The organism is Tamlana sp. 2_MG-2023 (genome assembly GCF_030548465.1).
Taxonomy (GTDB): Bacteria; Bacteroidota; Bacteroidia; order Flavobacteriales; family Flavobacteriaceae; genus Pseudotamlana.
Genome location: NZ_JAUOSF010000005.1, coordinates 57672 through 115342, shown reverse-complemented (window position 1 = coordinate 115342; position 57671 = coordinate 57672). Strand labels below are relative to the sequence as shown.

The 57671-nt window shown below is 34.9% G+C and carries 42 protein-coding genes (2 of these 42 cut by a window edge); 12 read left to right on the top strand and 30 right to left on the bottom strand.

Going from position 1 to position 57671, the window contains the following annotated elements; translation table 11 throughout:
* The 6 genes from pgi to uvrC form a co-directional block, all read right to left on the bottom strand.
* On the bottom strand, positions 1 to 947 hold the 5' portion of the coding sequence (pgi, locus tag Q4566_RS09955) for a glucose-6-phosphate isomerase (protein WP_303420693.1). The gene continues 670 nt to the left of window position 1, outside the view; the window shows 947 of its 1617 coding nt (coding positions 1–947); it begins with the start codon at positions 945 to 947; its stop codon lies beyond the left edge, outside the window.
* A 13-nt stretch (positions 948 to 960) separates the two neighbouring features.
* A complete protein-coding gene (locus Q4566_RS09950; RefSeq protein WP_303420692.1) occupies positions 961 to 2301 on the bottom strand; it encodes a peptidoglycan DD-metalloendopeptidase family protein in 1341 nt (446 codons plus the stop codon).
* Entirely contained in the window at positions 2256 to 3179 is a 924-nt protein-coding gene (locus Q4566_RS09945) for a tryptophan 2,3-dioxygenase family protein (RefSeq protein ID WP_303420690.1), read from the bottom strand. The genes Q4566_RS09950 and Q4566_RS09945 overlap by 46 nt, the downstream gene beginning before the upstream one ends.
* Positions 3180 to 3181: 2 nt before the next feature.
* Positions 3182 to 3961 (bottom strand): DUF3108 domain-containing protein, encoded by a 780-nt coding sequence (locus Q4566_RS09940; RefSeq protein ID WP_303420688.1) that lies wholly within the window; start codon positions 3959 to 3961, stop codon positions 3182 to 3184.
* A 286-nt stretch (positions 3962 to 4247) separates the two neighbouring features.
* On the bottom strand, positions 4248 to 6458 hold the full coding sequence (locus Q4566_RS09935; protein WP_303420686.1) for a patatin-like phospholipase family protein: 2211 nt from the start codon (positions 6456 to 6458) through the stop codon (positions 4248 to 4250).
* 58 nt (positions 6459 to 6516) lie between these two features.
* Entirely contained in the window at positions 6517 to 8310 is a 1794-nt protein-coding gene (gene uvrC / locus Q4566_RS09930; protein WP_303420684.1) for an excinuclease ABC subunit UvrC, read from the bottom strand.
* Positions 8311 to 8453: 143 nt separating this feature from the next.
* Between uvrC and Q4566_RS09925 the strand changes: the two genes are divergently transcribed.
* Genes Q4566_RS09925 through Q4566_RS09910 form a run of 4 tightly spaced genes read left to right on the top strand, consistent with a single transcriptional unit; the run spans position 8454 to position 11298 of the window.
* Complete coding sequence (locus Q4566_RS09925; RefSeq protein WP_303420682.1) at positions 8454 to 8873, top strand: RimK/LysX family protein; 420 nt, start codon at positions 8454 to 8456, stop codon at positions 8871 to 8873.
* A gap of 1 nt (position 8874) precedes the next feature.
* Entirely contained in the window at positions 8875 to 9750 is an 876-nt protein-coding gene (rimK, locus tag Q4566_RS09920; RefSeq protein ID WP_303420680.1) for a 30S ribosomal protein S6--L-glutamate ligase, read from the top strand.
* Entirely contained in the window at positions 9750 to 10733 is a 984-nt protein-coding gene (locus Q4566_RS09915; protein ID WP_303420678.1) for a succinylglutamate desuccinylase/aspartoacylase family protein, read from the top strand. The genes rimK and Q4566_RS09915 overlap by 1 nt, the downstream gene beginning before the upstream one ends.
* Position 10734: 1 nt before the next feature.
* Positions 10735 to 11298 (top strand): 5-formyltetrahydrofolate cyclo-ligase, encoded by a 564-nt coding sequence (locus Q4566_RS09910; RefSeq protein ID WP_303420676.1) that lies wholly within the window; start codon positions 10735 to 10737, stop codon positions 11296 to 11298.
* Here the strand turns inward: Q4566_RS09910 and Q4566_RS09905 are convergent.
* The 4 genes from Q4566_RS09905 to ileS form a co-directional block, all read right to left on the bottom strand.
* Positions 11295 to 13187, bottom strand: a complete 1893-nt coding sequence (locus Q4566_RS09905) for a hypothetical protein (RefSeq protein ID WP_303420674.1) — start codon at positions 13185 to 13187, stop codon at positions 11295 to 11297. The two genes, Q4566_RS09910 and Q4566_RS09905, sit on opposite strands and share 4 nt — an antisense overlap.
* Before the next feature lie 67 nt (positions 13188 to 13254).
* A complete protein-coding gene (locus Q4566_RS09900) occupies positions 13255 to 13881 on the bottom strand; it encodes a lipoprotein signal peptidase (protein ID WP_303420673.1) in 627 nt (208 codons plus the stop codon).
* A 195-nt stretch (positions 13882 to 14076) separates the two neighbouring features.
* Entirely contained in the window at positions 14077 to 14454 is a 378-nt protein-coding gene (locus Q4566_RS09895; RefSeq protein WP_216067405.1) for a TraR/DksA C4-type zinc finger protein, read from the bottom strand.
* Between the two features lie 4 nt (positions 14455 to 14458).
* On the bottom strand, positions 14459 to 17866 hold the full coding sequence (gene ileS, locus Q4566_RS09890; protein WP_303420672.1) for an isoleucine--tRNA ligase: 3408 nt from the start codon (positions 17864 to 17866) through the stop codon (positions 14459 to 14461).
* 380 nt (positions 17867 to 18246) lie between these two features.
* Here ileS and Q4566_RS09885 point away from each other — a divergent pair, with 380 nt between their 5' ends.
* A complete protein-coding gene (locus Q4566_RS09885; protein WP_303420671.1) occupies positions 18247 to 19323 on the top strand; it encodes a hypothetical protein in 1077 nt (358 codons plus the stop codon).
* Positions 19324 to 19348: 25 nt separating this feature from the next.
* Positions 19349 to 20506 (top strand): BamA/TamA family outer membrane protein, encoded by a 1158-nt coding sequence (locus Q4566_RS09880; protein ID WP_303420670.1) that lies wholly within the window; start codon positions 19349 to 19351, stop codon positions 20504 to 20506.
* Positions 20507 to 20521: 15 nt separating this feature from the next.
* Here the strand turns inward: Q4566_RS09880 and radA are convergent, their stop codons facing one another.
* From radA to panC, 5 genes are all read right to left on the bottom strand, one after another.
* A complete protein-coding gene (gene radA / locus Q4566_RS09875; RefSeq protein WP_303420669.1) occupies positions 20522 to 21880 on the bottom strand; it encodes a DNA repair protein RadA in 1359 nt (452 codons plus the stop codon).
* A gap of 38 nt (positions 21881 to 21918) precedes the next feature.
* On the bottom strand, positions 21919 to 23064 hold the full coding sequence (locus tag Q4566_RS09870; RefSeq protein ID WP_303420668.1) for an alpha/beta hydrolase: 1146 nt from the start codon (positions 23062 to 23064) through the stop codon (positions 21919 to 21921).
* 109 nt (positions 23065 to 23173) lie between these two features.
* Positions 23174 to 24133 carry a lysylphosphatidylglycerol synthase transmembrane domain-containing protein gene (locus tag Q4566_RS09865; RefSeq protein ID WP_303420667.1) on the bottom strand — a complete coding sequence of 320 codons (960 nt, stop codon included), beginning with the start codon at positions 24131 to 24133 and terminating at the stop codon, positions 23174 to 23176.
* Positions 24134 to 24137: 4 nt separating this feature from the next.
* Positions 24138 to 24488 (bottom strand): aspartate 1-decarboxylase, encoded by a 351-nt coding sequence (gene panD, locus Q4566_RS09860; RefSeq protein ID WP_150936696.1) that lies wholly within the window; start codon positions 24486 to 24488, stop codon positions 24138 to 24140.
* 13 nt (positions 24489 to 24501) lie between these two features.
* On the bottom strand, positions 24502 to 25353 hold the full coding sequence (gene panC, locus Q4566_RS09855) for a pantoate--beta-alanine ligase (protein ID WP_303420663.1): 852 nt from the start codon (positions 25351 to 25353) through the stop codon (positions 24502 to 24504).
* A gap of 188 nt (positions 25354 to 25541) precedes the next feature.
* Between panC and Q4566_RS09850 the strand changes: the two genes are divergently transcribed.
* From Q4566_RS09850 to Q4566_RS09830, 5 genes are all read left to right on the top strand, one after another.
* A complete protein-coding gene (locus Q4566_RS09850; protein ID WP_303420661.1) occupies positions 25542 to 26351 on the top strand; it encodes a glycogen/starch synthase in 810 nt (269 codons plus the stop codon).
* Positions 26352 to 26373: 22 nt separating this feature from the next.
* Positions 26374 to 28086 carry a DUF4270 domain-containing protein gene (locus Q4566_RS09845; protein WP_303420659.1) on the top strand — a complete coding sequence of 571 codons (1713 nt, stop codon included), beginning with the start codon at positions 26374 to 26376 and terminating at the stop codon, positions 28084 to 28086.
* A 129-nt stretch (positions 28087 to 28215) separates the two neighbouring features.
* Positions 28216 to 30069 carry a glutamine--fructose-6-phosphate transaminase (isomerizing) gene (gene glmS, locus Q4566_RS09840; RefSeq protein WP_303420657.1) on the top strand — a complete coding sequence of 618 codons (1854 nt, stop codon included), beginning with the start codon at positions 28216 to 28218 and terminating at the stop codon, positions 30067 to 30069.
* Positions 30070 to 30275: 206 nt separating this feature from the next.
* The gene (locus Q4566_RS09835) at positions 30276 to 33080 is read left to right on the top strand and encodes a TonB-dependent receptor domain-containing protein (protein WP_303420655.1); all 2805 of its coding nucleotides are present in this window, start codon (positions 30276 to 30278) and stop codon (positions 33078 to 33080) included.
* Positions 33081 to 33090: 10 nt separating this feature from the next.
* On the top strand, positions 33091 to 34578 hold the full coding sequence (locus tag Q4566_RS09830; RefSeq protein WP_303420653.1) for a G-D-S-L family lipolytic protein: 1488 nt from the start codon (positions 33091 to 33093) through the stop codon (positions 34576 to 34578).
* A gap of 92 nt (positions 34579 to 34670) precedes the next feature.
* Here Q4566_RS09830 and Q4566_RS09825 read toward each other — a convergent pair whose 3' ends face one another.
* From Q4566_RS09825 to Q4566_RS09800, 6 genes are all read right to left on the bottom strand, one after another.
* The gene (locus tag Q4566_RS09825) at positions 34671 to 35585 is read right to left on the bottom strand and encodes a leucine-rich repeat domain-containing protein (RefSeq protein ID WP_303420651.1); all 915 of its coding nucleotides are present in this window, start codon (positions 35583 to 35585) and stop codon (positions 34671 to 34673) included.
* Positions 35586 to 35654: 69 nt separating this feature from the next.
* A complete protein-coding gene (locus Q4566_RS09820; RefSeq protein WP_303420649.1) occupies positions 35655 to 38618 on the bottom strand; it encodes an alkaline phosphatase PhoX in 2964 nt (987 codons plus the stop codon).
* A 197-nt stretch (positions 38619 to 38815) separates the two neighbouring features.
* Entirely contained in the window at positions 38816 to 40675 is a 1860-nt protein-coding gene (locus tag Q4566_RS09815; protein ID WP_303420647.1) for a cytochrome-c peroxidase, read from the bottom strand.
* A 215-nt stretch (positions 40676 to 40890) separates the two neighbouring features.
* Positions 40891 to 41559, bottom strand: coding sequence for a bifunctional 4-hydroxy-2-oxoglutarate aldolase/2-dehydro-3-deoxy-phosphogluconate aldolase (locus tag Q4566_RS09810; RefSeq protein ID WP_303420645.1), 669 nt, complete (start codon positions 41557 to 41559; stop codon positions 40891 to 40893).
* A 19-nt stretch (positions 41560 to 41578) separates the two neighbouring features.
* Positions 41579 to 42796, bottom strand: coding sequence for a 6-phosphofructokinase (locus Q4566_RS09805; protein ID WP_303420643.1), 1218 nt, complete (start codon positions 42794 to 42796; stop codon positions 41579 to 41581).
* 44 nt (positions 42797 to 42840) lie between these two features.
* Positions 42841 to 43887, bottom strand: coding sequence for a sugar kinase (locus Q4566_RS09800; RefSeq protein ID WP_303420641.1), 1047 nt, complete (start codon positions 43885 to 43887; stop codon positions 42841 to 42843).
* Positions 43888 to 43997: 110 nt separating this feature from the next.
* Here Q4566_RS09800 and Q4566_RS09795 point away from each other — a divergent pair, with 110 nt between their 5' ends.
* Complete coding sequence (locus Q4566_RS09795; protein ID WP_408056947.1) at positions 43998 to 45062, top strand: LacI family DNA-binding transcriptional regulator; 1065 nt, start codon at positions 43998 to 44000, stop codon at positions 45060 to 45062.
* Positions 45063 to 45146: 84 nt separating this feature from the next.
* On the opposite strand, the gene Q4566_RS09790 is transcribed toward Q4566_RS09795, so the two are convergent.
* The 9 genes from Q4566_RS09790 to Q4566_RS09750 form a co-directional block, all read right to left on the bottom strand.
* A complete protein-coding gene (locus tag Q4566_RS09790) occupies positions 45147 to 45911 on the bottom strand; it encodes an SDR family NAD(P)-dependent oxidoreductase (RefSeq protein WP_303420639.1) in 765 nt (254 codons plus the stop codon).
* A 33-nt stretch (positions 45912 to 45944) separates the two neighbouring features.
* The gene (locus Q4566_RS09785; protein ID WP_303420637.1) at positions 45945 to 47234 is read right to left on the bottom strand and encodes an MFS transporter; all 1290 of its coding nucleotides are present in this window, start codon (positions 47232 to 47234) and stop codon (positions 45945 to 45947) included.
* A 171-nt stretch (positions 47235 to 47405) separates the two neighbouring features.
* Positions 47406 to 48122 (bottom strand): FadR/GntR family transcriptional regulator, encoded by a 717-nt coding sequence (locus Q4566_RS09780; protein WP_303420635.1) that lies wholly within the window; start codon positions 48120 to 48122, stop codon positions 47406 to 47408.
* 170 nt (positions 48123 to 48292) lie between these two features.
* Positions 48293 to 49216, bottom strand: coding sequence for a polysaccharide lyase family 7 protein (locus Q4566_RS09775; RefSeq protein WP_303420633.1), 924 nt, complete (start codon positions 49214 to 49216; stop codon positions 48293 to 48295).
* A 36-nt stretch (positions 49217 to 49252) separates the two neighbouring features.
* Positions 49253 to 50653: a PKD domain-containing protein gene (locus tag Q4566_RS09770; RefSeq protein WP_303420631.1), complete on the bottom strand. Its 1401-nt coding sequence runs from the start codon at positions 50651 to 50653 to the stop codon at positions 49253 to 49255.
* 12 nt (positions 50654 to 50665) lie between these two features.
* Positions 50666 to 51871, bottom strand: coding sequence for a hypothetical protein (locus Q4566_RS09765; RefSeq protein WP_303420629.1), 1206 nt, complete (start codon positions 51869 to 51871; stop codon positions 50666 to 50668).
* A gap of 13 nt (positions 51872 to 51884) precedes the next feature.
* The gene (locus Q4566_RS09760; protein WP_303420627.1) at positions 51885 to 53429 is read right to left on the bottom strand and encodes a RagB/SusD family nutrient uptake outer membrane protein; all 1545 of its coding nucleotides are present in this window, start codon (positions 53427 to 53429) and stop codon (positions 51885 to 51887) included.
* Positions 53430 to 53435: 6 nt separating this feature from the next.
* On the bottom strand, positions 53436 to 56666 hold the full coding sequence (locus tag Q4566_RS09755; RefSeq protein WP_303420625.1) for a SusC/RagA family TonB-linked outer membrane protein: 3231 nt from the start codon (positions 56664 to 56666) through the stop codon (positions 53436 to 53438).
* 708 nt (positions 56667 to 57374) lie between these two features.
* A protein-coding gene (locus Q4566_RS09750; protein ID WP_303420622.1) for an alginate lyase family protein crosses the window boundary here: on the bottom strand, positions 57375 to 57671 show its final stretch. Its footprint extends 1986 nt past the window's final position; 297 of the gene's 2283 nt are visible here — the last part of the coding sequence; its start codon lies beyond the right edge, outside the window; it ends in the stop codon at positions 57375 to 57377.

Genomic DNA, 57671 nt, shown 5'->3' with positions numbered 1-57671 from the left:
AAAACCACTGGAATATTAGAATCAAAATCTTCATTTTTGAAGTGATCATCCATTTTGTTAGCTCCTTTAAGTAAGCTATCAAAATTCTCATAACCTACAGCTAAACTAATCGTTAAGCCAACGGCACTCCAAAGAGAAAAACGACCACCAACCCAGTCCCACATCGGGAAAATATTATTAGCATCAATACCAAAACCTTGAACCTTTTCAATATTTGTAGAAACCGCTACAAAATGTTTTGCGATAGCGTCTTCACTAGCCGATTTTAAAAACCACTCTTTTATGGTATTGGCGTTTGAAAGCGTTTCTTGCGTCGTAAATGTTTTAGAAACAATAACAAACAAGGTTGTTTCTGGATCTAATTTTTTAATCACTTCATTGACATGATCGCCATCTATATTGCTTACAAAGTGTGTTGTTAAATGATTTTTATAATACTGTAAAGCGTCTACAACCATAGCAGGTCCTAAATCCGAACCACCAATACCAATATTTACAACATCGGTAAATGCTTTTCCTGTGTAACCTTTAAGTGAACCGCTTACTACTTCATTAGTAAAGCCTTCTATTTTTTCTTTAACCGCATAAATTTCGTTCATGACATCTTCGCCATCAACTTTAAAGTCTGCATTTTTCGGGGCTCTAAGTGCCGTGTGTAAAACTGCTCGTCCTTCAGTTTGATTTATAATATCTCCTGAAAACTGACTTTTAATCGCGTCCTTTAATTTAACATCTTCCGCTAATTCTAGTAAGTATTTTAAAGTATCTTCTGTAATTCTATTTTTAGAAAAATCCACATAAAAATCTTCCCATTTTATGGTAAATTTATTTGCTCGCTCTGCATCGGCTGCAAATAAATCTTTCATATGAACATCTTTTACGGCTTCAAAATGTTCTTCAAGTTTCTTCCAAGATTTTGTAGTAGTTGGATTTGTAATTGGTAGCATATTTATAAGTTAGTTATGAAATTAAATTTTGATTACTTTGTCTTACCGTCTCCCCTTTAGGTTCTTCGATAAGTTCCGGTTTTACCTCAAAAGGAATATTATCCAATTGTTCTTTTATTGGTTTGATAAAATTTAAGTATTCAATCTTAAGTGAATCTGAAATAGATTTCGCTTGTGGTAGTTTTTGCTTAAATGGATCTACTTGTTTTCCATTAACCCAAAAACGATAACACACATGTGGCCCCCCTGTGTTTCCAGTCATTCCAACCCAACCAATTACATCGCCTTGCTTCACATATTGTCCCACCTTTACTTTGCGTTTGCTCATATGAAGGTACTGTGTTTCGTAAGTTGCATTATGTCTAATTTTTACATAATTACCATTTCCGCCACGACGTTCAGATTTAGTAACCGTTCCGTTTGAAGTAGCCATAATAGGCGTGCCAATGGGAGCAGCAAAATCGGTTCCCTTGTGTGGTCTTACCTTGAATCCGTATACTGCAATACGACGTTTTAAGTTATATCTTGAAGAAATTCTACTAAATTGCACAGGTGCTTTTAAAAAGGCACGACGCAAGTTTTTGGCCTCTTCATTAAAATAATCTACAATACCTTTTTCTTCATCAGTTTCAAAGGCGAATGCATAAAATGGCTCACTATTATGTTCAAAGTAAGCCGCTTTTATATTATGAACACCGGTGTAAATGGTGTCGTCAATATATTTATCGGTATAAATAACTTTAAAGCGATCGCCTTTTTGAAGCCTCCTAAAATCAATGGTCCAAGCGTAAATTTCATCAGCTAATTTAAATGCCAATCGCGGACTTAAACCTTGCTCTTCTAAAGTTTCAGAAATACTACTATTGATAACGCCTGTAGCAGATTTTTCAATATAGTTGATAGGCTTTTTATCGGTATAGGCTTGAATAGAATCTTTAAAATCGATCACCACATATTCTTCTGCGTTTGGTTGATAAATAAAACATTCTGGTGTTTCTAAAGAATCTTTAGCACACAAAAGCGTATAAGGCTTTCCTAATTGTAGGCTTCTAATATCAAAGGTGCTTTTTGCAGTTTCTACAATATTATGAATGGTAGAATAGCCTACATTATTACGCCCCAAAATATGCCCAAAACTATCACCACTTTTAATGGTGTCGCGCTTTACAACAAAATCGTTAAGATTAAAACCGAATTCTACAATCTCTTTGATTTCAGGCACTTTAGGAATCTCTACTTTGACTACGGGCGCCGTTTCGTTTGAAGATTCTTTACAAGCTGAAAATAATACAACTATTAATAATGCTGCTATTCTATATTTGTTCCCCATGCTTCTTTTTCTGTCTCTGTCCATAATTCTGGAAAAAATATTCTTTTTTGGTATTTTGGGTGCATATACTTTACCCATTCACTGCCTCCGGTTGCTTCGGCAGTTTCTCCCCCTATATTTAAATAATGATTTGCGGTTCTGTAATGCGCCATAACCCATTTAATATTCACGGTATAATCATAGTGACGCATTGCTTTTACCAAAGCTTTGTTCTCTTGAGCAGATTTGGGTAATAGTTTAAATTTGCTCCACAAATTATTGCTTTTATAAAACCGCGTAAAATTAATAAATTCTGATTTATACTTCTGTTCAAAAACTGTTAAAGTATAGCTCTTTTTTCCCGTAACAAAATCTTTTCCAGCCGCTTGCCAATACAAATGTTCAAAAGCGTGTTCATAAGAGGTATTTCTATCTATGGTATCTCGGAAACGCCTATCTATCAAATTTATAAGTTCTGTAGAAGCAAACTCTATTTTTCGATATTGTGCACTTTGAAAACCACTTGCAGGCGTTAAAGTCGTTCTAAATTTATTGTATTGTTCAATATCCATGCCATCCTTCATGATACTGAATGACGACGTAAGCACATCGAAATAACGACTCACTCGCATAATTTTATCGGTAAATAGCTCAGGCGTTAAATCTTTGGCTTCAGCGACCTGTGTAATTTCACTAAGCACCATTTTAAATAAAAGTTCTGATATTTGATGGTACATGATAAAAACCATCTCGTCTGGAAAATCGGTACGGGGTATTTGAAGGTTCAATAACGTATCCGTATGAATGTAATCCCAATAATTAATTGGCTTACTATGCAATAAACCTTCGAGATGCGTTTCTAGGTCTTGATCTATCGCTTCGTATTTTTCTTTGAGTTTATTCGTTAAATTGGAATCCGACATATCTAGTTCTTTGTTGTTTTAAACGGATGGCTTAAACCACTAAAATCTTCTAAATCAGCACGCAAAGACCCCACTGCTAAATCAGCCTGTATACGTAATGGAATTTTGTTCTTGTCTTTAGACACCCAAAGGGTTAAACTTTCTTCTTCCTTAAATACACGACCCGCCATAACGTGGGGCCTAAACTTTAAGGCACGTACCGGCCCAAAATCGGTAGTAATGGTTTCTTCCCCTAGATACTTTAATTTAAACCCATAGTTTTCATCATCAAAAAACATATCAACATGTACTTCATGACCAACCTTAAGTGATTTCGTTTCTAAATTATTTCGAAGGTAATAAAATGTAGAAACCATATCTTGAACATTTGGTTTCGTACGTACTACTTTTTTTGTTTCTCTCTTTCTATCATGAATATAAGCTTTGTTTTTCTTTTGATCGAAATTAACAACAAGATCCTTAGTGTGACCACCTTCATCAATATCTCGTACAAACTTATATGGTATCATGCTTTGCTTATCAAAATAGCTTTCATAGCGATCTTCAACAGCAAAAAACCATTTAATCATACCTGTAGTCCAACCTTTTCCAACCACATGATAAACATCCTTACCTTTTATTTGACTTTCCTTTACAGTTAAAGTAGCATTTCCAGCTTTTAGCCAGTTACTGTAGCTCATTTTAAACTTAAACCACTCACCTACCCCAAAAGCAGATTCCTGCTGTGCAAAAACGGAGGTTATATTTACTAAAACGAATATAATAAGTAATGTTTTTTTCATAATCCAAAGGGTAGTTTACTATACAACTTGCCGGTTGTATTTTTATTGTTTTTCTAGAATATAACAATGACTATTCCAAAAATAAAACTTTAATATCAAGTACAGTATTAGAACACTTATTCTTATTACTAAATTCCCAAACAGATATTAAGAGTTCGAACCTATAGAAAATTAAATGTATTCAATTTCTCTTCATAAAAAAAGACCTATTGCATATAATTACAATAGATCTGTCAACAAAATTCCAAATACCCAAACCTTATATAGCAAGCTATAATACGGTTATTTAGAACCAGAAACCTACATTAAAAAACCATATGCTTTCACCTAACTCTGGTGAATAGGTGTACTTAAGCTGAATGGGGCCTATAAATGTTTCAACACCATAGCCCAAACTATATCCCGTATAATCTGGAAGGGTAAACCATTCACCCGAGTCAAAAATATCATCATCTATATTTGCCCAATTTCCTTCCAATAAAATATGTTGTTTTTTAAAAATTTCATAATCGAAAGTAAGTGACGACTTCACGTAGCTATTCCCTGTTAAGGAGACAAAATCATAACCTAAAAACGGCACAAAATTATTAATTAAGTGACTCCCAAAACCGCCTAGCGCAAAATCTAGAGCGGGATCAGATTTATCTCCAAATTTAAACCCGCCACTAGCCTGGTAATTAAAAGCTAATTTATTTGAAATTCTGGTGGCGTAACCCATATTTGCTTTAGCTATAGAATAATTTTCAAAATCACTTCCCTCACTTGACGAATACAAGTAAATATTTAATTGCCCATCAAAATACACGCCTTTTGAAGGAAAATAAAAATCATCATATTGATCCATTTTCAAGGCGCCCACAAGGCCAAGATAGTTGGTGCTTCGAAATGAATAGTCGTTATTATCTAACCCTGTTAGATTTTCGGTTTCTAGTTCTAAAAATTTATGTTCGGCTCCAATACTAAAAGCAAAATCTCTTCTAAATAAGGTTTGCACATAAAATTGATTGGTGAAGTCTCGTAATTTTACGTCAATTTTATTTAAACCACTATTTTTATAACTTTCTTCTTCCAGAACAAGACCAGCGCTCACTTTTTTATCAAACTGATTGTACCTTGATTTCACCCCTATACTCCAGTAGAAACCTTTATCAATTAAATACTCAAAATCATAACGCACATTATCGCCTAAAATAACATCTAGAGACATCTCATCATTTTTAAAAAGCATGCGCTTCTTAGTTAGGTTGAGTAATATCCCGGTTTTATACAAATCGTCGTAATGCGCACCAAATTTTAAATAAGTATCAATAGATGATTCCTCTACACGCGCTAATAAATCGAACCCTACAGTATCCTTAGAATGTTTTAATTGATACTCAAAGGCATCAAAGTTATTAGTAGCCACTAAATTATTCACCCCATCATTAAAATCTTGATAACTAATTTTTTCATGTGATTTTAACTTCAGCTTTCCTAAAACATAGGCTCTCGTATAATCCTTATTTCCTTTTATTTGAATCTCATTAATAGCAATACTATCACTATACTTATATTTTAACGGCAGTTTTACACCGTTTGGTTTATGTTTTGGTAATTTTTTAAGCACTTTCACCTTGGTCAAAGCCGCTTCAGTTCCTGCATCAATGATTTGCTGACCTTCATCAAAGGAGATCACACTAAAATCCATAATATTAGGCTTGATATAAATATCTGTTCTTCTAACCTTTTGCCTCATATCGCTAATGGTACGAAAGTTATTTATTTGAAATAAAACATCGGGAGCAGAAGTTAAGCGCTCTCGATCGGCTAACCCATCTTGTACATCCACACCAATTACGACATCCATTCCTAAATCACGAAGTTCATCTACTGGATAATTATTTACTACACCACCATCAACAAGAACGGCATCATTAATTATGACTGGTTGATATAAAGATGGTAATGCCCCACTAGCCATTATGGATTGGACTAAATTCCCTTTATTTAGAATGACTTGCATACCATTTTCAACATTAGTAGCCACGCAAAAAAACGGTATAGGCAGTTTACTAAAATCATCAACGTCGCCTACCGGCATTAGCAAATCTGAAAACAAATTATAGGTATTATGTCCTTTAGAAATGGCCGATGGTAGTTTAACCGAGAAATTATTAAACGGTAATTTTACAGCATATTTTTCCGCGTTATCTCGCTCGGAAAATGTTTTAGAAGCTCTTGGCAACTCATCACTTAAAAGGTCATCAAAATTAATTACTTGAAATAAAGAATCCAGTTGTTTTCCAGAGTATCCTGCGGCATATAATCCGCCGATAATCGCGCCCATACTTGTGCCTGCGACATAGTCTACCTTAACACCCAAACTATCAATAACCTTTAAAGCGCCTATATGCGCAAGACCTTTTGCCCCACCACCACTTAGCACCAAGCCTACTTTAGGCTTATAATCTTGAGTACGCTTTTGCGCTTCCGCGGAAATGGTAGCGAAAACAAGCATAAGGCATATAAATAGTTTCTGAGTCAATGTATATTTGAAATTGTTCCTTTATATATTTTTACTTATCGTGATAATGATTATAAATTTTTGCGGCCCTTGAAACCCCTATGACAGCCTCCAACTCTTTGCGGCTGGCATTTGATATGCGTTTAACCGACTTAAAATGTTTTAAAAGCTCTACAATTGTTTTTTCTCCCACACCTTGAATGGTTTCTAGTTCTGTATTCAACGCACCTTTACTTCTTCTATTTCTATGATGCTCGATACCAAAACGATGCGCTTCATTTCGTAAAAACTGAATCACTTTTAAAGTTTCACTCTTTTTATCTAAATACAACGGAATCGGGTCATCCGGATAAAACAATTCTTCTAAACGCTTTGCGATACCTATTATTGCAATTTCATTACGCAATCCTAAATCATCTAAACTTTTTAAAGCTGAAGACAATTGACCTTTTCCTCCATCAATAATAATTAATTGAGGCAACGGTTGTTCCTCTTCAACTAAACGTTTATAACGTCTGTAAACCACTTCTTCCATCGATGCAAAATCGTCCGGCCCAACTACTGTTTTTATATTAAAATGACGGTAATCCTTCTTACTAGGCTTTCCATCTTTAAAAACTACACAGGCCGCAACAGGATTTGTTCCTTGAATATTAGAGTTATCAAAACACTCTATATGTCGTGGTTCTTCAGATAACCTTAAATCTATTTTCATTTGCGCCATAATACGGTTGGCGTGACGATCTGGATCTACAATTTTTATCTGCTTAAAACGCTCCATACGGTAATATTTCGCATTTCTTAATGACAAATCTAGAATGTGTTTTTTATCACCTAATTTAGGCACGGTGACCTTTATATCGTTTCCCAAATCTACATTAAAAGGTACGTAAATTTCTTTAGAATTAGAATTGAAACGTTGTCTAATTTCGGTAATAGCAAGCTCTAAAAGTTCTTTATCGGTTTCTTCTAATTTCTTCTTAATCTCTAGAGTATGCGAACGAATAATAGACCCATAGGATATTTGTAAAAAATTAATGTACCCATAACTTTCATCACTCATAATGGAAAACACATCTACATTACTAATTTTCGGATTTATAATAGTAGATTTTGATTGATAGTTCTGTAAAACCTCAACTTTTTCTTTAATTTTCTGAGCTTCCTCAAATTGCATATTTTCTGCAAATTCTTTCATTTGAAGCTTAAATTGCTGAAGCGAATCTTTAAAATTTCCTTTTAAAATTTCACGAATCGCCTTAATGTTTTCGTTATATTCGACTTCCGTTTCTAAACCTTCACAAGCCCCTTTACAATTACCTAAATGGTATTCTAAACATACTTTATATTTCCCGGCATCAACTTTATCTTCAGATAAATGATAATTACAAGTTCTAAGGCTGTACAAGCCTTTTATTAAATCCAACAGTGTGTAAACCGTTTTTAAACTCGTGTACGGTCCAAAATATTCACTACCATCTTTAAAAACACGACGGGTGGAAAATACCCTTGGAAAACGTTCATTTTTTATACAAATCCACGGGTACGATTTGTCGTCTTTCAGCAGTACATTATATCGTGGCTGATACTTTTTTATTAAATTGTTTTCTAATAAAAGAGCATCGGTCTCCGTATCTACCACAATATGCTTGATATCTGCTATTTTTCTAACCAAAACACGCGTTTTACCGCTGTCATGTGTTTTATTAAAATAAGAACTGACTCTTTTCTTTAGATTTTTTGCTTTCCCAACGTAGATAATGGTGCCGTCTTTATCGTAATATTGATAAACCCCAGGCTCATTTGGAAGGGTTTTTAGTAGTATTTCTATATTAGGGGTATCCATTAATGTAAAGGTAATTCTTTTTAAATTTTTAAAGAAAACAGGCGCCGATATAAATCTCTTAAATATTTTTAAGTTATTTATCTTTGAGTAAACTAATCAATACCAATTATAACTACATTGCGCCACTTTTCAAAAAAAATAAAATGAGCAAAAAAACCATTGGACGTACTGATATTGTTGACTTCCCCAACTTAGAACTCTTTAATATTGATGTAAAAATGGACACGGGAGCCTACACGTCTACCATCCATTGTTCTAAGATTATTGAAGAAGGCAGTACCTTAAGGTGTATTTTTAATAGTAATACACACAAAAACTTTGGTAAAACCGAGATTGTATTCGATACCTTTATGAGAACCGACGTAAAAAGCAGCAACGGATTTAAAGAAAATCGATATAAAATAAAATCTGATGTCATATTTTTTGGCAAAACGTATAAGATTAACTTAACTTTAAGCACAAGAGACGATATGAAGTTCCCTGTACTTATTGGCAGACAATTCCTAAAACAAAAATTTATAGTAGACGTAGATTTACTAAACGTTTCTTTCTTAAAAAAATAAAATGAATATAGTCGTTCTATCAAGAAATTCACAGTTATACTCCACTGATCGCCTAATTGAGGAAGGTGTAAAAAGAGGCCACAAAATGGAAATTATTGATCCTCTTAAATGTGATATTATCATTGAAAAGGAAAAACCTACCATCTACTACAAAGATCGTTACCTCGATTATGTGGATGCCATTATTCCTAGAATTGGTTCCTCGGTAACTTTTTATGGTTGTGCCGTGGTAAGACAATTTGAAATGATGGGTGTTTTTACCATTGTTACTTCCGATGCGATACAACGCTCAAGAGATAAACTACGTAGCTTACAACGCTTAAGTAAAGCAGGTATTGGTATGCCAAAAACCGTTTTTACAAACTATTCTAGAGATGTTGAAGAGGTTATTGAACATGTAGGCGGAACACCTGTAATCATAAAATTATTAGAAGGCACACAAGGTTTAGGCGTTGTTTTGGCTGAAACCAAAAGCGCGGCCGAATCTGTTCTTGAAGCTTTTAATGGGTTACAAGCTCGTGTTATTGTTCAAGAGTTTATAAAAGAAGCTGGTGGTGCCGATTTACGTGCATTAGTGGTAGATGGCCAAGTAGTTGGTGCTATGAAGCGCCAAGGAAAAGAAGGCGAATTCCGTTCTAACTTGCACCGTGGTGGATCTGCAAATATCATAAAACTGAGTCACGACGAATTAAAATTAGCCATGAGTGCTGCGGCAGCATTAAAGCTTCCTGTTTGCGGTGTAGATATGCTACAATCGTCACGAGGCCCTTTATTATTAGAAGTGAACTCAACACCAGGTTTAGAAGGCATTGAAAAAGCTACTGGACGAAATATAGCTAAATCTATTATCTCCTTTATTGAAAAAAATAAACGATAATGACAGCCATAAATAACGGTGACCTCCATATTCTTGGAGCTACAATAAAACTAGGGGAACGTAAAGAAGTTAATTTTAATGTCGCTAATTTACATTCATCAACGCCGGTTAACGTTCCTATAATTATCGAACGTGCTAAAAAACCTGGACCTACTGTTTTATTTACAGCAGGTATTCATGGCGATGAAGTTAACGGTGTTGAAATTGTTAGACAACTTATTGCCAAAGGCATAAACAAACCCAAAGCAGGCACGGTAATTTGTATGCCGGTTATTAATATTTTCGGATTTATAAACTTAAAGCGTGAATTCCCCGACGGAAGGGATTTAAACCGCGTATTTCCTGGTAGCCCCACAGGGTCGCTTGCCGGAAGGGTAGCTTATAAACTGATAAACGATGTGATTCCGAATGTTGATTTTGTTATCGATTTTCATACCGGCGGCTCAGGGCGTTTTAATGCGCCACAACTGCGTTTTGAGAAATCTAATGAAGAGCTCGTTGCTCTAGCTAAAGTGTTCGGAGCTCCCTTTGTGCTATATTCCAAGAACTTACCAAAATCTTTTAGATCAACGTGTTCTAAATTAGGGAAACCTATTTTACTTTTTGAAGGTGGAAAATCGTTTCATATTGATGATGCCGTTACAAATTCTGGAGTAAATGGTTCCAAACGTATTTTGAAACATTTAGGTATGTTGAGCACCACCATTAAATCTGCCAAACCTAGACATGACTGCGTATTTATAGATGACAGTAAATGGTTGCGCGCCAAATATTCTGGCATGTTTAAAGAAACCATCCACATTGGGGGCTACGTTCTTAAAGGCGATGTTCTCGGACATATTACAGACCCTTACGGAAAATTTGATTATGCCGTAAAAGCGCCAAATTCAGGATATATCATTAATGTTAATGAAGCACCAATTGTGTATCAAGGGGATGCCTTATTTCATATTTCAAAAAAACTAAAACGCGTATTAACTTAATATGAGTAAAACGGCTTTACGGAAAAAATACAAAACGCTTCGTAATGATTTATCAGACGATCAAATTGAAGATTTAAGTTTAGATATTTCAAATCAGCTTTTAAAGCTTCCTATTTGGGAACATTCCTTCTACCATATATTTTTAACTATTGCGGAGCTCAAGGAAATAAACACCGATTATATTCTGAATATTTTATCGGGTAAAGACAAAAACATCCTCATTTCAAAAAGTGATTTTAAAACTGGAGAAATGCTTAGCTTCTTACTTACAGATAATACCGTTATTAAAAAAAATAGCTATAACATTCCTGAACCTGTTGATGGCATTTCAATTGAAAACAGTAAAACTGATGTTGTTTTTATTCCGCTTTTAGCTTTCGATAAACTCGGAAATCGCGTAGGCTACGGCAAAGGTTTTTATGATCGTTTCTTAGCACAATGCAAACCAGAAACGATAAAAATAGGCTTATCCCTTTTTGAAGCCGACACAGAAACCATCGAAACTTTTGAAACCGACGTTAAACTCAACTATTGCGTAACGCCTAAAACCATTTACAACTTTTAATCGTTACAATTCTCGCAGTAGGTTGCTCTTAGGTATTCATCGGCTAACAACTGAAAAGTAACACCGCCATCTGCAACAGAATTAAAAAGCTTACAAAAACGCTCATTATTCATATTGTAAGCGTTCAACAAAATCGTTCTATAATCCGAATCTTGCGTAAACTCTTTATTTACAATAGTTAAGTTCAGGTAATAGTATAATAAATCTTCATCCACGTCTATACTTTTAGCTTTATCTTTTAATAGTTCTTCAGACAAATCGATATTCGCATAATAACTATAAAACTGCGCCAAGCTTAAATAATCGTAATCGGATAAAGTGAATGTCTTATAATGATCATTTATATAAGCAATTGATTTATCTTTTTTATCATACGCCCTTTTTCGCATATAACGTTCTGCTTGTGTAATGTGGTAATTTACTAGCATTCGAGAAATAAGCGCATCATCAATACCATAATTTTTTAAAGCATTAATTTGATTTTTCAGCGCATCATCATCAATATCTTGCCATTTAAAACGCCATATTTTAATTTTTATCGCTACAATATTATACTTCACCTCAGCATTATCTGGCACCAATTTCTCAAGCTCTAATAATTCATCATATACATTTAAAGCTTGCCTAGTATCTAAATTGTATAAAAAAGAGAGGTTTTTATTCAAAAGTTTAGCAAATTCAGCTTGTTTCGGGATTTCCATTTTTTTTAAAAATAAGGCAGAAATGGCGTTAGAGTTAATTTTTGAAAATATTGAGTTCTGTATGACAATGGCCTCCTCTAAATCCTTAGCACTTAAAGCGGCATGAAATTTTTCCAAAAGCACGTCTTCAGACATTAGCTTATATTTATCCTTTCGCTCCAATTCCAGTTCTAAAACAGCTTTTCTATGACGTTCTAAAACAGGCTCTAATTGAGCACTGAGGCCACCTGCTAATTTACCCTTAACCTGCTCCTTAGTTAATTGGTTTAAACCTTCATACGGTGTCCCTTTAATATCATTTAAAAACTCAACCCAATTTTCAGAAGTACTCACCGTAGTTTCTATTGTAGGTTGCTGAAAGGTTTGTAAGGCTGCAACAATACTATTTGCACGTTGTTCTTGAAGTTCCATGTTACGCTCTAAACTGCCTTCAACAGAAGCATAAGCATTAATATTTATAGACTTAATATAATAATCTGTTAAACGTAAGGAATCGTAAATAGGCTTAACGTCTTCCTGAGAATATTCAGATTTATCTTTTTCAAAAGGAATTTTAAATTTTAGGGTTTTGTTTTTCAGAATAAACCCTTCTTTGGATTTAGCCTGAATGCGTCTCGTACTATAAGTTAGAGTATCCAAATACATGCCCATATCTAGCAAATCCCAAGGGTAAGCCTCTAATTCATAAATAAGATTATAGCGACATAAATTCTTATTACCCAAAAACATGATATTAAACTCGATTGGCTTTTTTATTTCGGTATCTGAAATGCGCCCAACATGTACTCGAAAACTATTTTCACCATGTGGTCTGAGTCCTTTTCTTAGCCTTGAACCATATAAGGGTTTTGTAAGCCTTCCTCTTATTTGCTTATTTAAAACCGAATCTATGCTACAAGCGTAGTGATCCTTCGTAACAATATCAATCGCAATACCAGCACCTTCATCATGGAATAACTTATTAAACCATTCTTTATCATTGACTTCAAAATAGAGGTTATTCCCATCCTTCTTAACGGCGAATTGCACTTCTTTAGGCTTTGCTTGAAATGCTTCAAAACAAGCTTTACAATTCTCATTTCTTTCGTTTTGACTTCTAGGATAAACGACATCAAACCTATTTTGAGCAGAAATATTATGATAACAAAAAACTAAGGCAATGGTTAAAAGTAGGTGGCTAGGCTTCATTAGTAAGGTTTTAGGCTCCCAAATATAGGAAATACCTTATCACCATAAAATTCTTGTTGCATTAAATTTACTGGGGTTTACTAGAAAAGGCCTGCTTATTAAAAACGATAAGCATGATAAACCCAGTACTTATAGCTACATCGGCAATATTAAATACCGGTTCAAAGAAGTTAAAGCGCTTTCCGCCATAAAACGGTACCCATTCTGGTAAATCGACCTCAATTAAAGGAAAATAGAGCATATCAACCACACGTCCGTGAAGTAACGTATCGTAACCACCAGCTTCTGGTAAAAAAGTAGCGACTTGATTATAGCTATCTTCAAATATAACGCCGTAGAAAACAGAATCGATAATATTCCCTAAAGCACCAGAAAAAATGAGTGCTATGGCGATTATTAAAATTTTTGAACTTTGTTTTTTGGTACTATCATAAAGCCAATAACCAATACCAAATATTGCAAAAACTCGAAATAAAGTTAAAGCGACTTTAGCGGTTCGCTCTGAAATTAGAGAGGTAAAATCACTAATTTTTGTACCCCAGGCCATACCATCATTTTCAATGAAATAGATTTTAAACCACGAAAACACATCGACACTTTCGTGAAGCGCAAAATGTGTTTTAACATACACCTTACTAATTTGGTCGATTAGTAAAATGATAATTATTATAAAAATGGATTTCTTTAAAGACATGGTTGATTTATGGGCTATACTAACAAAGTATAAAAAATGAAAGAGGCTGTCTAAAAAGTAAAGTTTCCGTCAACCTGAACTTGATTCAGGTTCTCATAATGATTGGTTATCAATATGATGCGATTCTGAATCAAGTTCAGAATGACGTGCTTTAATACTTTTTAGACAGCCTCAAACTATAATATTTTAAAAAACTTATTGTTGCATATTTTTTGCTTCAATACTTAAAGTCGCATGAGGCACAAGCTCTAATCGTTTTTTATTAATTAATTTTCCTGTAACACGACAAATACCGTAAGTTTTATTTTCAATACGAATAAGGGCGTTTTTTAAATCACGAATAAATTTCTCTTGACGAATGGCCAATTGAGAATTTGACTCTTTACTCATAACCGCACTACCTTCATCAAAAGCTTTAAATGTTGGTGAAGTATCTTCAGTACCGTTAGTAGAATCGTTCATATAGGCACTTTTAATAAGATCTAAATCGTATTTTGCCTTTTCTATTTTTTCAGAAATTAATACTTTAAACTCTGCTAATTCTGCATCCGAATATCTTACGTTATTTTCCATAATTTCAATGTTTTTGGATAAACAATTTGGTATTGACATCATCAAACGCAATTTCTATACCATCATCTAGTTTATCAACTATTTCTAGTTCGTTAGTTAAAGTTTCCGACTTAATATAAGCCACATTCGCTTCTACAGCATTTGTAATCTGCTCATCCTTTTGAAGCTTTACAGTAATTTTATCTGTAACCTCAAAACCTGAATCTTTACGTAAATTCTGAATTCGGTTTATTAACTCCCTGGCAATCCCTTCTTTACGCAATTCTTCAGAGATAGTAACATCTAAAGCTACGGTTAAAGCACCTTCATTTGCTACCAACCACCCCTCAATATCTTGCGAGGTAATCTCAACATCCGAGCGTTCTAATGTAATATTTTTTCCATTAACATCAACTTCCAAAGCACCATTTTGTTCAATTTTGTTAATATCTTCCGGTGTAAAGTTAATTACTATTCCAGCAATGGCTTTCATATCTTTTCCAAAGCGTGGCCCAAGTACTTTAAAGTTAGGCTTAATTTGTTTTACTAAGATATCTGAAGCATCATCAAGAAGCTCAATCTCTTTAATATTAACCTCGTGCTTTATCAATTCTGAAACGGCTGCAATCTCTTCCTTTTGCTGTTCGGAATCTACAGGAATCATTATTTTTTGAAGCGGCTGACGCACTTTTATCTTCTCCTTCGCTCTTAATGAAAGCACTAAAGAAGAAATCACTTGAGCATTTTCCATTTTACGCTCTAAACTTTTATCAACAAAAGCTTCATTATACACAGGGAAATTCGCTAAATGCACACTCTCAAACCGTTCTTTTTGCGACACTGAATTTAAATCTAAATACAGTTTATCCATGAAAAACGGTGCAATTGGGGCGGCCAATTTCGCAATGGTTTCCATACACGTGTAAAGGGTTTGGTAGGCCGAAATTTTATCCTGCTCGTAATCCCCTTTCCAGAAACGTCTTCTACTTAAACGCACATACCAGTTACTCACATAATCTTGTGTGAAATCTGAAATGGCACGCGCTGCTCTCGTCGGCTCATAATCGGCGTAAAAAGCATCCACCTTCTGAATTAATGTATGTAATTCTGAAAGAATCCAACGATCTAATTCCGGACGCTCTTCTAAAGGAATATCAGCTTCCGCATAACTGAATTTATCTAAATTCGTATATAAACTGAAGAATGAATAGGTATTGTAAAGGGTTCCGAAGAATTTACGTTTTACCTCTTCAACACCTTCAATATCAAATTTCAAATTATCCCAAGGGTTGGCGTTTGCAATCATGTACCAACGTGTCGCATCGGCACCATAATCCCCTAAAGTTTCAAAAGGGTCAACGGCGTTACCTAAACGTTTGGACATTTTTTGTCCGTTTTTATCCAATACCAATCCGTTAGACACCACGTTTTTATAAGCCACAGAATCGAAAACCATGGTTGCGATCGCATGAAGCGTATAAAACCATCCACGGGTTTGATCAACACCTTCAGCAATAAAATCTGCAGGGAATGATTTATTCTCGTCAATTAATTCTTTATTCTCAAACGGGTAGTGCCATTGCGCATAAGGCATAGAACCAGAATCGAACCACACATCAATTAAATCGCTTTCGCGGAACATTTTCTGCCCTGTTGCTGAAACCAATACAATTTCATCAACAATACTTTTATGTAAATCTAATTTCGCATAGTTTTCTTCGGAATTGTTTCCAACTTCGAAATCTTCAAAAATATCCTTAGCTAAAACGCCTGCTGAAACTGCTTTTTGCATTTCGGCTTTAAGCTCTTCAACAGAACCTATACAGATTTCCTCTTTACCATCTTCAGTTCTCCAAATTGGTAATGGAATACCCCAATAACGTGAACGTGATAAGTTCCAATCATTGGCGTTTGCTAACCAGTTTCCAAAACGTCCCGTTCCTGTGGATTTTGGTTTCCAGTTAATACCTGCATTTAATTCATGCATGCGCCCTTTGATATCGGTTACTTTTATAAACCAAGAATCTAGCGGATAATAAAGGATTGGCTTATCGGTTCTCCAACAGTGTGGGTAGTTGTGCTTGTATTTTTCAACCTTAAAGGCCTTATTTTCTTCTTTTAATTTAATAGCGATTTCAACGTCTACTGAACGTTCTGGCGCTTCACCATCGTCGTAATATTCGTTTTTCACGTATTTACCAGCAAATTCGGCCATTTCTGGTCTGAATTTCCCTTGTAAATCGACTAATGGCACCAAGTTACCATCCTTATCTTTCACCAGCATTGGTGGAATTTCGGGAGTTGCTTGTTTTGCAACCAGGGCATCATCGGCACCAAAAGTTGGCGCGGTGTGTACGATTCCGGTTCCATCTTCTGTAGTTACGAAATCTCCAGCAATCACTCTAAAAGCATTTTCAGGATTATCGTTTGGTAAAGCGTAAGGTAAAAGTTGTTCGTACTGAATACCAACTAAATCTTTTCCTTTAAATTCTTTTACAATTAAATATGGAATCTTTTTATCGCCCGCATTGTAAGTATCTAAACCTTCAACAGTTTCAACTAATACATTGTTTTTTCCTGCAAATTGTTTTCCAACTAATGGTTTTGCTAAAACAACGTTTATTGCTTCGAATGTATATTGGTTGAATGTTTTTACTAAAACATAGTCAATTTTTGGCCCAACAGTTAACGCTGTGTTACTCGGCAGCGTCCAAGGCGTTGTTGTCCATGCTATAAAATGAATAGAGCCTTCACTTTGTAAAAAGTCAGGCAATGTATTTTCTACAGCTTTAAACTGAGCAACAATAGTCGTATCCGTTACATCCTGATAAGCACCTGGTTGGTTAACTTCGTGAGAACTTAAACCTGTACCGGCTTTAGGCGAATAAGGCTGAATGGTGTAGCCTTTATACATTAAATTCTTAGAGTATATTTCTTTTAACAACCACCAAACCGATTCCATGTATTTTGGCTCATAGGTAATGTATGGATCATCCATATCTACCCAGTACCCCATTTTTTCGGTTAGGTCATTCCAAACATCAGTATAACGCATAACAGCTTTTCTACAAGCTGCGTTATAATCTTCAACCGAAATAGATTTACCAATATCTTCTTTTGTGATACCCAATTCTTTTTCCACACCTAATTCAATGGGCAAACCATGGGTATCCCAACCTGCTTTACGCTTCACTTGGTAACCTTTCATGGTTTTATAACGCGGAAAAATATCTTTAATAGCACGCGCCAAAACGTGATGCACACCAGGAAGTCCGTTTGCAGACGGTGGCCCTTCAAAAAACACATAGGGCGCTTGACCTTCTCTTGTTGTTACACTTTTCTCAAAAATGTTGTTTTCTTTCCAATACTGTAGGATTTCTGTTGCTACGTTTGGTAAGTTAAGACCTTTATATTCAGGAAATTTAGCGTTCATTTATTTGTAATTCTAATAAGTTCGCGAATTTAAGGAATTATACTTAAAATGATAGGCTTTTAAAGGAAAAATACAGAAGAGCTGCTCACTAAGCTACACCTAGTTTTAAGTATAAAATAACACATGCTATACTACAAAATTAACGCCTTACATTTTGCGACGTTACATGCATAAAAAGTAAACCTCACTTCTTTTCTCAAATCAAATAAAAAAACAATTATAGCCCGCTGAATATGAGTTAATTTATCATTTTTAAGAATTCGTCCATTTTTTGAAATTAATCTTTTAAATTTGAACTATAAAACGCAATAAAAAATTTAGGGTTTAGAAAATATGCTAAAAAGACAAGCACCTAAATAAAACACACTAATTAACCACATATGAAATCAAACTACCTTCTGGCTTTTACAGTACTTTTCTTGTCTTTAAAATCCTTTGCTCAAGTACAAGATTCCATTAGCTACCCATACGTTTTACCCATTTGGGGTGATAAAGTAGCAGAAAGAGGTATGGCCGACCAGCTTCAACTGCCTTTTGGTGTCAATGTGAATTACGTAAACGCCTTTATGGACTTAGAAATCACAGAATTTGGATTAGATATTGCTGGTAAAGATGTATCAAACATCTTAAATGTAGAAACTCTTAATTTCACTAACGTAGCCGCTACAACAAATGGCTTAAACTTAAGAGCAGATGCCTGGATATTACCTTTTATGAATGTTTATGGCTTGTTTTCAACAGTTACAGGTGGCACTATGGTCAGTCTTCAACCCACTTGGAAAGATGCTGAAGGTGAAATTATTTTACAGTTACCTGAATTTTCATCCAACGTAGAGTTTGACGCTATGACTTATGGTATTGGTACAACCCTAGTTTTCGGATGGGACAATTATTTTTTAAGCACTGATTTTAACTATTCTAGAACCAACACCGCTTTATTAAAAGAACAAGTAGGCTACGCTACTTTATCGGCAAGAGCTGGTTACCGATTTGGTTTATCTAAAAACAACAAAGACTTTTTTCTCGCACCGTATCTTGGTGTCATGTATAGAGATTTCGTAGGAGCTGATGGAAACTCAGGGCAAATTGGCTTGGATGAAGTTTTTCCTGATTTGGATATGACTTTTAATGAAACCGTAGACGATAAAATTGCCAGTAACCAAGCCATAATAGATGATCCCGCAACAGATCCTAAAGTAAAAATAAAACTACAAGCTCAAAACCAAGCTTTAACCACTATTGAAGAAACGGTTAACGACAGTGGCATATTTACAACCAAGATTGATTATAACATTAAAAAGGAAATTGCTCAAACAACCACATTTCAAATGGGCTTTAACTTGCAAATCAACAAACACTGGATGTTTAGAGGCGAGTATAGTTTATCAGATGAACAACGTTTTATTATGACAGGTCTGCAATACCGCTTTGGAATTAAGAAAAAAGGCGTAAATTAAAACGAATTCAAAATAGACTAACTCTATGAATTTCAAAAAATCCCTCACATTAATTGCCATTTTAACGGTAGGATTAATTTCTTATGCTCAAACTGAAACAACTGACGGGGCTAAAAAAAATAGATTTAAAGATAGTCTTGATGGCAAATTGGATTTCAGTGACTTCTTAATTGATGTTAATGGATTTATCCCAGTGCCTCAACTCATTACAGAACCAGCATTGGGTGGTATCGGACTAATATTTTCACCTGTTTTCATAAAACCTAACAAGCATCAAGCTGAAGGCGAATATACGCCACCCGATATTACCGCTGCGTTTGGAGGCTATTCAGCAAATAAATCATGGGGTGTTGGAGGTATGCGCATTGCTACCTTACCACAATACAAATTAAAATACAGAGCAGCCCTGGCTTACGCAGACGTGAACTTAGACTTTTATAGAACACTTCCAGTTGTTGGCGAAAAAGAATTTGGCTTCAATTTTAGAAGCACCATAGCATTTGCCTCGGTTTTAAGAGAACTTGGGAATAGCGATATTTATCTCGGACTAGAATATTTATACCTGCATAACAACATTAAACCCAACTTTAATAATATCAATTTACCTGATTTTGTTGAAGAGAAAGACCTTACTAGTAATTTAAGCAATCTAGGCGTAGTTCTCGAATACGACAAGCGCGACAACCTATTTACACCAAATAAAGGCTGGTATTTCACTTCATCCTATAACATAAACGCTAATTGGACCGGTAGTGATTACGACTTTCAAACTTTGGATATTGCGCTATATAAATTCTTTCAATTCACCTCAAACTGGGTTTGCGGATTTCATGCAGAAAGTAAACTTCAATTTGGCGACGCCCCTTTCTACGCAAAACCAGCGATTAATATGCGAGGCGTTCCAATGGCGAGATATCAAGGCGATGACATTTATGTATTTGAAACAGAACAACGCTTCGATATTACCTCAAGATGGAGTTTGGTTGCTTTTGGAGGACTCGCTAAAGCGCCTATTGATGGACAATCGTTTGGAGACGCCGATTTAGTACATTCCTACGGAACAGGCTTTAGGTATTTAATTGCACGTAAATTTGGTATACGAACTGGTATCGATTTCGCCTGGTCTAATAATGACTTTGGTTGGTATATTATTTTTGGTTCTGCTTGGAATAACCGAAGCTAATTGTAAGTCAACTCACTAAACGATATAATCTACCAAATCTTCCATTTTTGAAATCAACTGAACCTTAATCGCTGTATTTTGAAGTGAAATTTTATTGTATTTAGACACAAAAATGGTTGCAAAACCTAATTTCTCGGCTTCTAAAATACGCTGTTCCACACGTTGTACTGGGCGAATTTCTCCAGACAAACCAACTTCTGCAGCAAAACAATAATCTTTAGGAATGGCAACATCTTCATTAGAAGACAAAATTGAAGCCACAACAGCTAAATCAATCGCAGGATCATCAACGGTAATACCACCTGTAATATTCAAAAACACATCTTTAGCTCCTAAACGGAAGCCAGCTCGTTTTTCTAAAACAGCCAACAACATATTGAGGCGCTTCGCATTAAATCCGGTTGCCGAACGTTGCGGTGTTCCATAAACCGCGGTACTCACCAAGGCTTGCACCTCGACCATTAAAGGACGCATCCCTTCCAAGGTCGCCGCAATCGCATTTCCAGATAATTCTTCGTCTTTTTTAGAGATTAAAATTTCAGAAGGATTACTAACCTCTCGAAGTCCGGAACCTTGCATTTCATAAATTCCTAATTCATTTGTAGAGCCAAAACGGTTTTTATTTGCGCGTAAAATACGGAAGACATGATTACGATCACCTTCAAACTGCAAAACCGTATCCACCATATGCTCTAATATTTTAGGCCCTGCAATATGGCCATCTTTGGTAATATGACCAATCAATAACACCGGCGTTGCCGTTTCTTTAGCAAACTTGATTAGCTCGGTGGTACACTCCTTGATTTGAGAAATACTTCCAGAAGACGATTCGATATAATCACTATGAAGCGTTTGAATAGAATCGATAATGACAATATCAGGCTCTAAAGCTTCAATTTGTTTGAATATGTTTTGAGTTTTGGTTTCGGTTAGGATATAACAATTACTATTATTGGGGTTAACCCGTTCAGCACGCATTTTTATTTGCTTCTGACTTTCTTCACCAGAAACGTATAACGTTTTATAGGGCAACCCTAAAGACACTTGAAGCAATAAGGTGCTTTTTCCTATTCCAGGTTCTCCACCCAATAAGGTTAATGACCCAGGAACAATACCACCACCTAGAACACGATTTAACTCGCCATCAAAAGTATTTAATCGTGGTTCTTTTGAGGTATCAATTTGATTAATTAACAATGGAATTGATGCCCGTTTCGCAGAAGAAGTTGGTGTTTTCCAATCACTTTTTTCTGGCTTTTGCACCAATTCTTCAACAATGGTATTCCATTCTTTACACGCCGTACATTGGCCTTGCCATTTTGCAAATTGCGTACCGCAGTTCTGACAAAAAAAAGTGGTTTTGACTTTCGCCATGAATTCGATTGTGTTTTATTGCGTGAGCTTCTTGTTAATTATAACCCGAAATCTGCTTTTATTAAATCTGCTCTATCCATTACCTCATCTTTAGTAATTCCAGCAATTTCATCTAAAGTATAAGCCGATTGATACGTTCTCATGGCACGTTTTGGCTCTCCTGTTTCCTCATAAAAGCGACCAATATAATAACCACCTAATAAAGTTTCTGGATAAGATTCTCTAGCCATTTTTCCTAGTTCTTCATAATACTCATAAGCTTCCTTTCTCTCAATAGCTGCTGCAATAGCTTTAAAGTCGTTAACTAAAATAGGCTTTTGAATACCTAACACATCACTAATTTCTTGATACTTTTCTTGAAGATATAAAACAGGTGAAATTTCTAATTCTAAAATCACTTCTTGATATTCCATCTTTGAAATAGGTTGATAGATTTTGAACATTTTCTCTAAAGCTACAGGAATAGCATTAGCTGGCACGGAATAATGTGAAGGATCTTTGAAGTTATTGAAATTATAAACTAAGTTGTCGTTCTCTACACCAGATATATCAGTATTTAAGGCGTTGGTCATCGATTTTATCGTTTCGGTATCCTTTTCCGTATTAGCTAAATAATAAAACGTTTTACGCTGTACTTTACGTAAAGCCTCTGGAAGATATTCCAACATATTTGGAGCTAAATCTGGACTAATAGCAACATACGATTGAAACAACGGTTGCGGCTTCAATAAATAGTAATTAATAAAATTAGCTGACTCACTATGCCCTATTACAGCCTTAAAACTACCTGTTCTGTATGTTTTTTCAATATGCGGAATTAATTCTAACCCAAGAAATTCAAAAAAATTAGCACCAGAATCTATCGGTAATGAGTTTTGTTCAGAATACATACAATCATCATAACGTTTATTTAATTGGTTTACCCCCACTACAATTGATGCTGGCATATCTTCCCAATAAGAAAAATAATCAACGTTACCCGCTACCGCTTCAAACATATAATCGGCATCTAAAACAAGAATTAACGGATAGGATTTATCATCTTTATCATAACCTCGTGGTAATTGAATTTTTAGTTCACGATCTTCCCCTAACTTTGAAGAATGAAAGTTTTGATATTTAACTTGCGCCCCCATATAACTAACTGATATGGTAAACAATAAAATAAAAAGTAGGTGTTTCATCTTAAATATTTGGTATTTGGTTCAATGGGGCAAGGTAATAAATAAACACAGAGTTTAAAAGCAAAGTTTTACGAAGTAATCGTCAAGCAAATCACAACCTAAAAATCAATTACTTTTTGTTTATTCTATTATAAATGGGCAAATAAATTAATGACAGACCTCCACAAACAATAATAACAAGTGTTTGCGATGCCCACATGATCCAACCATAAGCAATACTTGGTTCTTCTGGAATTCCAAAAAGCGAGAAGGCTGCGAAAACAGCTAAAGGATAAGACCCTATACCACCGTTTGTTGCCGCAATACTAAAGCTCGCAGAAATAAACCCAACAAGTATAGCGCCAGGAGAAACAACTCCTAATTCTTTAATCGCAAAAGTGGTTACATAAAACATGAGTACATACATACCCCATATAAAAAGCGTGTGAAATATATAGGCCCACTTATTTTTCATTTTGAAAATACTAAGCGCTCCTTCAATTAATCCGCCTACAAAATTTTTAATTTTTAAGGCTATTTTAGAACTACTTCTTCTTATGAGTATCGCTGCTATGATGAAAATAACAGCAGCCACAAACATGGCTAAAACTACTTTTACAGGATTAAATTTCTGAATTAAAAATCCGTAGATAAAATCAAATTGCAAAAAAAGTGTAATCGTCATAATACCCAACATAACAATCATATCTGCAATACGTTCGGCCACTATAGTGCCAAAACCTTTCTCAAAAGGCACACCTTCATAATTAGCAAGTAATGATGCTCGAGCGACTTCACCTGCTCTAGGAATGGTATAATTTATTAAGTAAGCTGCAAAAACAGCCATAAAGCTATTTCCGAATTTCACATGATAACCCATAGGAGTTAGCATAAAACGCCAGCGGTACGCACGAGACATATGACTTAAAAGCCCTAAAAACATCCCAAAAACAATCCAAGTATAATCGGCGTTTTTAGCATAAACTAATAATTTATCAATGGAAACTTTAGATAAGGAATACCAGATTAAAAAAACTCCCAACAATAGTGGGAGTACGATCTTTAAAAGATTTTTTATGTTCTGGTTCAAGAGCTTATTTTAACAAATTTGTCGCTTCATCAGGAAATACTAAAGCAGGTTTAAACCCTTTTGCTTCCTCGATATCTAAGATTGCATAAGTGATTAGTATTAGCGTATCTCCAACCGCAACTTTTCTTGCAGCAGCACCATTTAAAGTGATTTCCCCAGAGTTTCGAGGCCCTGGAATACAATATGTTTCAAGACGTTCACCATTATCATTATTAACAATCTGAACTTTTTCTCCTTGAATAATATTAGCTGCTTCCATTAAGTCTTCATCAATGGTAATACTGCCAATATAATTGAGTTCTGCACCGGTGCATTTAACTCTATGAATTTTAGATTTTACTACGTGAATTTGCATGAGGCAAAGATAATTAATTTAGAGCGATATTATCAATAAGTCTAATATCATCAGCATAAACTGCGATAAACGCTCTGTATTTTTTTAATTTTATTTTTTTTGATACCGTTTCCAGGGTGTCTTCGTCTGCTATAATGAAATATTCTAATTTCAACAAGTCATGCATAGAAAACTGTTTATCAACCCATTCCATAACATCAACAGCACTTTCTGTGCCAAATTTAGCTTTGGCAGCTGTTAATGTTTTGTAAATAAACGGCGCCGCTTCCTTATATTCTTGCTTAAGCCTCACATTTCGCGAACTCATAGCTAAACCATTCATTTCTCGATATATAGCACATGGCACGATATTCACTGGAATGTCATGCTTTTCAACCATCTTTTTAATGATGGCTAATTGCTGAAAATCTTTCTCCCCAAAATAAGCATTATTAGGTTTAATAATTTCAAACAAACGTTTTACAATGGTGCCAACACCATCAAAATGTCCTGCTCTAAATTTACCCTCCATTTGAAATTCCAAACCATCGAAATCAAACTTTTGCGAAGCCAATTCATCTTCATAAACATCTTCCACCGAAGGCGCATAAACCATAATTCGATTTGCATTTACTTCTTCAAGAAGTGCTACATCTGTTTCTAATGTTCTTGGGTATTTTTCCAAGTCTTCTTTGTTGTCAAACTGTGTTGGATTCACAAAAATACTCACCACAACTACATCATTTTCTAACAAAGCTCTTTTTACTAATTCCAAATGACCGTTATGCAAAGCCCCCATAGTGGGCACCAATCCTATGGATTGATTTATGTCCTTTACAGCATCGAGCGCTAACGTAATTTGTTGTTTTTCTGAGTAAACTTCCACTATTTAATATAAAATTAACGGGTGCAAACTTAAGATTTTACAACCAATTTGCATAAAATTTTGTATTTTTGCGTGTTTTTTATTTTCAATTGCTAAAAGTAACACCTGTATATAATTTCATGCTAATACATGAAACACGTAACGATTACGTGATGTAGAGGCTATTTAAAGTCAACAAAAACCATCATATGAAAGATAAGAGGATATTATATGTATCATCTGAAGTAGTGCCCTATTTACCTGAAACCGAAATTTCTTCTATGTCATTTGAAGCACCTAGAATGGTGAATCAACAAGGTGGCCAAATTAGAATATTCATGCCTAGGTATGGCAATATAAATGAGAGAAGACACCAATTACACGAAGTTATACGATTATCTGGTATCAATTTAGTTATTAACGATCTGGATATGCCTTTAATTATAAAGGTAGCCTCTATTCCAAAAGAGCGCATTCAAGTTTATTTTATTGATAACGATGAATATTTCAAAAGAAAAGCTACGTTAACCGATGAAGCTGGGAAATTATTCCCAGACAATGATGAACGTGCTATTTTCTTTGCAAAAGGCGTTATTGAAACCGTAAAAAAATTAAACTGGGCTCCAGATATTATTCATGTTCATGGTTGGTTAGCTTCTTTACTACCCCTTTACTTTAAAGAGTACTATAAGGATGAGCCTTTATTTAGCGAAAGTAAAATCGTAACTTCTGTTTACAATCAAAGTTTTAGCGGTTCGTTAAACGAAGAAATGATTAACAAAATTAAGTTTGATAATATTGATGATGAAGCCGTAAAACCGCTTGAAGACCCAACATACACAAACTTAATGAAAGTTGCGATAGATTATTCTGACGCCTTAATTATTGGATCAGAAACGATCCCCGAAGACTTAAACAGTTACTTACAAGCATCAGACAAACCTATTTTAGAATATAAAACTAAGGATGAATTTGGTGAAGCTTATACAACATTTTTCAACGAGACCGTTTTAAGCTAAACATCAAAGTCATTTATATTATATGAAAAAGACAATTAATTCCCTTCAATTCCCTGTTGTTTTTCTTCTTTTGGTTAGCGCTTTTATTGCCTGCGACAAAGATTATAGCGTTATAGAAAGTGATGTTCTTGGCGACGAAAACGCAGATTTTGACACAAAGGACTCCCTATGGTCTGTAACCGCCTATAATAAAAAACTAGATTCGTTACAAATTAACAATCTCGGGACAACCTCCTCTGCAGCTACAGCGGGTAATTTACTAGGCGTATTTAACGATCCTTCTTATGGTTTAACTACCGCAAGTATTGTTTCTCAAATTGCCCCAACCTCTTTTTCACCAGAATTTGGCGAAAACCCTGTTATTGATAGTGTCGTTTTAAACATTCCTTACTACAATACTGTGGTGAGTTATGATGAAGATAACATTCCAGAATATAAATTAGATTCTTTATTTGGAAACAGTAATACACCTATTGAACTTACCGTTTATAGGAGTAATTATTACCTTAGAGATTTTGACCCTAACAATCCAGAAAACAACATACAAAACTATTATTCTAACGGAAGTAGTCCTGTGAATTCTGCACTTAACGGATCATCTGTTATTAAATTTGACGATCATATTGATGACTTAACCACTCCTATTTATCATAATTCAGCCTTTATTCCTAGTAAAAAAGTTATTATAACGACAGTTGGAGAAGGTGATGACGAGGTGGCAACAAATTCAACCCCTGCACTTCGTGAAAAACTAGATGAAAAGTATTGGAAAGAAGTGATTATTGATAAAGAAGGAGATCCTGTTTTAAGTAGCGAAAGTAATTTTAAAAATTATTTTAGAGGTCTATATTTTAAAGCGGAGGCAACAGCTTCAGATGGTTCAATGATACTTTTAAATATTGCTGCAACTACCGCCAACATTACTATACATTATACATCTGGAGCAGATGGCAGTAGAGTTCAAGACACTTATGTCATGAATTTTTCTGGTAATATCCTAAATACTTTTATTAATGATTACACTATTCCGCTTACCGACGGTGATAAAACTTTAGGTGATGATAAATTGTATCTTAAAGGTGTAGAAGGCTCTATGGCCGTAGTCGAATTATTTAGCGGAAAAGTGGATTGTGATGGTGATGGTATTTTAGATTTAGAGGCTATTGATTGTTTTAAACAAAGATATAGACAACTTGATGACAACGGTGATTATATTAAAGATCCAATCACTAATAGGTTTCAGCTAAAAAAACTTATAAATGAAGCCCAGTTAGTTCTTACTGAAGAAGACAATTTACCTGACGGTGGTATGGAAGACTATCACACTTATGATCGAATATATGCCTATAACATAAAGAGCAATGCTACAACATTAGATTATAGCATAGACCCTACAACAAACACGACAGACCCGTTAAATTCTAAAATTATTAGTCTAGGGCAAAGAAATGATAAAGGGGTTTTCAAAATTCGTCTTACACAACATTTAAATAATATTTTATTTACCGACTCAATTGCAGAAAACACGCCTACAACAATAGGATTAGTGTTATCAAACAACGTTAATTATACAGGTAATGCGGAAATTCTTGATAGTGGTGATGACGTTACAGCTGTACCTAGAGCCTCTATATTATCTCCTAGAGGAACCATCATTTATGGTAGCAGCCAAAACGTAGCTGATGCTGAGAAAAGGCTACAATTGAAAATATTCTCCTCTGAAGCTAAAAAATAATTTATAGAATCATCTCTATATGTGAATTTCATCGTATAAAATGAAAGTTCATATAGTAAATAAGATTGATTAATTATTATTTCACATATTTGCTAGTAATAATTAAGCTCAACACCAAATAGAAAAAATATGTGTGGAATTGTTGGATACATAGGCCCTAGAGAGGCTTATCCCATAGTAATAGAAGGTTTAAAACGTTTAGAATATAGAGGTTACGATAGTGCAGGAATTGCACTTTTTGACGGCACAGATCTTAAAGTTTCTAAAACAAAAGGAAAAGTTGCAGATCTAGAAGCCATCGCTGATAAAGAAATCACTAAAACAGGCAATGTAGGTATTGGTCATACGAGATGGGCTACACACGGCGTTCCCAATGACGTGAACTCACATCCGCACGTTTCTAACTCTGGAAACTTAGTGATTATCCATAACGGTATAATCGAAAACTACGAATCTTTAAAACAAGAATTAATCACTAGAGGCTACAATTTTAAATCTGATACTGATACTGAAGTTTTAGTAAACCTTATTGAAGAGGTTCAAAAACAAGAAGATTTAAAACTAGGAAAAGCAGTTCAAGTAGCTCTAAACCAAGTAATTGGCGCTTATGCCATTGCTGTTTTCGATAAAAACAAGCCGGAAGAAATTGTTGTTGCACGTTTAGGTAGTCCTTTGGCTATCGGAATTGGTGAAAACGAAGATGAATTTTTTATCGCAAGTGATGCTTCTCCTTTTATAGAATACACAAAAAATGCTGTTTACCTTGAAGATGAGGAGATGGCAATTATAAGATTTCACAAAGGCATCAAAATTAGAAAAATTAAAGATGATTCTGTAGTTGACACTTATGTTCAAGAATTACAAATCAACCTAGAGCAAATTGAAAAAGGCGGTTACGAGCATTTTATGCTTAAAGAAATCCATGAACAACCTAAAGCGATTACAGACACTTATCGTGGGAGGTTATTAAGAAATGAGGCTATTATTAAAATGGCAGGTGTTGAAGATAACATGAAAAAGTTTCTTAATGCTAACCGCATAATTATAGTAGCCTGCGGAACTTCATGGCATGCCGGATTAGTTGCAGAATATATTTTTGAAGATTTAGCTCGAATCCCTGTTGAAGTAGAATATGCTTCAGAATTTAGATACCGTAACCCTGTTATCAACGAGAACGACGTAGTTATCGCCATTTCACAATCTGGAGAAACTGCCGATACTTTAGCTGCTATAAAATTAGCTAAATCTAAAGGCGCTTTTGTTTTTGGTGTTTGTAACGTAGTTGGTTCGTCTATAGCTAGAGAATCAGATGCAGGTGCTTATACACATGCTGGACCAGAAATTGGAGTAGCTTCAACAAAAGCTTTTACAACTCAAATTACAGTATTAACTTTAATCGCTTTAAGGTTAGCTAGAGCTAAAGGCACAATTAGTAGCTCAGATTTTAGAACGCACCTTCTTGAATTAGAAATGATTCCTAAGAAAGTAGAAAAAGCACTAGAATCGGATGCCAATATTCAAACCATATCTAACATCTATAAGGATGTTCATCACTTCTTATACTTAGGTCGTGGCTATAATTTCCCGGTAGCTCTTGAGGGCGCATTAAAATTAAAAGAGATTTCATATATCCACGCCGAAGGTTACCCTGCTGCGGAGATGAAACATGGCCCAATTGCATTAATTGATGAAAATATGCCTATAGTAGTAATCGCCACAAAAAAGGGTCATTATGAAAAAGTGGTAAGCAATATTCAAGAAATTAAATCTAGAAAAGGAAAAATTATTGGTATTGTTACCGAAGGAGATACACAAGTAAGATCGCTTGCCGATCATGTTATTGAGGTTCCTGAAACTTTAGAATCACTTTCTCCACTACTTACAACGATTCCATTACAATTATTATCTTACCATATAGCTGTTATGCTAGATAAAAATGTAGATCAACCTAGAAATTTAGCGAAATCGGTTACTGTTGAATAATTAACTGAAATAAAAATATTTTAAAAAGGCCATAACACTCGAGTGTCATGGCCTTTTTTTAGCACTAATTTTTGACTATTTAGCAATAAATCATACATTTTTTTACAAAAATATGCTATGCGTGCATATAATTTTATATTTTTAGCAATGGGCAATATTTCGTTCTTTTGCGCTATATTGTTTTAAACTTAAACTAAACATAACCAATGAAAAAAACTCTCCCACTTTTGCTATTGTTTGTTTGCTACCTCTCGAATGCACAAACAACCGTCACAGGAACTGTAGTAGACGACACAAGTTTACCAATCCCTGGAGCCAACATCATCGTTGTAGGTACTACTGTCGGAACTGTATCCGATTTTGACGGAAACTTTACCTTAACCTTTAACCAAAATCCACCATTCTCTATCCAAGCAAGTAGTATAGGTTTCGAATCCATTACAAAAGAAATTACTATTGCAAATCAAGTTATCAATTTTGTTTTAGTAGAAGGTACGGCTTTAGATGAAGTTGTCATTTCAGCTTCAAGGACGCCTGAACGCATCTTTGAATCTCCAGTAACGATAGAGCGTCTAGGTCTCAAAGAAATTAAAAATACCGCTTCCGCCGATTTCTATGACGGTCTAGAAAACCTGAAAGGAGTTGATGTAAATACCAACTCATTGACTTTTAAATCGGTTAACACAAGAGGTTTTGCAACTTTTGCTAATAACAGGTTCATGCAACTTGTTGATGGTATGGATAATTCTACACCGGCATTAAACTTTCCAATTGGAAATTTAGTAGGTATGACTGAAACCGATGTATTAAGCGTAGAGCTTTTACCAGGAGCGTCTTCAGCTTTATATGGTGCCAATGCATTTAACGGAATTTTATTTATGCGTAGTAAAAACCCTTTTGACCATGGCGGAATTAGTGCTTCAATAAAAAGAGGTGTCACTTCTCAAGAAGCTTCAGGAACCAACCCTTATACCGATTTAAGCATTCGTGCGGCTCATAAATTTAGCGAAAAATTTGCAGCTAAAGTTAATTTTGGATATTTAGAAGGTACAGACTGGGCTGCAACAAGTGTGGTAGATAGAAATATGGAAGGCGGCACACGTGAAACCAACTTAAACTATAACGGTGTAAATGTTTATGGTGATGAAGTCTCTCAAAACTTAAGACAAGTGGCCATACTATTAGAATCAGCTATTAATCCCGCTACAGGCCAACCCTATTTACCTGCAGGAGCTAGTACATTAGCCCCTTCAGTTGATGTGAGTAGAACAGGTTATAACGAAAGTGAATTAACAAACTATGAGGCTAGTAGTATTAAAGCCGATTGGGGTTTATACTACCGCCCATTAGAGAACGATTTCGAAATTTCTTATGTTGGTAAAGTAGGTACCGGAACAACCATATACCAAGGTTTAAACCGCTACAATATTGACAACTTTTTTCAAGAGCAACATAAAATTGAGATTCGTAATAGAAATTTTTTCTTAAGAAGTTATATTGTTGCCGATAAAGCCGGTGATTCATACGATATGGTTTTTACGGGCATTAACATAAATAGAGCTTGGAAACCAGATTTAAACTGGTTCGCAGAATATGCAGGAACCTATATTCAATCCACTTTGGCAGGAGCAAACGATGGTCAGGCGCATTCTGCAGCACGTGCTCAGGCAGAAACAGGTCGGTTTGAACCTGGGACTCCAGAATACATAGCTGCTTTCAATAGAAGTATAAATGACCCCGATTTAACGACAGGTTCTAAATTTGCTGATGCTTCAAAATACTACCACATGGATGGTAACTACAACTTCAGTGAGGTCATCAAATTCGCTGAAATTCAAGTGGGTGGCTCTTATAGGATGTATAATTTAAATTCCTTTGGAACCATTTACACAGATTACGATGGTCCTATTGAATATTTTGAATACGGCGTATATACCCAAATTCAAAAAAACATTGAATTAAACGAAAGTCTAGAATTAAAATTAACAGGATCTTTGCGCTACGATAAGTCTGAATTTTTCGATGGTTTCTTTTCTCCTAGATTATCAGGAGGGTTAACTTTGAATAGAAATCATAACTTCAGAGCCTCTGTTCAAACTGGATTTAGAAATCCAACAACACAAGATTTATTCATTGGTTTAGATGCTAACCGAGCGATTTTAGTTGGTTCATCACCTGACAATTTAGATCGTTATTCTGGTGATTACAATGTAAGTGGTAGTGGGCAAATAGCAGGACAACCAAGTGTGATTACACAAACAGGTGGTGCTGCATACAGTAACTCCTATTCTGAAGCTTCTGTTTTAACCTATAAAACAACTGGAGACACCAATGACTTGGTTGTTGCAAACCCAGACTTAATAAAACCTGAGCAAGTAACCTCTGCCGAAATTGGATATAGAGGAAAACTAAAAAACTTAACTATCGACTTTAGTGCTTATTATAACAGTTACAAGGATTTTATATCACAAGAATATGTGGTTGCTCCTTTATATGGTCAAGTAGGAGATAATGCATTATCTGTTGATGCCATTAATAGAGGTGACGACATTACTTATAATGCTTACACCAACTCTAAAGCAGCTGTTAATTCTTATGGTGCTTCAATTGGTCTTTCAACCAAAATATTTGGAAACTATGATTTAAGCGGAAGTTACACTTTTGCCAAGCTAGATTTTGATCAAGAAAAATATCCAGATTTCGTAACAAACTTCAACACGCCAGAACATAAATTCAAAGCGAGCTTTGGAAACACGAATCTGTTTAAAAACTTTGGTTTCAATATTTCGTATCGTTTTAGTGATGACTATTATTGGCAATCTACTTTTGGTGATGGATTAATTCCTGAATACCATGTCATGGATGCACAAATAAATTATACCATTCCTAGCTTTAAATCTACATTTAAATTAGGTGCTACCAACTTATTAGGTGATGAATACTTTACGGCATATGGAACAGGTTTTATTGGTTCTATGTACTACCTCTCTTGGACAATTAACAACTTATAAAATTAACATCATGATTAAAACTAAATATATAGGACTCATCTTAGTTGTACTTGGATTTACAGCGTGTAACTCACCAGAAGATGTTATTCCTCCTGTTGATAATGAAACGGTTCCTGAATTAGAATCTGGTACTGCTAATTTTGAAAAATATGTCTCTGTGGGTGCTTCGCTTACGGCTGGCTACTCTGATTTTGGATTATTTATTGCTGGACAAGAAAACTCTTTCCCTAACATGTTAGCCTCGCAATTTGAAAATGTTGGAGGTGGTGAGTTTACTCAACCACTTGTTAGCGACAATACAGGTGGTATTTTGGTTGGTGGCACACCAGTTCGCGGCTACCGATTGACCTTTAATAGCGAGATTCCTGGACCACAACCTTTAAATGAATTTTTAGCTGGATTGGGTGCTCCCGTTCCGCCAATCACCACAGAGGCCGGAGTTAATATTGGAAGCGACTTTAATAATTTTGGAATCCCAGGAGCAAAGAGTTTTCATTTAATTGCGCCAGGATACGCAGGTGCAAACCCGTATTACGCAAGAATTGCTTCAGCTCCAACGGCTACAGTAATTGATGATGCTATAGCACAAAATCCAACTTTTTTCACCTTATCAGATATTGGTGCTGCCGATGTATTAGGTTATGCATTATCTGGAGGTGACGATTCTGATGCTATTACAGATGTAGCTACATTTAATGGCTCTTTAGAAATTATTGTGGATAAATTAACCGCTAATGGCGCTAAAGGTGTTATTGCAAATGTACCGGATATTTTAGGTGTTTCTCATTTCACTACCGTAAACCATAACCCTGTACCTTTAGATGCCGCTACTGCTGGATATTTAAACAGCGCGAACGCCTATGGCGCCTACAATGCTGGAATCGTACAAGCTTATGCTTATCTTGTAGCGAACACGCCACTTACTCAAGAAATGGCTGATGAAGAAATAGCTAAACGTACCATTACATTTGCAGAAGCACCAAACAACGCTTTGGTAATTATGGATGAAGATTTAAGAGATCTAACAGCATTAAATCCTGCGCTAGTCAATTTAAGACAAGCAACATCTGACGATTTAATTCTTCTTACAGCTTCTTCTGAAATACCAAAAGGTGTTGGAGTTTCAACGCCTATGGGAGATAACTTTGTGCTTACACCAGAAGAACAAAATAATATTAACGATGCAGCCATGGGTTACAACCTTAGTATAGAAGCCGTAGCTCAAGCGAAAGGGTTAGCTGTAGCCGATTTAAAAAGTGTGATTGAAGAGGCCTCTACAAACGGTATTACTTTTGATGACTATTTTTTAAATACAGATCTTGTTTTCGGAGGCTTAGTAAGCTTAGATGGGGTACACCTTACGGCTCGAGGCTATGCACTAATGGGTAATACTTTTCTAAAAGCAATAGACGAAACGTATGGTTCAAATTTTGAAGCTTCAGGCAACCTTATGAAGGCTGGTGACTATCCAACGTCATATTCACCAACATTAGAATAAAATATTTTCAATAAGCGAGGGAGATATACTCCTTAAAAAAATAGGCTGTCCGAAAAGACAGCCTATTTTTTGTTTGATACGTTTATAATGCTTTAAAAATATACAGCACAATTTGGTAGCGCATCCTTAATACGCTTTTGTTCTGCTTCGCTAAATTTATTGTTAGTTAAAATAAGCGTTCTCAGTTTCTGTAATTCTGAAATACGCTCTGGCATTACCGTTAACTCATTACCAGATATTATGGCCAATTCTAGGTTTTTTAAATTTGAAAAACTAGCAGGTAATTCCTTTAAATTATTATTATTTAGAATTAAGGTTTTCAATTGACTTAAAGCACCTATACTATTAGGAATGTTCTGCAAGCGGTTGTGCTCCATATTTAATTCTTCAAGTGTTTGAATATGGGTCCATTGCGTATCTAATTCATAAAATTGATTATACCCTACTTGTAATGTTTTCAATGATGTTAAAGCTGCCACAGATGATGGCAAATAACTCAATTGATTATTGTCCATTTGCAAAACCTGCAATTTTTCACAGTGATCAATAGTACTCGGTAAAGACACTAAACTATTCTCTGAAAGGTATAAAAACTGAAGATTTTTTAAAGTTCCTATTTCATCTGAAATTTCAGAAATTTTATTATCAGACAAATCTAATTTTGATAAGTTTTTGAGCTTTGATATTTCACTTGGAACATAACTAAACGTATTCCCTTTGAGGTTTAAAATTTCTAAGTTTTTTAGACTGAAAAGTTTTTCATCCCAACGCTCAAAAGAATTACCCATACCATTCAAAAAAACCAAATGTTTCAAATATTGAATATTTTCAGGTAACTGAAAAAGTTGCTGGTCACGTAAATTTAACTGGGTTGCACCTTTGTTTTCAGAAAGTGCGTTATCAACATGATAATACATTTTTTCCGTTAACGGATTAGCATTTTGCGCTCCCACTGAAAACGCTATTATTCCGAAGAAAAATATTAAAAAACTGAATTTAATCATCATCAAAATATGAATACAAAAAGACTGGAGCAAAACAAATTGCTCCAGTCGATTTATAAATATTATTAAAAATTAATTTTGCTTCATAATTTTATAACTAGCTGACTTTTCACCAACTGTTACTTTTATTACAAGCATTTGATTGGTATTCACGTGAGGCGCTAAATCTAAAGTTATAATGTCTTTATTATTTAGATTTTCACCTTCCTTTTTAGAAAACACCTTTTGACCTAACATATTGAATACTTCAATAGTAATATCACCATTTTGATTCCTTACGTCTATATTTACAATACCACTTGTTGGATTTGGGTATACAGAAATATTGTTTTTTAATACCTCATCAATCTCTAACGTTTGTTGTACTAAAATATATTTTTCCTTAGCGACTTCAATTCCATTTCCACTCGCATTTCCTACAATAAGACTAGCGTTAAATTCACCTTTAGTATTATAAGTAACCGTTGGATTGGCATCAGTAGAAGTTGCTGGATCACCGCCTTCAAACGTCCAAAGCCAAGAACTTGGGTTGTTTGTACTTAAATCAGTAAATGTTACTGTTGCACCAGCATCTACAGACGCTTCTGAAGCTTTAAAATCTGCTACAGGAATCTGTGCTCCAAGATTTTCTTTTAAAGCAAACACCACTGTTGAAGATGCATTAAATGTAATATCTGAAAACGTAGCATCTTGCTGCGCATCATTTGAACCGCTTGGATGTTGTACTGAAAAGAAACCATAAGCAAAATCTGGAGTAAAGGTTAAACCTGTAGGCTCTGAACCGTTTGGCATAGAAGCAAATAATTCCACATGAGGTTCCGCCTGCGTGTGATCTGGACGCACTACCCAAATGTAGTTGTTTCCTCCATCTTGAAGCACCCAAAGATTTCCTTCATTGTCAAAAGTTAAGTTATCATTTCCACCACCCCAAGCTTCATTAAACACACCTGTTTCTGTAGTAATGTCATAAGACGTTCCGCCAACAAAGGTTTTAAAATTGGAAACCGTAGCACCATTTTCAGTAAAACTGTACACACGACTTTTCCCTTTAGAAGTAAAATAAACCTCTCCTGTAATTGGGTTTATTTCACAATCTTCAACACCGTTAAAATCTGTTCCACCTAAAGCAGCAGCTGTACTTGTTACATTATTTCTTTCTGATGGCGTTGTATTAGGTACTTGTACCCATGTTGCAGTTGTAGAAGAAGGATCGTTTGCTACTAAAGGAGCGTCTAACACTAAAACATATAAAGCACCTTCTGAAAGATCTCCAGCTGTAGTAGCTACAAACTTATACATACAGTCTGTACCGCCATCTTCACCATAATAGGCCGTTTTCATATCCTCAGCAACGACTACATTTTCATGTTTCATTCTACCCATGGCCCAAAGTTTTTCTTGACCATTACCATAGTCAATTACTTTAGCTGTTGCAGGATCAAATTCTACTAACCAGCCTACATCATCATAACCATCACTATTACTGTCACCACTAGAGTTCGTTTCTTCAGCAGTTATAATTGTACCCCAAGGCGTAGTACCTCCTGAACAGTTACGAGCTGTAGTCACTAAAGCCGTATTGAAAAAATCTACAGGTTGTGTTTTAGACACTTCCCATAACATAGTGTTTTGGTTAAAATTCACATCGGCAACGGTAACCCCTCCAGGTGTAGTTTCATGGTTAATTGAAACATAACCTAATTTACTAGAACCACTAATAGGTGTATACCCAGTAAAATCATTATTACCACCTACGGTACCAATTCCTGAGCTATAAGCATCACCTTGCTTTACGATTAATTGAAAACGGTGATTGTCTGGAATAATCATTTTTGACGTTTGTCCTGTTGGTTCAATAGAAGTAAAACAACCTATTGTTCCTGCTTGACAAGGTTCAACTACAGACTCGTTCTTCATGAACATGTCAAACTGTAAGTCTGAACTTTGTCCGTCACGGTTATGTAATTCAACAGCAATTCGATTTAAACCTTCTACAAAGTAAGATTTTGCAACCTTATGTGTGTAAAACGTATTTTCATCGGCACCACTTACAATAATTTCAGAATTTGTTAAGTAGTCTGTTGGTGCAGCAGGCATATTATCTCTAACTACCTCAACGCCGTTCACATAAACGATTGCACCATCATCACGTTTCAATCCTAAAACGACTTGGTCTGTTAAGTCATTCAACACGATATTAACATCTTTTATAAAGTAAGTTGTAATGATTTTGTTATTAGCATCAGCTCCATAAGACACTTCAGTAGCTACAGTATCTCCATATCCTAACGGTGCATAACCAACTGCCCATGCACTTCTGTCATATGCTGTTCCAGTCCATGGTTGGGCATCTAAACTTACACCAGAATCTAAGTAAGACCATACAAGACCTTCCTCCATAGGATAAGTTGCAGTTCCTGCTGTTTGAGGCACAAAACCTGTAGACATATCAAAACCTAAATCTGAGCTTGTTCCTGTACGTTGGTGCAATTCTACAGCAATAACGTTATCTCCATTTTGCAATAAGTTTGAAACTGTAAAAGGAAAGAAGGCATCTTCATCGCCACCACCTACTGTACTTGCAGCAAAAGTGCTATACGAGATTACACCAGCAGGCATATTATCTCTTATAATTTCAGTACCGTTAAGATACACCACTACGCCATCATCTCTTAAAAGATTAAAAACAAGATCACCATAAACAGAGGCGTCTGCTACATTAAATTCATATCTAAAATAATAAGTTGGATATTTGTTCTCAGAATCTGAACCGTATGATAAGGTTGTAACCTCATCACCGTCTCCATACCCCATTTGAGCTGCACCTGTTTGCCAAGCACTATCGTCATACCCAATTTCTTTCCAAGCGGCACCAAGATCTACCCCCGTGTCGTTATAACTCCAAATACTACCTGCATCAAAAGGAAAGCCTGCTTGCATCGTATTGGATTCTATTCTGTTTTTTGAATCTCCTGTATCAGCAAAGCCTATAAAGCTAAGCATTAACAGCACTAAAAATGGTAATTTTTTTTTCATGTTTACTATTAATTTTGAATGGTTAAGCCTTTTTAAAAGGACGATTCAAAACTAGTAAGCTATTATTTATTTAAGGAAATTGTACTTTACGCTTAAGTCATAGAACTGTTATGAAAGACCTGCTTTATCTTAATAAAATATTAAGCAGACGAACTAAAAGTAGCTCTCATATGAATTGAATATTAACTGAATATTATCTAAAAAAGTGCTGATTTAGCTGAAGCTGAAGTATCGGTAAGGCTATTCATAAAGACGATTAAAGCGTTGATTTCTTCGGGAGATAAATCAAGAGGGCTGTCTGGTAGCGTTTGATTATTCACCTCTAATCCCATGCCTGCACCGCCACCTTGGTTATAAAAATCAAGTACTTGTGCTAAGGTTTCATAATTTCCATTATGAAAATAAGGTGCTGTTTTTTCAATATTTCTAACCGTGGGGGTCTTAAAAGATTTCTTGTAAATCCAAGCAGATTCACTGGCAACACCATTTTTCCAGCGCCCTTCGTCTGTATGTAATTCTTTTACTTCGGAAATCGGACTTTTTAATACGCCCAAAATTTCAGTTTCAGTTTCAATATACAAGGGTGGTACTAAACCAGAGAAAGTAGGTGCGAAATGACAAGTGGCACATGCTCCTTTTCCCATAAAGATATTAAAGCCATCCTTTACTTCGGAATTTATTGAACTGATTTCATGACGCGCATATTGATCAAACTCACTATTAAACGATTGTAAAGACAGAACAAAAGATGCTAATGCTTTCGCTAAGTTTTCACGGTTGATTTTTTCTTTTCCGAATACTGCTTCAAACTGATTTCTATATTTTTCTGAAGCATTTAGTTTTTGTAAAATTTCAGAATATGCCGTATTAAATTCCTTTGGATTAAAAATAACATGTTCGACTTGCTGCTCTAAAGTAAACGCGCGGGAATCATAGAAAAAACGCTTCGCATAAACAGCATTGAGCAAGGTTGGTGAATTTCGTAATACGGTTTCTCCTTCAATATTACTAAATGATTTCGCCTTTGCATCTGTAAAAGCAAGATCTGGATTGTGACAGGTTGCACAGCTCATTTTATGATCTCCACTAATTAAATTATCATAAAAAAGTGATTCACCTAACTGATTTAACTTCTCAGAATCTTCATCAGCTTTTAGTTGGGTATAGAAATAAGGATCTAAAAAATTAGCTGCAAAAATACTCGTGCTCTTAGGGTTCCAAGCGGTGTGGTTTTTTAAATTTTCAGCATCAATTTTAATAGGCAATGCTCCAAATTCTTTATATAAAGGATCTATAAAATTTCTAAGGAATGATAATCGATCAAAAGTTTCAAAGGTTGTGACGCCGTCTAATTGAGCGATGGCGCCATTAAACAACTGAATAATGGTAGTGCTTCTTGAATATTTCTGAGTGATGGGTTCGTTTTCCATCAATGCTTTCATCGCTTTTAAAGAAACCGATGCTTCTTCTAACCCGTTAGCAGAACCTGGAGTATCAAATCCTGTAACTCCTAAAGTAAAAATACGAACCAATTGCAATCGTGTGGCCAAAACTAAATCTTCAGGAGTTGGTTTTACTTGTTTAAGTGCATTGGCTAAAAGGTTATACTCATTTTTTACTTTTTTAGAGAGGGTGGCAATTTTCACTTTTTCACCTGAAGGGTTTTCAGCATATATCAATTCGTCCAATACCTGTAATCCTTCCGGTGGAATTACGGTTGGCTGATTTCCAGATTTTGAAATTTTAAGTAATGGCGCACCGTTTAAATGCTTTGCCGTAAATTCAGGATTATAAAAAGCAAGGTAGAATTCTACCTTTTTATAGGAAAGCCGTGCATTGGTTAATACAGCTTGAAGGGAATCTGCTGAAACTTGCCCGTGTTTAAATGCTGAAGCCGTTTCGTCTAACTGTTCTAAGGCACGACTCGTATCTCTAAAGTAGTTTTCAAGCTTGTTTAAAGATGGGGTATATGTAACACCGCCAGATGTACAGCTTAAAAAGTTACTAATAAAAAATATACCTAAAATAAAAAGAGAAGATCTGTTGAATTTTTGCACAGTGAAAAAAAGATTAATTGCAAATTAACATCTTAGCAAATACGGAACTGTTACCGATATATTATGAAAGGTTTAAATAATCAGCTTGCGCCATGTTGAACTTTCTACAGAAATCCACCTCATTTTAAAGCACAAAAAAAGGTAGCGATTTAACATCACTACCTTTAGTTCTATAATTTTGAGACGGTTAAAAGCGTCTCAGAAATTTTAATTTTCTATTTTCTAACCGCTTGTACGATTGCTAAAGCATCTTTTACATCTTGCTCTAACTTAGCGTAATCTTTATTCGCGATAATGTCTTTAGAAATCAATTGAGATCCCATTCCAACACAAGTTGCACCGGCATCAAACCATCCTTTTAAGTTTTCCTCATTTGGAGCAACACCACCAGTTGGCATAATGCTAGTCCAAGGTTGAGGCCCTTTAATTCCTTTAATAAATTTTGGTCCGTATAAGTCACCAGGGAATAATTTTACGATTTCACATCCTAATTCTTCCGCTCTAGCGATTTCAGTTAAAGAACCACATCCTGGAGACCAAAGTACTTTTTTACGGTTACAAGCGATAGCGATATCTTCTCTCAATACTGGAGTTACGATAAAGTTAGCACCTAAAGCCATATATAATGAAGCCGCAGCACCATCAGTTACAGAACCAACACCCATAATCATTCCTGGTAATTCAGCAATAGCGTATTTCGTTAATTCTCCAAAAACTTCGTGAGCGAAATCACCACGAGCAGTAAACTCCATTAAACGAGCTCCACCATCGTAACAAGCTTTTAATACTTTTTTACTAAGCTCAATGTCACTATGAAAAAATAAAGGAATCATTCCAGTATCTTTCATGGCTTGAGCAACTTCTAATCTTGAAAATTGTGCCATTTTATTATTTTTAATTTTTTTAATTCCAGTTTAAGATTTTCTTAAAATCGTATGCTTCTGGATTTGGTAAATATTGTTTTGCTTTTTCATAATCTTTTTCTTGAATATAGAAAAGGTTATTAATAAAAAGCTGAGCCATATCTGATTCGATATCGACTAATCTTGGTGGAATTTTTCCGCTTTCATCTTCAAAATCCTTTAAAAACAAAGGCGCAATATCACCATTAGAGTTTGCACTCACGATACAACCAGAGATACCCTGATCAAATAATTTTTTAACACCAATTCCTAATAAAGAACATAATGTTAAATCGAATGCAATGGGGTTACAACATCTTAATTCGTAACCAAGCTCTACAGGTCTTGTTTTCACTTTTAAACCAATCTCTTTCAGTTTTACCTGTAATAAATAGTTGAAAATATGTGATTTACTTACGTTTCCTAACTCTGGATGACCGTGATCGTCGTAAGTAAAATTAATATCAGAATTAATAATTTCTTCTTCATCCATGAAATGAAAAACCCCTTCACTTACAAGCGCTACGCCATATTCAATACCTTTGATCTTACATTTTACAATGGAAGATACAATCATATTAATAAGCTTATCAAAAGTAATTTTGGTTTTGTTAAACATTTCTGGAATAATCATCATTTGAAAATGACAAGCAGAAGCTATTCCGAAAGCTAAATGTCCAGCCGAGCGTCCCATGGCAGACATTACAAACCAGTTTTCACTGGTTCTTGCATCTTCATAAACGGTATTACCAATTCTAACACCTTCATCTTTGGCTGTATGAAATCCGAAAGTAGGATTTCTATCAGGCAAAGGCAAATCGTTATCAATGGTTTTAGGAACGTGTACATGAGCTACATCGAGCTCTTGCTTTTGAAGATATTTGGTTAATCTATTGGCGGTCGATGCAGTATCGTCACCGCCAATAGTTACCAATAATTTGACATTATTATTTTTAAAGAAATCTGCTTTAAAATCGCTGTCTTTTGGCTTAAATCTACTCATGGTAATAGTAGAGCCACCGCGACTAAAAATACGATCGGCAAGTTCAAAATCAAAAATCTTTACCTCTGGGTTTTCTGTAAGCAACCCTTTAAATCCGTGGTGAACGCCAATAACCTTATAACCATCTTTAATAAAAGTTTTAGCTATGGTGCTTACAACTGTATTAATTCCAGGTGCAGGTCCTCCTCCACAGATAATCGCAATAGATTTTTCCATTTTTACTTCTCGTACTTTTAAAATTTTAAAACAGTTATTGTGTATTATCTAGCTACACGTCCAGATGCATCACCACCCATAAGTTTGTTAACTTCAGCAACAGTTACTAAGTTGGCATCACCTTTAATCGTGTGTTTTAGACAAGAAGCAGCAACTGCGAAGTCTAATGCATTTTGATCGTTATCAGGGTAAGTTAATAATCCATAGATTAAACCTCCCATGAAAGAATCACCACCACCTACTCTATCAACGATATCTGTAATTTGGTATTGACGTGTTTCTAACATTTTAGTTCCATCATATAATACGCCAGCCCATGTGTTATGAGAAGCAGAGATAGAACCTCTTAATGTTGTAATTACTTTTTTAGCTTTAGGGAATTTTTCCATCATTTGCTTACAAACAGATAAGAAAGCTTCCGCTTTAACATCGTGTCCAGCTGTTTGAACAGCAGCACCATCAGGCTTAATTCCAAAGTGCATTTCTGCATCTTCTTCATTTCCTAAAACAACATCACAGTAAGATGTTAATTCAGTCATGATAGATTCTCTATGAGCATCATCACAGAAGTTCCATAATTTTGCACGGTAATTTAAATCTGTAGAAATCGTAATGCCTTTTGCACTAGCAGCTTTTACAGCTTCTAAACAAACATCTGCAGAACTTTGAGAAATAGCTGGCGTAATACCAGTCCAGTGAAACCACTCTACACCTTCGAAAACAGCATCCCAATCAATCATTCCTGATTCAATTGTAGACATAGAAGAATAGGCTCTATCGTAAACCACTTTAGATCCTCTAGACACGGCTCCAGTTTCTAAGAAATAGATGCCTAAACGGTCTCCACCCCATACAATCTTATCAACACCCACACCTCTTTTACGCATTTCCATCATAGCACACTCACCAATATCATTCTTAGGTAAACGTGTTACAAAATCACAATCAACACCATAATTAGCCAATGATACAGCTACGTTAGATTCACCACCACCATAAACAACATCAAAATTGTTCGCTTGAGAAAATCTTAAAAATCCTTGAGGAGCTAATCTTAACATGATTTCTCCAAACGTTACTACTTTACTCATTTCTATTTTGTTTAATATTATAAAAAGTATTTTGTTTAAACGTTTAAGCAAAAGTTAAAAAAACACAATAACACATCATGTTTTTGATAATTAAAATTTAAGAATTATCTTTGCTTAAACGTTTAAGCAAAGATATAAAAAAAATAATTATCAAAAAAAAAACAACCATAAAAGATATAGCTAACGTGCTAAACATTTCTCCTGCAGCAGTTTCAAAAGCATTGCATGACGACTCACGCATTAGCGAAAAAACAAAAAAAGCTGTTAAACAGGTCGCAAAAAATTTAAACTATCATCCCAACCATCTTGCTAGTGCACTTAGAAAAGGAAAGAGTAACCTAGTTGGGATTATTGCCCCTAGAACTAACAGCCATTTTTTTTCGGGTGTCGTTCAAAGTATGGAGGAAGTTCTAAACAAAAAAGGGTATAATATAATCATGACACATTCCAATGAGTCCTATAAAAAAGAATGTGATAACATTGATACTCTTCTATATACACAAGTAGATGGTATTATTGCTTCTATGGCAAATGAAACCATCGATCTATCCTACTTCAATAAAATTAAATCAAAAGGCATCCCTCTTATTCTATTCGACCGTGGAGAAAACGATTTAAACGTAGATTATATAGGTATAGATGACTACAAAAGCAGTCATATAATAGTAAAACATTTAGTCGAACAAGGTTGTAAACGCATTGCTCATATTGGAGGCTATAAACATACTAGAATTTTTAACAATCGAATACGAGGTTATATTGATGCCTTAAAAGAACATAATTTACCTCTAGAAGAAGAATTACTTATTGAAAGTAGTTTATCTATTGAAGAAGGCAGAAAAAAAATGGAACAACTATTAAAACTAAAAGACATACCGGACGCTGTTTATGTTGCTAGTGATTATGCCGCTTTAGGAGCGCTACAGGTTTTAAAAGAAAGACAAATAAAAGTACCAGAAGACATCGCTCTAGTTGGTTTTGGTAACGAACCGTTTACAGCTATGGTTACTCCTTCCATTACAAGCATCAATCAACATAGTGAAGAAATTGGTAAACTTGCTGCCAAAACATTTTTAGAACACATGAACTCAACTGTTATAAAACAAAGTTTGAACAAGAAAATACTTGAGGCCGAACTTATCATTCGAGATTCTTCAAAAAAAGTAAAAGCATAAACTTCTTAAGTTTACAAAATCATATAAATAAAAAAGGGTTTGTTATTAAAATAACAAACCCTTTTTTATATAAATCTTGTTGAATTAGATTCCTAATCCTTGTCCACCTGTAACTTGAATAGTTTCAGCTGTTAAGAATGAAGCATCTTTACTAGCTAGGAAAGAAACCACTGAAGCAACTTCTTCTGGTTTTCCTAGTTCACCTAATAAGATGTTGTTCTTCCAAGAAGCAAATACTTCTGGCTTAGTAGATTTAATTTGAGCGTGGAAAGGCGTATCAATTGTACCAGGAGATACAGCATTAACTCTAATTCCGTACTCAGCTAAATCTTTAGCTAAAGCTCTTGTAATAGCTTGAACACCTGCTTTAGAAGTACCATATACTCCAGCTCCAGGTCCACCAGCATTCCATCCTGCGATAGAAGTGTAGTTAATGATAGAAGCATTTTCAGATTTTTTCAAGAAAGGAATAGCCGCTCTTGAAGCAAAAAATGTAGAATCCAAGTTTAAAGCCATAACAAATCTGTAAAATTCAGTTGTCATTTCTTCAAATCTAGATCTTCCACCTAAACCACCTGCATTGTTAACAAGGACATCAATTTTTCCAAATTTCTCTCCAATTTTAGTGATATTAGAAGTTACAGCTTCATCGTTAGTAACATCAAATCCCCAGTATTCAGCAGTGATACCTTCAGCAGTAAGTTCTTCAACTCTTTTTGCTCCAGCTTCATCTTCAATACCGTTTAAAACAACAGTATATCCATCTTTACCAAGACGCTTTGCTACTTCAAAACCTATTCCTCCAGTAGCACCAGTGATAACAGCTACTTGATCTTTTACATTTCCCATTTTTACTATATTTAAAATTTTAATTAGTTATAATTATTCTTCTACTGATTTGATGGTTCTTGCGAAATAATAAATTGCACCAATTCCTAGTGGTACAAATACCGCGATCGCAATAAATATTGGGGTGTATGAAAATTTCTCTTGTACAATAGGAACTAAAAAGTTCATAAGTATTACAGAAAACACACCAACCATACCTGCTAATCCAGCTAATGAACCTACAGATTTACCACTAAACAAATCACTAGGTAAGGTTTGTACATTTCCAATAGCAAATTGGAAACCAAATAATACAAAGAATACGATCGCCACAAAACGCTCTGGTGAATCACCAAACATCACCGTAGCAACTAATCCTAAGAACATGATGATTCCACCAATAAGGATGGTTAATTTTCTACCTTTATCAATAGAATTTGTTTTTGTAATAATTCGTCCAGAAACATAACCACCGGCAATACTACCTAAAGCAGCACCAACATAAGGTACCCATGCAAACATACCAACTTCTTTTACGTCGAAACCGTAAACATCGGCTAAGTAAAGAGGCATCCAACCTACAAACAACCACCAGATTGGTTCTAAGAAAAAACGACCAACAACAATTGCCCATGATTCTCTATGAGATAAAATTTGTCCTAAGCTTAAGCCTTTAGTTTCAGCCGTAGATTCTTGATCAGCTTTACTCTGACCTTCTAGAATGTACTTTTGTTCTTCTTTTGAAATCCAAGGGTGTGTTTTAGGTCCAGATTTGTTAATAATTAACCATGGAATAATCCATAAGATACCAAAAGAACCAATAACCATAAAAGTCGTTCTCCAACCGAAGGCCACAAATAATGTCGCAATAAATGGTGGTGCAATTACAGAACCAATTGATGCACCCGCGTTAAATAAACCTTGAGCAAAAGCACGTTCTTTAATTGGAAACCATTCCGCATTACTTTTAACACCTCCTGGCCAGTTACCAGCTTCAGAAATACCAAGTGTACTTCTAAAAAATGTAAGTCCTGCTAAACCATTAACTAAAGAGTGACAAAATGAAGATAATCCCCAAACACCAATACTAATAACATAACCGATTCTAGTACCAACTTTATCAAATAATTTACCTGAAAATAATTGACCTAATGCATAAAATACCATAAAGATATTTAAGATTAAACCATAGTCATTTTTATCAAGGCCTAATGACCCAGAGATAGAATCAGGTTGATCACTACTACCCCACATAATTGCTAAAGCACTTCTATCAATGTAATTGATAACCGTTGCCAAAAAAATTAGTCCAATAATGAACCAACGTAAACCTTTTACTTTCATATTCTTATTTATTTATAAATATTAAATCCCTTTAACAACTTGCATAAGTTAGGAATGTGATATACAAATATCAATTTGTACTTCTTTAATAAAATTTTTCATGAACACAAACTACCAAAGCGTGTCTTCAATACTCATATATTATGCTTTCCGATTAAAGAAATTACACTGTTAATCAGAACTTTCAGAGCTATAGCAATACTGATACAAAAAGTTGAAGTGTTCCTTCATCTTTTCTCTTGCTTGCGCAGAATTCTGATCTTTTATAGCATTATAAATTCCACGATGTTCTTCAATACCCTGTACCGATTGATCTTTATCACATACATGATACTTCTCAAAGTCCATTATAATTTGTGGTATGATGGTTAACATAAACATGTTCATCGTAGCATTTCCACTGGCTTTAGCAATGGCTAAATGAAAAAGTAAATCCTCTTGAACCGCATCTTCTCCATTTCTTGCCTTTACTTCATATGCATCAAGAGCTTCTTCAATATTTTTTAAATCATTATCAGTTCTTCTCAACGAAGCTAAGCTCACTGTTTTTAACTCTAATAATATTCTAGTTTCTACAAGTGATTTAAAATCTGGCGATTCTAATCTTAATATATCATCTATCATCCCGTTCATAGCAACTACCCCAATATTTGCCACGAATGTCCCACTTTGTGGAATAGATTTTAATAAACCATAGAACTCAAGTTTTTGGATGGTATCACGAATGTTACTTCTAGTAACACCAAACTTTTCTGAAAGCATTCTTTCAGATGGTAACTTATCGCCTGGTTCTAAATTTTTATAATTTATTAATTCTTTAATTTGACTAATAATAGCCTTTTGTGCATTGTTGTTGTTGTCATTGACAGTAAAAACGTCTAATTTCATTTTATTATGGGGGTTTAAATAACCTGGTTAACTTATTAATACCTTTAAATTCATATCACTTAAAAGGCTGTGTTTTTGAATTTTACTACACATCTACATTATTGTAAAATCCAAACAAAATTAACACTTAACAATAACTCAAACAAATCTTAAATTTTTAACATAAAGAATTAATGACTTACTTCTAAGTCATAAAATTTAACCTTAGCATAGGCACCATCATCTCTTGACTGGAAATAGTTTCCAGCTTTAAAATAATTTTCAAACACACCCCAACGTTGCATGTGTATGCCTTCATAAACCTTATACTCGTTACCATTTAAAACGATAACCATTTTTCCTTCAGAGATCTTAACCTCTAATGTAAATTTTCTAAAACCAACTTCTTGTTCGAAATTAAAACCTTCATCATCATCCCATGCATCTTCATGAAGGATTTCTTCGTTAGAAGCGGCAATGTTTTTAAGTACTTTAGTTTTAACTCTTACTTTACCATTATGCCAATAAATTTTTAACATCGGAGGCGCATTATTGTCATCCTCTCCAATTAAATCACGTTGCTCATTAGATAAACGTCCGTGAATTTGCATAATAATAACTTTGTGGTATTTGCCATTGGAATCCTTAGAAACTTCTTCCATGGCAATAGTTCCTTTCATGTTTCCACCGTCCTTAAAAGTCCAGTTTACATTGTTCTCACCAGGCACCATTTGTTCTCTAAGTTCAGATCTTGTGTACTTAGTATTTTTTGTTGTAGATTTTGTTGGCATCGCATGAAACACTATCGAGCCATCTGTAGAATCAATATACATATATGGTTTAGCAATTTCATTACTAGCAAAATCTAAAATTTCAGGAGGATCAATCTCATAGGGTTTACCTTTTTCATTTTGCACTGGCAAAGTTACTTTCCAATGACTCAAATCGATATCCGGCAATCTAACCTTACCTCTTCTTTTTTTCTTCTTTTTAGACTTTTTTTCAGTCTTCGTTTTACTATCTGTAGTGCTACTTGCCTTATCTTGGCAAGTAGCATTTACAGAAATAAAAACTATAAGCAATAATCCTAAAATTTCTTTTCGAAAATTTCTCATATATACTTTAATAATTGTTTTGGATTAGCTTAATTACTAAAATCCAGGAGTTTCAATTGAAATATCATCTAAATACACTTCAGTAGAACCGTCTACTCCACTAAATGGTACTGCATAAAAAACAGCTGTAGTGGTTGTAGGAATAAATGTGAAAGTATATTCAGTATAAGTATTCGTGTTACCTGAAACAACAAATACCTCATCACTATTACCTGCTAAATCAGTTTCATCTTGAACTTCATTGTTTAACATATAAATAGTAAAATCATCTGGAGATTCTGTTTTCACAAACATTGAAATGGTATATTCTACACCTACTTCAACCTCAAACGGTTGATATGCTCTACGATCATCACTATCAAACTTTAATCCATAATCACCTGTATGACTTGAACTCGTAATACCAGCAGCTTTCTTACCTAAAGATTTAAGGCCAGAATTTTCCCATGTGTAAGGACTTGCTGTACCATCTTTTAATGAATTTGGCGGATCTGTTTCCCATGCATCATTATTATCATCCTTAAAAGCAGTAAACTCATCAATAGAACCATTTGCAATTACAGCAGCAACGGTTGGCTGAATTCCACCTACAGGTACTGTTTGAGTTTTACTTTTAGAAACACCAGCATCATTTGTGGTTGTTAAAGTAACATCATAAGTACCATTATTAGCATAGGTATGCGTTGGGTTTAAATCGGTAGATGTATTACCATCTCCAAAATCCCATGAATGAGATGTTGCAAGAAGTGAAGCATCCGTAAAGTCTACAGTTAATTTATTGACTACAAAAGTAAAATCTGGTACAGTAGAAAGTACTAAATCCTTAATTTCTTCAGTTACCGTATAATCATCACCTACATAATTAGTAACAGTTAAGGTCGCATAAAAAGGTCCAACATCGCTATATATATGTACTGGACTAAACTCAGGATCTTGCTCAGTTTGATTCTCAGAATCCCATGAAACAGAAGTTCCATCTCCAAAATCCCAAACTAATGATTCTGCACCAGAGGTCATATTATTAAAAGTCACTTCTGAATCAACTACAGAAAAATCAAAATCTACAGATACAGGTCCTACTTGCGTAGAATCTACAGCAGTTAAACCATCTGAACTTACGGTTGTTAATTTAACATCATACAAACCTCCATCAGCGTAAGTATAGTTAGGGTTTGCATCAGTTGATGTATTACCATCACCAAAATCCCATGCATAAGAAGCAGCATCAGTAGAATAACTTCTAAATACAACCGACAAAGTATTATCAGGATCTAAGCTCGTTGTAAACTGAGTATTAGGTTCAATACCATTAATATTACCTGTTGGCGGCTCATATGGTTCGTAACCATCATCATAACATGACACGAGTCCCAAAAACAACACCAGTAAAGCAAAGCTACTTTTTGGTTGACTTTTAATTAATTTATAAATCTTCATAATTAGTTTTTTTTATTGTTTAACTGATATCTGGAATGCATCTAATCTTCCTTCAGTACCAGGTGAATTGGTAAGTAAGATAATTACTGACTCTAAATCACCTACTTCAAAAGTGATCGCATTATTTGAGAAAACATCTTGAGTAGTATTCTCGTTAGTTGTTGTTCTCGAAGCGATGATATTTGCAGGGTCTTGTGCTTCTACTAAACTATTAGCAGCAGGATTGATAATAGAAACCGTGATATCACCGTAATTATCACCAGGATCTACAGTACTGAAATACGTTAATACATAAGTTGCTCCTGGAGTTACTTCAATTTCTTGGTAACCAGTACGTGTTCCATCTGGTGGGAATTTGGCTGCTTGAACGCCTTCTGGCAAACGATCAGCTGCTTCACTTTTGTCCTCATTAATCTGAAAAACACTTCCCCATCTAGAACTGCTAGGTGATCTCCATGAATCTCTACCATCACCGGATTTATCAAATAAATCAGCATCTTCAAAACCAGCTTCACCAATTTCAGGCACTGGAACTGTAGGAACCGCTTGGAATACTGTTACACCACTTACAGTTGAAGTAGATTTCCCTAAATTATCAGTCACTTTTAAGCCCACATTATAATCACCATAAGTAGGAAAACCAAAAATCAATTCACGATCTTGTAATGTTGCCGCTGGTAAGTTTAATATTTCCTCATTAAGAGCATCAATCGTTGCAATAGTTTCAGGTGTACGTGCAGCCTCAGCAGCAGCAAGATCAACTTTAAGCGCATCAACTTCTGCTTGCATCACAGCTGCTTTAGCTGGATCTGTTTCACAAGGTATTTTAAACTCTATTTTATCAATTTCAGATTGAATACCTACTACAGCCGCATCAGCTATAGCGATTGACTGCTCAAGTACCGGTAAATCTTTATTGATTAATTCAATATCAGCTACATCAATACCTGGCTCATCAGTTGTAATGGTCCAATCGTACATCGTACCATTAACAGCTAAATTAGTTCCACCTTGAAAAAAGTAATCATAGTTAGCCGAAAGCTCAACTTCATTACAATCAAATTCCGAAGACGATACATCACTGTAGCTATAAAACGGCGTTGGTCCAGTAATATCTTCTAGATCACCCACCTCTGGTAAGTCATCGTTCACACATGAAGCTAAGGACACTAATGCGCCTACAGCCACATACTTTAAATTAAACAAATAGTTTTTCATAATCTTATAAGTTTTAGTATCCATTATTTTGTTTATAGAAACCTGGTAGGTTATCTAACTCTCTCTGAGGAAAAGGCAAGTATTTCTTTGGGCTCGTATAAAACAAACTATTGTTATCAGAAAATTCTTGTAACACACGGTCAGCCTCTCCAAATCTAATTAAATCGTATAAACGTTGGTTTTCGTATACAAACTCCATACGACGTTCTTCTAATAACATCTCCTTAGTGATGCTCGCAGCATCATTAAGACCAGCTCTCTCTCTAACCTGATTAAAGGCATCAACAGCTCTAGAATCTTGAGTATCATTACCACCAGCTAAAATCGCTTCAGTATAAAGTAATAATACATCAGCATATCTTAATACAATCCAGTCATTATCTCCAATCTCACCTGGCGTTGGAAACTTAGCGTTAAAGGTATCGTTAGTTGGAAGTGAAGGATTATAAGAAATCGCATCAATACTTGCGTAAAAACGAACTGGTTGTAACGCAGGCGTCATATAATCTAAGAAATCAAGAGATGCGATATTAACACCATTTGAAGGCCCTTGAAGCGTCATAGCGAAACTATGAGACTCAGAATCTGTTTGTACTTGCTCATCTAAAGCACTATCACTAGTTACATATTCATCACTACTCGCTAAATCATAAGAAATAGAGAAGATTACTTCATCATTAATTTCGTAGCCATCATTATTTGACCAAGAACCATCAGGAACCCCATCAGTAAATCCACCTGAAATTTCATTACCGAATACATATCCATAATCTTGAATTAAATTAGCATTATGTAAGGCATTTGAGTTGCTACCTTTCTCGCTAGTAATTAAATCAAAACCATAAACTCCATTATTGTCAACTACTGAAGCCAATAACAACTCAGCCTCTGTATAATCTGGATTTGGCTGACTTAAATAAGCCTTTGCCGCTAAACAAATAGCAGCACCTGCAGATGGGCGGTATCTATTTAATTCAACACCATCTAGGTAAGCAATAGATGTTTTAAAATCCTCAATGATTTTAGCATAAACATCAGCCTCAGGTAATTGCGGATAATCTTCAGCCTCATCTTCTGAAACATCTAAAACCTTATCAATATATGGTACATTTTGATAAGCTCTTACTAAATTGAAGTGACATAACGCACGCATAAAGTAAGCCTCACCTACAGTATATTGTTGACTTTCAGATGCTAAAAAACGATTATCAATAATAGTATTAGCATGCTTTATCGTAGACATATTATTAGAATAATAAGTCGATACATCACCATTATTAGGATCGATGTTATAGGCATTAAAATCAGGGTAGTTACCATTTTCAGAGTTCGCTCTTACATTATCGGAACGTAATTCTGTTAATAAAAATTCATTTGCTGGTACTTTTTGGTAAGCATCAAGCACACCATTAGACAGCAATATAAATCCGTTATCTGTTTGCAGCAATTCCTCAATTGAAAGTGCAGTTGGGTTATCAAGGTCAAGTTCTTCGGCACAGCCAGTAAGTAAGGCCGCTGCTGAAAAACAAACTATAATATTTTTATATATCTTTTTCATAATTTATTAGAATTGAAAGTTAAGACCTGCTGAAATTGTTCTTACTACTGGTCCATCTCCTCTTTGGTAACCTGCAGTTAATGGCGTATTTGCATTATCTGAAGTTTGACCAGCAGCTTCTGGGTTAAACCCTTCGTAGTCTGCAGCAGTAAAGAAAAGTAAGTTTTCACCTGTTACATATAGTCTAAGTCTATCAATGTTATACTTAGAAGTAAATGATTCAGGAATGGTATAACCAAACGTAATATTTCTCATGGTGATATAAGAAGCATCTTGAATATGATCATCAGTATATCTTCTGTGTACTAATAAATCTCTATCAACAAAATCGTTAACTGAGTTTACCGCAGACTCACTAGCATAATACAATTGATCTAAATCAGCTACACGTACTTCAGCACCGTGAGACCCTTGCCATTGGAAACCAAAGTCAAAGTTTTTATAAGTAAAGTCAGAATTGAAACCCCAAGTGAAATCAGGGTAAGGATTACCTAACTCTGTTCTATCTTCAGCATCAATAATACCGTCACCGTTTAAATCTTTCACATATACGTGAGCGAAATCATTGTTAAATCTATTAAACGGATTATCAACATATTCTAAAGGCATTTCTTTTTCATAAACCCAACCGTAGAAAGAAGTAATTGGCTGCCCTACTCTGGCTATAAACTCTGTTGGTCTAGTGTCTTGATCAATTCTAGAAAGAATTTGATCATTACGTCCTAAACTCACAACTTCGTTTCTATTTAAAGCAAAGTTACCAGAAGCTTTCCAACTCATGTTCTCGTTAGTATAAATTCTAGAACTTACTTCAACTTCAACACCTTCGTTTTTAACTTCACCAATGTTTTGCAACCAGTTATCAGTTCCGTAAACACCAGATACTGGAGCGAAAAGAATTAAATCTTTACTACTTCTTGTATAGTAATCAACACCTAAATTGAATAAACTTCTACCAAATGTCATATCCAAACCAGGGTTAAATTCTACCAATTGCTCCCAACCTAAATTTTGGTTAGCTAAAGTAATCGCTTTTACACCAGACAAACCTTGGTAACTAATTGTACTAAAAGACTCTTGGAATCTGTAAAGTGAATTAAATACGTTGTTATCAATTTCATTAGAACCAGATATACCGTAACTCGCTCTTAATTTAAAGAAGCTTATGACATCACTATTTGCTAAGAAGTCTTCCTTAGTAAGGATCCAACCAACAGAAGCTGCAGGGAAGAACCCAAACCTTGTGTTAGTACCAAATCTTGTACTACCATCAGTACGAGCAGAAACTTGTAGTAAGTATTTTTCATCAAAGCTATAATCAATTCTACCAAAATAAGATACTAACTTATCTGTACCATTATCTGTAAATGTTGTACCACCATCAGCAAGTGCAATGTTATTGTTAAAATCATCAGTATAACCAACATTTTCAGTTTCTTGAGTGTAAAAATCTCTTTGAGTAAACTCAAAACCAAATACTGAATTTATACTATGCTTACCGAAACTTTTATTGTATTTAAGAAGCGATTCAAAAGCATATTGGTTTAATTCATCTCTTGATTCTAAACGAAACGACTCTTGGTCTCTATTTTCTTGACCATACAAATAGTCTGTATTATTGTCTTTACTGTGTCTAAATACACCTGAAATAGATTGTCTAAAACTAAGTCCTTTTGCTAACTTAAAATCAATATAAGCCGAAGTATTTAAGTTCAACTTCTTCTTTAATCTTTCTCTTTCAATATAGTGCACTAAAGGATGAACATTCTTAGTTGTAGATAAGGTTAATCCACCATCAATTTCAGGACTTATTGTAGGAAGCCCTGTTGCAGGGTCTCTTGCGATTGTTCTTGGGTTACTAGGATCTTGTGTAAACACGTGGTCAAAAGCTCTTGAGAAACCGTAACTACCAACATCAAGATTTTCAAATAATTTACCAGCATCTGTTCCCACACCAACTTCTCTTGAGAAGTTAGTCACATATGGCATGTGCTCTTCTGTTAAATAAAGTGGTAAGTGCCCATATTGTCTTAAAGGATCGGTAAATCTTGTTGGTACTCTAACTTGATCGTTGTAGTTCACACTAATGTTTGTACCAAATTTAATTTTCTTGTTTTTAGATTTACTATCCACTTTAATTCTTGCATTAATCTTCCTAAAGTTATCGGTTATAACAACACCTTCATCTTCAAGATACCCTAAAGACGCTGTGTAACTTGTTAATTCTGAACCACCTCTAGCAGCAAATGAGTGACTGGTAATCACACCTCCATTAAAGATTTCATCTTGCCAGTTTGTTTCACCACCATTTAACGAGGCAAGAAAATCCATAGCATCAAGTTCAGCGAAAGCCGAATCATAATACTTGTTGATATCATCATATCTTGGACTACTTGGGTCGATAGCAGCAACTTCATCTGAAAGACTATTTAATCTAGCTCTTTCATCAGCGATTGTAGTATTGAAATTGTCGTTGTTTTTAGTAAACTTATATCCCGTAAATGTGTTATAAGAGAATTTTGTTTGACCAGAAACACCTTCTTTAAGCGTTACCAAGATTACACCATTTGCACCACGAGAACCGTAGATTGCAACAGAAGAAGCATCCTTTAACACACTTAAAGATTCAATATTATTATTATCAATAGAACCTAAGATATCTGGGTCTGTACCTAATACTACACCATCAACAACAATAAGTGGTGCTGAAGATCCTGTAATAGAACCTGGTCCTCTTAATGTGATTTTTGGATCTCCACCCGCTTCACTAGAAGTTACTTGAATTCTTAAACCTGCAACCTTACCTTGAAGTGCATCCTCCACACGCGCTACAGAGTAATCCTGAATATCTTTAGAATCTACTTTCGTTAAGGCACTAGTGATATCTTTCTCTTTCTGATCACCATAACCAATAACGACAACTTCATCAAGCTGCGATACATCTTCAGTTAATGAAATGTTTAATGTGGCATCTCCCGAAAAAAGTTTCGTTTGAGACACATAACCAAGATAAGAGAACTGAATCGCCTCACCTTGCTCTACTGAGATTTCGTAGTTCCCATCGAAATCTGTAGTAGTACCTCTAGAAGTACCTACTACAATAACATTTACACCAGGAATAGGAATACCATCCTCAGAAGACACTACGGCCCCTTTCAGAACTGTTCCATTCTGCGCAAACGTAGTAATGCTTAAAAGCAAAACAACAAATAGTGCTAATTTATTTTTTAAATTCATAATTGGTTTTTTTATGTTTAAATAGTATAGTTAATACAACCCAGACACATAACGATCGGAATTGCCTTTTTTTACCTCCAATTGACTTAACACAAACCCTATTTATAAGTTTATACTAAGATCAAGTCTTCGGCTTGAGTTTTAATTTACCTCCCTCCTAAAAGAAGTAAACATTTAAAAAGTTTGAAAAATAATCCCCCTTTTTTTACAATAAAATCATGTTAATAATAGTTTTTTAAGAAAGCGTTAAACATCTAATTTAATTGTCGAAAACCAGTTTGGTTTACCACATTGGTTTACCAAAGATATGTTAAATTAAACTTAAAGCAAAATATTTTCTTAAATTAACATGCTTACTCTATAAATATTAACGAATTAGCCAAAAAAATATCGATAAACTCACTTAAACCCTTAAAAAAAAGCCTAACACTTTTTAAGCTCTTACATAAAAATTCACTTAAGTTTTAAGTCGCTTCTTCAACTATTTATTAATACTCCCTACTAGCAACATAAGTTGGCCCGGTAATGTTTTGCAACAAATAAAACAACACCTAAGCAACATCTATATTACTTGCATGCTGTTATCAGCACATTCCACTGCGTGTACTCTGAATCATTTTACCTCTTGTTTTCCTTCGAGTTACTTCTTCTAAAAGGAATTCTTTGCTTGTTCCAATTGTTTTCATAATCATTATTTTAATCATCTACTTATTTAAAATAATAGCTCCCAGTCCACTGGAAAGTATTATCATTTATTTTCAAATTATGTTTCTTTTCTTTCGAAGTTGTTTTATTAGACACAATAAATACTTTGCTATTCCCTTGTAAATCCACAATGCTTACTGCTGTATAATCTGCATCATTATAAATGACTTTTATTTTTGAAATGTTACTGTGTGAGTTTACAGCATTTTCGGACACAGGGCTATAACCTCCATGAGATTCAATAACCGAAGCAAATACAGCATCCTTAGTTTGAGACTTTCTAAGCATAATGGCTGGCTC

Coding starts and splice junctions, on each gene's coding strand:
- Q4566_RS09950 (WP_303420692.1), bottom strand. CDS start 2,301: ATGGACAGAGACAGAAAAAGAAGCATGGGGAACAAATATAGAATAGCA.
- Q4566_RS09945 (WP_303420690.1), bottom strand. CDS start 3,179: ATGTCGGATTCCAATTTAACGAATAAACTCAAAGAAAAATACGAAGCG.
- Q4566_RS09940 (WP_303420688.1), bottom strand. CDS start 3,961: ATGAAAAAAACATTACTTATTATATTCGTTTTAGTAAATATAACCTCC.
- Q4566_RS09935 (WP_303420686.1), bottom strand. CDS start 6,458: ATGCTTGTTTTCGCTACCATTTCCGCGGAAGCGCAAAAGCGTACTCAA.
- uvrC (WP_303420684.1), bottom strand. CDS start 8,310: ATGGATACCCCTAATATAGAAATACTACTAAAAACCCTTCCAAATGAG.
- Q4566_RS09925 (WP_303420682.1), top strand. CDS start 8,454: ATGAGCAAAAAAACCATTGGACGTACTGATATTGTTGACTTCCCCAAC.
- rimK (WP_303420680.1), top strand. CDS start 8,875: ATGAATATAGTCGTTCTATCAAGAAATTCACAGTTATACTCCACTGAT.
- Q4566_RS09915 (WP_303420678.1), top strand. CDS start 9,750: ATGACAGCCATAAATAACGGTGACCTCCATATTCTTGGAGCTACAATA.
- Q4566_RS09910 (WP_303420676.1), top strand. CDS start 10,735: ATGAGTAAAACGGCTTTACGGAAAAAATACAAAACGCTTCGTAATGAT.
- Q4566_RS09905 (WP_303420674.1), bottom strand. CDS start 13,187: ATGAAGCCTAGCCACCTACTTTTAACCATTGCCTTAGTTTTTTGTTAT.
- Q4566_RS09900 (WP_303420673.1), bottom strand. CDS start 13,881: ATGTCTTTAAAGAAATCCATTTTTATAATAATTATCATTTTACTAATC.
- Q4566_RS09895 (WP_216067405.1), bottom strand. CDS start 14,454: ATGGAAAATAACGTAAGATATTCGGATGCAGAATTAGCAGAGTTTAAA.
- ileS (WP_303420672.1), bottom strand. CDS start 17,866: ATGAACGCTAAATTTCCTGAATATAAAGGTCTTAACTTACCAAACGTA.
- Q4566_RS09885 (WP_303420671.1), top strand. CDS start 18,247: ATGAAATCAAACTACCTTCTGGCTTTTACAGTACTTTTCTTGTCTTTA.
- Q4566_RS09880 (WP_303420670.1), top strand. CDS start 19,349: ATGAATTTCAAAAAATCCCTCACATTAATTGCCATTTTAACGGTAGGA.
- radA (WP_303420669.1), bottom strand. CDS start 21,880: ATGGCGAAAGTCAAAACCACTTTTTTTTGTCAGAACTGCGGTACGCAA.
- Q4566_RS09870 (WP_303420668.1), bottom strand. CDS start 23,064: ATGAAACACCTACTTTTTATTTTATTGTTTACCATATCAGTTAGTTAT.
- panD (WP_150936696.1), bottom strand. CDS start 24,488: ATGCAAATTCACGTAGTAAAATCTAAAATTCATAGAGTTAAATGCACC.
- Q4566_RS09850 (WP_303420661.1), top strand. CDS start 25,542: ATGAAAGATAAGAGGATATTATATGTATCATCTGAAGTAGTGCCCTAT.
- Q4566_RS09845 (WP_303420659.1), top strand. CDS start 26,374: ATGAAAAAGACAATTAATTCCCTTCAATTCCCTGTTGTTTTTCTTCTT.
- glmS (WP_303420657.1), top strand. CDS start 28,216: ATGTGTGGAATTGTTGGATACATAGGCCCTAGAGAGGCTTATCCCATA.
- Q4566_RS09835 (WP_303420655.1), top strand. CDS start 30,276: ATGAAAAAAACTCTCCCACTTTTGCTATTGTTTGTTTGCTACCTCTCG.
- Q4566_RS09830 (WP_303420653.1), top strand. CDS start 33,091: ATGATTAAAACTAAATATATAGGACTCATCTTAGTTGTACTTGGATTT.
- Q4566_RS09825 (WP_303420651.1), bottom strand. CDS start 35,585: ATGATGATTAAATTCAGTTTTTTAATATTTTTCTTCGGAATAATAGCG.
- Q4566_RS09820 (WP_303420649.1), bottom strand. CDS start 38,618: ATGAAAAAAAAATTACCATTTTTAGTGCTGTTAATGCTTAGCTTTATA.
- Q4566_RS09810 (WP_303420645.1), bottom strand. CDS start 41,559: ATGGCACAATTTTCAAGATTAGAAGTTGCTCAAGCCATGAAAGATACT.
- Q4566_RS09805 (WP_303420643.1), bottom strand. CDS start 42,796: ATGGAAAAATCTATTGCGATTATCTGTGGAGGAGGACCTGCACCTGGA.
- Q4566_RS09800 (WP_303420641.1), bottom strand. CDS start 43,887: ATGAGTAAAGTAGTAACGTTTGGAGAAATCATGTTAAGATTAGCTCCT.
- Q4566_RS09790 (WP_303420639.1), bottom strand. CDS start 45,911: ATGGGAAATGTAAAAGATCAAGTAGCTGTTATCACTGGTGCTACTGGA.
- Q4566_RS09785 (WP_303420637.1), bottom strand. CDS start 47,234: ATGAAAGTAAAAGGTTTACGTTGGTTCATTATTGGACTAATTTTTTTG.
- Q4566_RS09780 (WP_303420635.1), bottom strand. CDS start 48,122: ATGAAATTAGACGTTTTTACTGTCAATGACAACAACAACAATGCACAA.
- Q4566_RS09775 (WP_303420633.1), bottom strand. CDS start 49,216: ATGAGAAATTTTCGAAAAGAAATTTTAGGATTATTGCTTATAGTTTTT.
- Q4566_RS09770 (WP_303420631.1), bottom strand. CDS start 50,653: ATGAAGATTTATAAATTAATTAAAAGTCAACCAAAAAGTAGCTTTGCT.
- Q4566_RS09765 (WP_303420629.1), bottom strand. CDS start 51,871: ATGAAAAACTATTTGTTTAATTTAAAGTATGTGGCTGTAGGCGCATTA.
- Q4566_RS09760 (WP_303420627.1), bottom strand. CDS start 53,429: ATGAAAAAGATATATAAAAATATTATAGTTTGTTTTTCAGCAGCGGCC.
- Q4566_RS09755 (WP_303420625.1), bottom strand. CDS start 56,666: ATGAATTTAAAAAATAAATTAGCACTATTTGTTGTTTTGCTTTTAAGC.